At 46.1% G+C, this 57671-nt stretch carries 50 protein-coding genes and 5 tRNA genes (1 of these 55 running past the window's edge); 19 read left to right on the forward strand and 36 right to left on the reverse strand.

Features of this window, described 5'->3' with window-relative positions; translation table 11 throughout:
* Positions 1-329 precede the first annotated feature (329 nt).
* The 6 genes from fre to trxA form a co-directional block, all read right to left on the reverse strand.
* Positions 330-1043, reverse strand: coding sequence for an NAD(P)H-flavin reductase (gene fre / locus ACQEXS_RS17855; RefSeq protein ID WP_427012073.1), 714 nt, complete (start codon positions 1041-1043; stop codon positions 330-332).
* 15 nt (positions 1044-1058) lie between these two features.
* Positions 1059-1328 (reverse strand): 2Fe-2S iron-sulfur cluster-binding protein, encoded by a 270-nt coding sequence (locus ACQEXS_RS17860; RefSeq protein ID WP_367987585.1) that lies wholly within the window; start codon positions 1326-1328, stop codon positions 1059-1061.
* A complete protein-coding gene (gene ubiD, locus ACQEXS_RS17865) occupies positions 1325-3181 on the reverse strand; it encodes a 4-hydroxy-3-polyprenylbenzoate decarboxylase (protein WP_427014728.1) in 1857 nt (618 codons plus the stop codon). The genes ACQEXS_RS17860 and ubiD overlap by 4 nt, the downstream gene beginning before the upstream one ends.
* Positions 3182-3275: 94 nt before the next feature.
* Positions 3276-4271 (reverse strand): hypothetical protein, encoded by a 996-nt coding sequence (locus ACQEXS_RS17870; RefSeq protein WP_427014729.1) that lies wholly within the window; start codon positions 4269-4271, stop codon positions 3276-3278.
* Positions 4272-4377: 106 nt separating this feature from the next.
* Positions 4378-5637, reverse strand: a complete 1260-nt coding sequence (rho, locus tag ACQEXS_RS17875) for a transcription termination factor Rho (protein WP_367989220.1) — start codon at positions 5635-5637, stop codon at positions 4378-4380.
* 198 nt (positions 5638-5835) lie between these two features.
* Positions 5836-6162: a thioredoxin TrxA gene (gene trxA / locus ACQEXS_RS17880; protein ID WP_047048192.1), complete on the reverse strand. Its 327-nt coding sequence runs from the start codon at positions 6160-6162 to the stop codon at positions 5836-5838.
* A 112-nt stretch (positions 6163-6274) separates the two neighbouring features.
* Here trxA and rhlB point away from each other — a divergent pair, with 112 nt between their 5' ends.
* Entirely contained in the window at positions 6275-7576 is a 1302-nt protein-coding gene (rhlB, locus tag ACQEXS_RS17885; RefSeq protein WP_427014730.1) for an ATP-dependent RNA helicase RhlB, read from the forward strand.
* A gap of 7 nt (positions 7577-7583) precedes the next feature.
* Complete coding sequence (gene gppA / locus ACQEXS_RS17890; protein WP_427012077.1) at positions 7584-9077, forward strand: guanosine-5'-triphosphate,3'-diphosphate diphosphatase; 1494 nt, start codon at positions 7584-7586, stop codon at positions 9075-9077.
* A gap of 167 nt (positions 9078-9244) precedes the next feature.
* On the opposite strand, the gene ACQEXS_RS17895 is transcribed toward gppA, so the two are convergent.
* The 3 genes from ACQEXS_RS17895 to recQ form a co-directional block, all read right to left on the reverse strand.
* Positions 9245-9913 (reverse strand): 7-cyano-7-deazaguanine/7-aminomethyl-7-deazaguanine transporter, encoded by a 669-nt coding sequence (locus ACQEXS_RS17895; RefSeq protein ID WP_427014731.1) that lies wholly within the window; start codon positions 9911-9913, stop codon positions 9245-9247.
* Positions 9914-10111: 198 nt separating this feature from the next.
* Positions 10112-10426: a DUF3630 family protein gene (locus ACQEXS_RS17900; RefSeq protein ID WP_427014732.1), complete on the reverse strand. Its 315-nt coding sequence runs from the start codon at positions 10424-10426 to the stop codon at positions 10112-10114.
* On the reverse strand, positions 10419-12254 hold the full coding sequence (gene recQ / locus ACQEXS_RS17905; protein WP_427014733.1) for an ATP-dependent DNA helicase RecQ: 1836 nt from the start codon (positions 12252-12254) through the stop codon (positions 10419-10421). The genes ACQEXS_RS17900 and recQ overlap by 8 nt, the downstream gene beginning before the upstream one ends.
* Before the next feature lie 224 nt (positions 12255-12478).
* Here recQ and rarD point away from each other — a divergent pair, with 224 nt between their 5' ends.
* From rarD to ggt, 4 genes are all read left to right on the forward strand, one after another.
* Positions 12479-13396, forward strand: coding sequence for an EamA family transporter RarD (rarD, locus tag ACQEXS_RS17910; protein WP_427014734.1), 918 nt, complete (start codon positions 12479-12481; stop codon positions 13394-13396).
* A gap of 72 nt (positions 13397-13468) precedes the next feature.
* The gene (locus ACQEXS_RS17915) at positions 13469-14263 is read left to right on the forward strand and encodes an AraC family ligand binding domain-containing protein (protein WP_427014782.1); all 795 of its coding nucleotides are present in this window, start codon (positions 13469-13471) and stop codon (positions 14261-14263) included.
* 126 nt (positions 14264-14389) lie between these two features.
* Positions 14390-15058, forward strand: a complete 669-nt coding sequence (locus ACQEXS_RS17920; RefSeq protein WP_427012082.1) for a LysE family translocator — start codon at positions 14390-14392, stop codon at positions 15056-15058.
* 121 nt (positions 15059-15179) lie between these two features.
* On the forward strand, positions 15180-16928 hold the full coding sequence (gene ggt / locus ACQEXS_RS17925; RefSeq protein ID WP_427014735.1) for a gamma-glutamyltransferase: 1749 nt from the start codon (positions 15180-15182) through the stop codon (positions 16926-16928).
* 67 nt (positions 16929-16995) lie between these two features.
* Here the strand turns inward: ggt and ACQEXS_RS17930 are convergent, their stop codons facing one another.
* The 3 genes from ACQEXS_RS17930 to uvrD all read right to left on the reverse strand — a co-directional run bounded on the left by ACQEXS_RS17930 (position 16996) and on the right by uvrD (position 21226).
* Positions 16996-17715: a WecB/TagA/CpsF family glycosyltransferase gene (locus ACQEXS_RS17930; protein WP_427014736.1), complete on the reverse strand. Its 720-nt coding sequence runs from the start codon at positions 17713-17715 to the stop codon at positions 16996-16998.
* Positions 17716-18485: 770 nt separating this feature from the next.
* Positions 18486-18980: a prepilin-type N-terminal cleavage/methylation domain-containing protein gene (locus ACQEXS_RS17935; RefSeq protein ID WP_367987597.1), complete on the reverse strand. Its 495-nt coding sequence runs from the start codon at positions 18978-18980 to the stop codon at positions 18486-18488.
* Between the two features lie 71 nt (positions 18981-19051).
* The gene (gene uvrD, locus ACQEXS_RS17940) at positions 19052-21226 is read right to left on the reverse strand and encodes a DNA helicase II (protein WP_427014737.1); all 2175 of its coding nucleotides are present in this window, start codon (positions 21224-21226) and stop codon (positions 19052-19054) included.
* A 257-nt stretch (positions 21227-21483) separates the two neighbouring features.
* Here uvrD and ACQEXS_RS17945 point away from each other — a divergent pair, with 257 nt between their 5' ends.
* The 4 genes from ACQEXS_RS17945 to ACQEXS_RS17960 all read left to right on the forward strand — a co-directional run bounded on the left by ACQEXS_RS17945 (position 21484) and on the right by ACQEXS_RS17960 (position 23908).
* A complete protein-coding gene (locus ACQEXS_RS17945) occupies positions 21484-21744 on the forward strand; it encodes a BufA1 family periplasmic bufferin-type metallophore (protein WP_367987599.1) in 261 nt (86 codons plus the stop codon).
* A 79-nt stretch (positions 21745-21823) separates the two neighbouring features.
* Positions 21824-22681 (forward strand): DUF692 domain-containing protein, encoded by an 858-nt coding sequence (locus ACQEXS_RS17950; RefSeq protein ID WP_427014738.1) that lies wholly within the window; start codon positions 21824-21826, stop codon positions 22679-22681.
* Positions 22678-23439: a DNA-binding domain-containing protein gene (locus ACQEXS_RS17955; protein ID WP_427014739.1), complete on the forward strand. Its 762-nt coding sequence runs from the start codon at positions 22678-22680 to the stop codon at positions 23437-23439. The genes ACQEXS_RS17950 and ACQEXS_RS17955 overlap by 4 nt, the downstream gene beginning before the upstream one ends.
* 13 nt (positions 23440-23452) lie before the next feature.
* A complete protein-coding gene (locus ACQEXS_RS17960; protein ID WP_427014740.1) occupies positions 23453-23908 on the forward strand; it encodes a DoxX family protein in 456 nt (151 codons plus the stop codon).
* A 41-nt stretch (positions 23909-23949) separates the two neighbouring features.
* On the opposite strand, the gene ACQEXS_RS17965 is transcribed toward ACQEXS_RS17960, so the two are convergent.
* The gene (locus tag ACQEXS_RS17965; protein WP_427014741.1) at positions 23950-24177 is read right to left on the reverse strand and encodes a hypothetical protein; all 228 of its coding nucleotides are present in this window, start codon (positions 24175-24177) and stop codon (positions 23950-23952) included.
* Positions 24178-24281: 104 nt separating this feature from the next.
* Complete coding sequence (gene prlC, locus ACQEXS_RS17970) at positions 24282-26324, reverse strand: oligopeptidase A (protein ID WP_427014742.1); 2043 nt, start codon at positions 26322-26324, stop codon at positions 24282-24284.
* 163 nt (positions 26325-26487) lie between these two features.
* Here prlC and ACQEXS_RS17975 point away from each other — a divergent pair, with 163 nt between their 5' ends.
* Entirely contained in the window at positions 26488-27327 is an 840-nt protein-coding gene (locus tag ACQEXS_RS17975; RefSeq protein ID WP_367987606.1) for a 23S rRNA (adenine(2030)-N(6))-methyltransferase RlmJ, read from the forward strand.
* 140 nt (positions 27328-27467) lie between these two features.
* Positions 27468-28823, forward strand: a complete 1356-nt coding sequence (gorA, locus tag ACQEXS_RS17980; protein ID WP_427014743.1) for a glutathione-disulfide reductase — start codon at positions 27468-27470, stop codon at positions 28821-28823.
* Between the two features lie 51 nt (positions 28824-28874).
* On the opposite strand, the gene ACQEXS_RS17985 is transcribed toward gorA, so the two are convergent.
* The 3 genes from ACQEXS_RS17985 to ACQEXS_RS17995 form a co-directional block, all read right to left on the reverse strand.
* A complete protein-coding gene (locus ACQEXS_RS17985; RefSeq protein WP_367987609.1) occupies positions 28875-29405 on the reverse strand; it encodes a hypothetical protein in 531 nt (176 codons plus the stop codon).
* A 139-nt stretch (positions 29406-29544) separates the two neighbouring features.
* Positions 29545-30108, reverse strand: coding sequence for a sugar O-acetyltransferase (locus tag ACQEXS_RS17990; RefSeq protein WP_367987610.1), 564 nt, complete (start codon positions 30106-30108; stop codon positions 29545-29547).
* A 134-nt stretch (positions 30109-30242) separates the two neighbouring features.
* Positions 30243-31139 (reverse strand): response regulator, encoded by an 897-nt coding sequence (locus tag ACQEXS_RS17995; RefSeq protein WP_427014744.1) that lies wholly within the window; start codon positions 31137-31139, stop codon positions 30243-30245.
* Positions 31140-31244: 105 nt separating this feature from the next.
* Here ACQEXS_RS17995 and ACQEXS_RS18000 point away from each other — a divergent pair, with 105 nt between their 5' ends.
* A complete protein-coding gene (locus ACQEXS_RS18000) occupies positions 31245-32003 on the forward strand; it encodes a chromosome partitioning protein ParA (RefSeq protein WP_427014745.1) in 759 nt (252 codons plus the stop codon).
* Positions 32004-32028: 25 nt separating this feature from the next.
* Here the strand turns inward: ACQEXS_RS18000 and ACQEXS_RS18005 are convergent, their stop codons facing one another.
* From ACQEXS_RS18005 to ACQEXS_RS18060, 12 genes are all read right to left on the reverse strand, one after another.
* Positions 32029-32946, reverse strand: coding sequence for an SPOR domain-containing protein (locus ACQEXS_RS18005; RefSeq protein ID WP_427014746.1), 918 nt, complete (start codon positions 32944-32946; stop codon positions 32029-32031).
* A gap of 138 nt (positions 32947-33084) precedes the next feature.
* Positions 33085-34761 (reverse strand): phosphoethanolamine transferase, encoded by a 1677-nt coding sequence (locus tag ACQEXS_RS18010; protein WP_427014747.1) that lies wholly within the window; start codon positions 34759-34761, stop codon positions 33085-33087.
* Positions 34758-35123 (reverse strand): diacylglycerol kinase, encoded by a 366-nt coding sequence (locus ACQEXS_RS18015; RefSeq protein WP_427014748.1) that lies wholly within the window; start codon positions 35121-35123, stop codon positions 34758-34760. The genes ACQEXS_RS18010 and ACQEXS_RS18015 overlap by 4 nt, the downstream gene beginning before the upstream one ends.
* Positions 35124-35328: 205 nt before the next feature.
* On the reverse strand, positions 35329-36267 hold the full coding sequence (locus ACQEXS_RS18020) for an ABC transporter permease (RefSeq protein WP_427012097.1): 939 nt from the start codon (positions 36265-36267) through the stop codon (positions 35329-35331).
* 2 nt (positions 36268-36269) lie between these two features.
* On the reverse strand, positions 36270-37247 hold the full coding sequence (locus ACQEXS_RS18025; RefSeq protein ID WP_367987616.1) for an ABC transporter permease: 978 nt from the start codon (positions 37245-37247) through the stop codon (positions 36270-36272).
* A gap of 188 nt (positions 37248-37435) precedes the next feature.
* A complete protein-coding gene (locus ACQEXS_RS18030) occupies positions 37436-38989 on the reverse strand; it encodes an ABC transporter substrate-binding protein (RefSeq protein ID WP_427014749.1) in 1554 nt (517 codons plus the stop codon).
* Between the two features lie 93 nt (positions 38990-39082).
* Positions 39083-40798 (reverse strand): dipeptide ABC transporter ATP-binding protein, encoded by a 1716-nt coding sequence (locus ACQEXS_RS18035; protein ID WP_427014783.1) that lies wholly within the window; start codon positions 40796-40798, stop codon positions 39083-39085.
* A 983-nt stretch (positions 40799-41781) separates the two neighbouring features.
* Positions 41782-41858, reverse strand: a tRNA-Pro gene (locus ACQEXS_RS18040).
* 55 nt (positions 41859-41913) lie between these two features.
* Positions 41914-41989: transfer RNA gene (locus tag ACQEXS_RS18045), tRNA-His, on the reverse strand.
* Between the two features lie 66 nt (positions 41990-42055).
* A tRNA-Pro gene (locus ACQEXS_RS18050) sits at positions 42056-42132 on the reverse strand.
* A 55-nt stretch (positions 42133-42187) separates the two neighbouring features.
* A tRNA-His gene (locus ACQEXS_RS18055) sits at positions 42188-42263 on the reverse strand.
* A gap of 38 nt (positions 42264-42301) precedes the next feature.
* Positions 42302-42378 (reverse strand) — tRNA-Arg (locus ACQEXS_RS18060).
* 292 nt (positions 42379-42670) lie between these two features.
* On the opposite strand from ACQEXS_RS18060, the gene ACQEXS_RS18065 reads away from it, so the two are divergent.
* On the forward strand, positions 42671-43084 hold the full coding sequence (locus ACQEXS_RS18065) for a c-type cytochrome (protein WP_427011948.1): 414 nt from the start codon (positions 42671-42673) through the stop codon (positions 43082-43084).
* 50 nt (positions 43085-43134) lie between these two features.
* On the opposite strand, the gene ACQEXS_RS18070 is transcribed toward ACQEXS_RS18065, so the two are convergent.
* The 6 genes from ACQEXS_RS18070 to rep form a co-directional block, all read right to left on the reverse strand.
* Positions 43135-44796, reverse strand: coding sequence for an amino acid ABC transporter ATP-binding/permease protein (locus tag ACQEXS_RS18070; protein ID WP_427014750.1), 1662 nt, complete (start codon positions 44794-44796; stop codon positions 43135-43137).
* Entirely contained in the window at positions 44793-46385 is a 1593-nt protein-coding gene (locus ACQEXS_RS18075; RefSeq protein WP_427014751.1) for an ABC transporter ATP-binding protein/permease, read from the reverse strand. The genes ACQEXS_RS18070 and ACQEXS_RS18075 overlap by 4 nt, the downstream gene beginning before the upstream one ends.
* Entirely contained in the window at positions 46382-46771 is a 390-nt protein-coding gene (locus ACQEXS_RS18080) for a YbaN family protein (protein ID WP_427014752.1), read from the reverse strand. The genes ACQEXS_RS18075 and ACQEXS_RS18080 overlap by 4 nt, the downstream gene beginning before the upstream one ends.
* A 120-nt stretch (positions 46772-46891) precedes the next feature.
* Complete coding sequence (locus ACQEXS_RS18085) at positions 46892-47419, reverse strand: HugZ family protein (protein ID WP_427014753.1); 528 nt, start codon at positions 47417-47419, stop codon at positions 46892-46894.
* Between the two features lie 238 nt (positions 47420-47657).
* A complete protein-coding gene (locus ACQEXS_RS18090; RefSeq protein ID WP_427014754.1) occupies positions 47658-48101 on the reverse strand; it encodes a prepilin peptidase in 444 nt (147 codons plus the stop codon).
* A 268-nt stretch (positions 48102-48369) separates the two neighbouring features.
* Positions 48370-50385, reverse strand: coding sequence for a DNA helicase Rep (rep, locus tag ACQEXS_RS18095; protein WP_367987624.1), 2016 nt, complete (start codon positions 50383-50385; stop codon positions 48370-48372).
* A gap of 169 nt (positions 50386-50554) precedes the next feature.
* Here rep and ACQEXS_RS18100 point away from each other — a divergent pair, with 169 nt between their 5' ends.
* The 4 genes from ACQEXS_RS18100 (at position 50555) to ubiK (ending at position 55801) form a co-directional block, all read left to right on the forward strand.
* Positions 50555-51136: a TetR/AcrR family transcriptional regulator gene (locus ACQEXS_RS18100; RefSeq protein WP_367989224.1), complete on the forward strand. Its 582-nt coding sequence runs from the start codon at positions 50555-50557 to the stop codon at positions 51134-51136.
* Positions 51137-51156: 20 nt separating this feature from the next.
* Complete coding sequence (locus tag ACQEXS_RS18105; protein WP_427011916.1) at positions 51157-52263, forward strand: efflux RND transporter periplasmic adaptor subunit; 1107 nt, start codon at positions 51157-51159, stop codon at positions 52261-52263.
* 11 nt (positions 52264-52274) lie between these two features.
* Positions 52275-55397, forward strand: coding sequence for a multidrug efflux RND transporter permease subunit VmeD (gene vmeD / locus ACQEXS_RS18110; protein ID WP_427014755.1), 3123 nt, complete (start codon positions 52275-52277; stop codon positions 55395-55397).
* 152 nt (positions 55398-55549) lie between these two features.
* A complete protein-coding gene (gene ubiK / locus ACQEXS_RS18115; protein WP_367987627.1) occupies positions 55550-55801 on the forward strand; it encodes a ubiquinone biosynthesis accessory factor UbiK in 252 nt (83 codons plus the stop codon).
* Positions 55802-55916: 115 nt separating this feature from the next.
* Here ubiK and ilvC read toward each other — a convergent pair whose 3' ends face one another.
* Positions 55917-57401: a ketol-acid reductoisomerase gene (gene ilvC, locus ACQEXS_RS18120; protein ID WP_427014756.1), complete on the reverse strand. Its 1485-nt coding sequence runs from the start codon at positions 57399-57401 to the stop codon at positions 55917-55919.
* A 144-nt stretch (positions 57402-57545) separates the two neighbouring features.
* Here ilvC and ilvY point away from each other — a divergent pair, with 144 nt between their 5' ends.
* Positions 57546-57671, forward strand: partial view of an HTH-type transcriptional activator IlvY gene (gene ilvY, locus ACQEXS_RS18125; protein WP_367987629.1) — the beginning only. The gene runs 765 nt beyond the window's last position; only the first 126 of its 891 coding nucleotides appear in the window; it begins with the start codon at positions 57546-57548; its stop codon lies off the right edge, out of view.

Here is a 57671-nt window from a genome sequence, read left to right on the forward strand (position 1 = left end):
AGTGCCCACACAGATTGATAGGTTTATATTGTTAAAGAGCTTTGCTTTGCGAGAAGTTTTCTCTCAAAGCGGAGGTGCATTCTAACGAGATAATTTGAAGAGTCAAACACTTTTTCAAATTTCTTTTCTCAGAAGTTTTTCACCTCTATGACCTTGGCTGAAGCCTTGTGGCGTCTGCCGTGTCAGTGGGAGCGCATTATAGGGAGTTAAGCTTTTAGCGCAACCCCTTTTTCAAAAAAAATTAAAAAAAATACCATTTCGTTGAATAAAGCAGCAAAAAGGCAAAAAAGAGAGCGTTTTTGCTCTCTTTTTCTGAAGTTAACTAGCTTTTAAATGAAAGCATAAGCATCTGCAAACATGTGTTCACTCTTTGCATTCTTGTTTTGCGTAAACTGTTCACGCGCAGCCCCTGCCATTTCAAAACGACCTGCAATATAGATATCGTAATCTTCTAATGATTCGAAGTCTTCAGTAATGGCTTGCAATACATTACCCACTTTGCCTTTCCATTGAGTATTTGCTTCTTCCACTACAGGAACAAAATGAACATTACTATGATGTTCAGCGATCTCATTCAGTTCCTCTTTAGCATACAATTGGCAATCATCACGACCACCCCAGTATAAATAGATGGTGTTCTTTTTATTTTGTGCCACACAATGGTCGAGGATCGAACGAACATAGCTAAAACCTGTTCCACCGGCAATGAGTAGCAGAGGACGTTCACTTTCTTCTCTTATCCAAGCTTCACCATGGGGCGCATCAATGGTGATCTCACCGTCTTCCGCCAGCGCTTTTTGCATTGCTTCTACCACTTCAATCGCATAAGCATTATGTTCTGCAGCACCAATATGCAATTCAAGCTCACCTTGATGTCGGCAAGGACTACTTGCGATAGAGAAAGGACGTTTATCTTTCTCACCCATAACAACCATCAAGTATTGTCCCGCTTTGAAGCTTACCGGACTTTCTGGGTGAAGTAGGATTTGGTATGTATTGCAGGCTAACGGCTGAATAGACTTAACTTTACATTGAATGCTCATGGTCTTCCTCTAATCTTACTCTTCAAAAGTAAGTACTAAATTACTTTCTGCAAAGGCCTGACAAGCAAATATCCACCCTTGTTGTTGCTCTTTCTCTGTGAGCATAGGTTCAAGGTGATATGTAACTTCGCCTTCTATTTTTCTACATAGGCAGGCTGCACATGCTCCTACCTGACAACGATGCGGGAAGCAAATATTGTTGTTGAGCGCAGCTTCCAGCACCGTTTGCCCATCTTGTATTTCAAATTTTAGGTTATTTGGATGCAAGACAGCGATATGGCTCATAGGATACCTAACTTATTCCATATCGTATCGATTTTCGCCACAAGTTGAGGATCTTTCTTGATAGGCGTCCCCCATTCTCGAACAATTTCTTCACCTTCAACTTTGTTCGTTGCATCCAACACGAGACGTGAAGAGCTTTGCTCAAGGTTGGTGACTTGTTTAGTGTCGCGTTTTGGATCCATACGCGTGGTGATCGCCCAAATGATATCGTTCCAATCTTTAGCGTTTACGTCATCATCACAAACAACAATAAACTTAGGCTCCCCTCGCTCTAGAAGAAGCTGCTCAACTTTTTCTGCCAGTTGCTGCGATTGACCAGCATACTCTTTCTTCATCGTTACGACGGCAAAGCTGTTATTCATTGCAGTCGGAGGAATATAGATATCAACGACTTCTGGATTTTGCTCGATAAAAGCATCAAGTTCTGCTTGGGTTGATTGAGAGTGCTGTTGATCACTCTGCTGCGAACCAACCAATTCAGCTTGCCACTTCATAGTCGCATCTAAGCCCATTTTTGAGCCAAGCCCAGCAACTGGTGAGGCGAAATCGAGAGAATCAATTGGCGTGTTTTCAATAAACAAAGTATCTTGCACTGGGTCCATATGCTCTGTCATCGCTTTGACAACATCATTCCAATTACGCGCATCAACACTGTCATCGCAAACGACAACAAACTTGGTATACATGAACTGACGAAGGAAAGACCACACACCCATCATGACGCGCTTGGCATGACCTGGGTATTGCTTCTTCATCGTTACCACGGCCATTCGGTACGAACAACCTTCTGGTGGCAAATAGAAATCTTCAATCTCAGGAAACTGTTTTTGCAGAATCGGCACAAACACTTCATTCAGTGCTACGCCTAGTACAGCAGGCTCATCAGGTGGACGACCAGTATAGGTACTGTGGTAAATAGGCTCTTTACGCATGGTGATATGCGTAATGGTAAACACATGGTGCTTTTCTTTTTCGTTGTAGTAGCCAGTATGATCGCCATAAGGCCCTTCATCAGCGAATTCGTTAGGATCAATGTACCCTTCGAGAACAATCTCTGCACTGGCAGGGACTTCTAAGTCATTGCTTATCGATTTAACCACTTCGGTTTTACTGCCACGCAGCAGACCTGCAAACGCATATTCAGATAGCGTATCTGGTACTGGTGTTACGGCGCCTAGAATAGTGGCGGGATCCGCTCCAAAAGCGACGGAGACGGGAAAAAGTTCACCCGGATGTTTTTCCATCCAATCACGTAAGTCTAGTGCACCCCCTCGGTGAGCTAACCAACGCATAATAATTTTATTCTTGCCTAACTTCTGCTGACGATAAATCCCAAGGTTCTGGCGCTTTTTGTTTGGTCCACGTGTAACCGTTAGTCCCCATGTTAAAAGCGGAGCGACATCGTCTTGCCAGCAACTCATCACTGGGACTTTATCGAGATCGACCGCATCACCACTCCAAATCACTTCCTGACAAGGCGCTTTACGCAAGCGCTTAGCCGGCATATTTAGTACTTGTTTGAACAGCGGTAATTTGTCCAATGCATCTTTAAAACCCTTTGGCGGTTCTGGCTCTTTTAGATAGGCCAACAGCTTTCCAACTTCGCGAAGTTCTTTGACATGCTGGCGCCCCATGCCGATTGCTACACGTTCCGGCGTGCCAAATAAATTGGTTAGCACTGGCATTTGGTAACCAATGGGATTTTCAAACAGAAGAGCAGGACCACCAGCACGCAAAGTACGATCGCTGATCTCGGTCATTTCATAGTGAGGGTCTACCGGGTGAGTAATGCGTTTTAATTTGCCTTCTTGCTCCAAGTGGCTGATAAAATCGCGTAAATCCTTAAAACTCATAGGCCTTTTACTGGCTGGTTAATCTTCGGGCAGTATATCAAAAAGAGGAACCTGACGATCCCTCTTTTTAGTGTGGTTTCTATTACCAATCGTGTCAGGGATTTAGCACGCCCAAAATAGCACGATGTTTTACATTGGGATTTTGAGCAATTAACTCTTCTAACCAAGAACGATAACCCTGTTGTGCCAACGCTTCTGCAACTAAAGGCGCTTCTTCCGATAAGGTCATACGCGACACTAAAAACGCTTTCACATTTTCTGGCATCGGTTCAACACGGCTCAACGCCTGAATTGCTTGTGCTTTCAAGCTCGGATTTGACGCCGCTAGCATGACTTGTTGCAGAGAAAATGTATCAGCAACTCGAGCTAACCGTGCCAATTCATGCTCACTGTTGTAATCGGCACGCATTAACCATAGCAGCTTATACATATTTGCATCTTCACTCACTTGCGCTAAACGCACTACAACGGCAGAAGAAGGAAGCCAACTGGTTACCGCTTTTTCTGTTAATTGCTCAACTAAGAAAGAAACGGCCTCTGGTGACAAGCTGTCCATTTCTCTAATAAGCAATGCTTCTCTGGTTTGTACCAAAGACTCACTGCCACGCAACCAATCTTTTAAATTCAACTCTTTTCGCTCAGCTTCAAGTACAAATTCTAATGTGGATTGATCTTGTTTCCACCGTTTGAGCAATCGGCTCGCGATAGCAGGATAATTAAAGGCTGGCACAGTAAATTCATAGCCATCACCGCGCTCGAGGATTTTATAGGTAGGAACCATGGCTTTTTGCTGTTCAACAAATATTGCCATATGAGGGGATAATATGATCTGCTGGTTTTCTATTTTCTTAAGCAGTAGGTAACGGACAACTTCTTGCTCGGGCAAGGCTAAGCGCTCAAGCGCAAAGCTGAGAGAGTCTATCTCATCTTCAACGACATACTGCAGCATTTCAGCGACCTTTTGCTGCAATTGTTCGTCTTGCAGCCACTGTTCAACCGTAGCGGGTTGCATCTCAGTGGCAGAGATAACAGGAGAGCCTGTCATTAACGTAAGTGACAGGAGAACTGACGACAACATTCCTTGTTGCATGTTAACCTCCTTGTAACATTTCATCCATTGTGAAGACTGTTTAACAAGAATGCAAACAAAAACGCCACCTCGAATAGAGGTGGCGTTTAAAAACTCTTATGAAGAATTACTGACGACGCATCGCATCAAAGAATTCATCATTGGTCTTGGTCATTGCTAGCTTATCGATCAAGAACTCCATTGCATCGATTTCGCCCATTGGGTGAACAATCTTACGCAGAATCCACATCTTCTGTAGTTCATCGTTCTTAGTAAGCAGCTCTTCACGACGAGTACCAGAGCGGTTGAAATCAATCGCTGGGAAAACACGTTTTTCAGCAATCTTACGGTTCAGGTGAATTTCCATGTTACCTGTACCTTTAAACTCTTCGTAGATCACTTCATCCATCTTAGAGCCAGTATCAACTAGAGCCGTTGCTAGGATAGTTAAGCTACCACCCTCTTCAACGTTACGAGCTGCACCGAAGAAACGCTTAGGACGGTGCAATGCGTTTGCATCCACACCACCCGTTAGTACTTTGCCTGATGAAGGTACTACAGTGTTGTATGCACGAGCTAGACGCGTGATAGAGTCAAGCAAGATAACCACGTCTTTCTTATGTTCAACAAGACGTTTTGCTTTCTCGATAACCATTTCTGCAACTTGTACGTGGCGCGACGCTGGTTCATCGAATGTTGACGCAATCACTTCACCTTTAACTAGGCGTTGCATCTCAGTAACTTCTTCCGGACGTTCGTCGATAAGAAGTACCATTAGCTCACACTCTGGGTGGTTGTAGGCAATACTTTGAGCAATGTTTTGCAGCAGCATTGTCTTACCCGCTTTAGGCGGAGCAACGATCAGACCACGCTGACCTTTACCAATTGGAGACGCAAGGTCTAGAACTCGAGCCGTAATGTCTTCAGTAGAGCCATTACCACGCTCCATCACCATGCGCTCATTGGCATGCAGAGGAGTCAAGTTCTCAAATAAAATCTTGTTACGCGCATTATCCGGTTTGTCTGCATTAACCGTGTTAACTTTCAATAGCGCAAAGTAACGTTCACCATCTTTTGGTGGGCGAATCTTACCGGCAATCGAATCACCAGTGCGTAAGTTGAAACGACGAATCTGACTTGGAGATACGTAGATATCATCTGGACCAGCAAGGTATGAGCTGTCAGCACTGCGTAGGAAGCCAAAGCCGTCTTGAAGAATTTCCAGCACCCCGTCGCCAAATATATCTTCACCACTTTTCGCATGTGCTTTAAGGATGGCGAAGATGATGTCTTGTTTTCTCAGACGCGCCAGGTTTTCCAGGCCTAAGCTTTCGCCAAGTTTCACAAGCTCAGACACAGGTCTGTTCTTCAGTTCTGTTAGATTCATGGTGGTGGATACTTGTTTAGTCAAAATAGGATCTGTTTTCTAGTTAAGATGGATTTGGTCACAGGATCGACCAAGAAGAGAATTCTGTTTAATTAACGTGCGATAAATTAGCACTAAATACTAGCCTAGTCTATCTTTTGTTGTGGTTCAAAAATAAAACCGTGCGCAATTTTTTGGCACGGTTTTATTTTTGCGAGATTAAAGGTTTGCGTCTAAAAACTCTTTTAGTTGAGTCTTAGACAATGCGCCAACCTTTGTTGCCGCAACACTACCGTCTTTAAATAGCAGCAGCGTTGGAATACCACGAATACCAAACTTAGGTGGAGTACCTGCGTTATGGTCAATATTCAGTTTACCGATAGTGAGTTTGCCTTCGTACTCATCTGCGATTTCGTCAAGAATCGGCGCAATCATTTTACAAGGACCACACCACTCTGCCCAAAAATCGACCAGAACTGGGCCTGCAGCGTTGATTACATCGTTTTCAAAACCGTCATCAGTTAGCTGCAAAATCTTGTCACTCATCTTCCACTCCAATGTGTTTTTTCTGAACTGGTTTAATGATAGCCAGTAAATAGATGCCCTATTGGAATGTATTTACTTTCGTATTGCAAGCTTAAGCTGATATTCTATAGCAATGAAAAAGACGCATATCACAGAGCAAAAGTTCGCCGATTTGGGTTTACACCCCCAAGTTACTGAAGGATTGGAGAAAAAAGGGTTCGAGTTTTGTACCCCGATCCAAGCCTTGGCGTTGCCGGTACTGCTCACCGGCCAAGACATTGCAGGTCAGGCTCAAACAGGTACAGGTAAAACCCTGGCTTTTCTGACCGCTACTTTTAACCATTTGCTAAATACGCCAGAACATGAAGGACGTAAGCCAACGCAGCCACGTGCCATTATTATGGCTCCGACCCGTGAGTTGGCGATCCAAATTTTCAATGATGCGGCACCATTAATTGAGAGTACGGGTATCAAAGCTGCACTGGCTTACGGCGGTGAAAGCTACGATAAGCAACTCGGTAAACTAGAAAATGGCGTTGATGTACTGATTGGCACCACTGGCCGTATTATCGATTTCTACAAGCAACGCGTGTTTAACCTAAACCATATTCAAGCTGTTGTTCTTGATGAAGCGGACCGCATGTTTGATATGGGCTTTATTAAAGACATTCGTTTCTTGTTCCGTCGCATGCCTGAACCAAAAGAGCGTTTGAACATGTTGTTCTCGGCAACACTGTCTTACCGCGTACAAGAATTAGCTTTCGAGCACATGCACAACCCAGAGCATGTGGTGGTTGAGCCAGAAGTGAAAACGGGTCACCGTATTCAAGAAGAGTTGTTCTCCCCTTCTAACGAACACAAAATGGCACTACTACAAACGCTGATTGAAGAAGAATGGCCAGAGCGCGCGATAATTTTCGCCAACACCAAACACAAATGTGAATCCATTTGGGGCCACCTTGCTGCCGATGGTCACCGTGTGGGTCTACTAACAGGTGACGTGCCACAGAAAAAACGTGAGCGAATCCTAGATCAATTTACCAAAGGGGATGTTGACCTTTTGGTGGCAACCGATGTGGCAGCTCGTGGTTTACATATTCCGCAAGTGACGCACGTGTTCAACTTCGATCTTCCTGACGATTGTGAAGATTACGTTCATCGTATCGGCCGTACTGGTCGTGCTGGTGCAAGTGGTCACTCAATCAGCTTTGCATGTGAAGATTACGCGATTAACCTTCCACCGATTGAAGAATACATTGAGCACGCGATCCCGGTATCGGATTACGATCCAAGTGCCCTAATTGAAGATTTACCTGCACCGATCCGCATGCGTTCAAACCGTCCGCAGCAGCGTCGTACTAACACAGGTGGTTCGCGTTCGGGTAACCGTCGTCAAAACAATCGCTCTCGCCAACGTCAACAAAAGGATTCTTAAGTAGACTATGACTCAAGCTGTTTCCTCTCCGCTCTACGCAGCCATCGACCTCGGGTCGAACAGTTTTCATATGCTCGTGGTGCGTCACATCGATGGTAGCGTACAAACCATGGCAAAAATTAAGCGCAAGGTTCGCCTTGCTGCTGGTCTGGACGAAAATAATGCGCTCAGTCAGGAAGCCATGCAGCGTGGTTGGGATTGCTTGAGTCTGTTTGCAGAACGTCTCCAAGACATTCCACAAGAAAATATCCGTATTGTGGGAACGGCTACCTTACGTACCGCAACTAATGTTGCGGTATTTTTGGAAAAAGCCAATCAGATCCTTGGCCACAATATTGACGTCATTTCTGGTGAAGAAGAAGCCGCAACTATTTATAAAGGGGTGGCGCATACATCGGGTGGTTTAGGTCGCCGCCTTGTGGTCGATATTGGTGGCGCCAGTACTGAGCTGATCATCGGTGAAGGTTTTGATGCCAGTGCACTCACCAGCCTAAAAATGGGCTGCGTCACTTGGTTAGAACGCCATTTTAAAGATCGTCAGCTAACCGCAACCAACTTCAACAATGCCATTGCCGCAGCAAAAGAGACCTTACAGCCTATTCTTGAGCAATATACAACTCTTGGTTGGGATGTGTGCGTAGGTGCCTCAGGCACGGTACAGGCATTACAAGAAATCATGTTGGCACAAGGGATGGATGAAGTGATCACCCATGCCAAGCTCAAACGGCTACAAAAACAAGCCATGCTAGCTGATCACCTAGAAGAGCTTGAAATTGAGGGCTTAACGCTGGAGCGTGCTTTAGTGTTCCCAAGTGGCCTTTCGATCCTGATCGCGATTTTTGAACTGCTTGAAATCGACTCAATGACACTAGCTGGCGGTGCACTACGTGAAGGTCTGGTGTATGAAATGGTGCAAGAGCTACGTCAAGATGATATCCGTGCCCGCACGATCAGTAGCGTTCAACAGCGTTACCAGCTTGATGTTCAGTACGCAGAACAGGTTTCCACTTTAGCCAGCAAGCTACTGACACAATGTGGTGGCCGAAACTGGATTGAAGAAGCGCACGCGGAAATACTGTTGCAAACCGCCGCCAAGCTGCATGAAATCGGCCTAACCATCGATTTCAAAAAAGGCGGCGAACACAGTGCTTACCTGCTGCAAAATCTCGATTTACCTGGTTATACCCGTGCTCAAAAACATTATTTGGGTGAAGTGGTCCGTCGTTATCGTGAACAACTCACCTCGTTGCCAGAACAGCACGCTTTATCAGGCAACAGTGGTAAACGGGTGCTACGTTTGCTGCGCTTAGCGGTGTTACTAACTCACAGACGTAATCCTTCACTTGAGCCGCACATTACGCTACGTGCTGAAAACGACAAGTTAACGCTTTCCATTGATGAGCAGTGGCTGGCACGTAACCCACTCACCGCTGCTGAACTGGAAATCGAAGCGAACCGCCAAACCGACATTGGCTGGCCACTCGCCATTCATGCTCAGTAATAGCAAGGCTCCTTAAGGAGCCTTTTTTGTTCCTATAGCCGCCGTTGTACAGCTCTCATAGTATTTGGACACCCATGATCCAAATGCTTCATTCAAGTTTATCCTTATCAAAAAAAAGCCGCCTTATTTACAAGGCGGCTTTTACTTTCAATAAATTAGACTCAATGTTACATCGCAGTCGTCGGTTTAAACTCGGGATTGGATGCCGTGATCTTTTTAATCAGGTAGTTCAACAGCACACCATACATTGGCACAAACAGGCCAAGGCTAATCACAAGCTTAAAGCCATAATCCACCAGTGCAATTTCTTGCCAGTGTTGCGCCATAAATGGATCTGGACTTTGGTAAAACGCTATCGCAAAGAAAGCGATGGTATCGAGGGCATTACCAAACAAGGTGGAACATGTGGGTGCAACCCACCACTGTTTCATTTGACGCAGACGATTAAACACATGCACATCCATAATTTGTCCAAGCAAATACGCCATGAAGCTAGCGATTGCGATACGTGCAACAAACAAATTAAATTCGCCAAGATGAGAGAGGCCCTGAAACTGACCTTCGAAAAACAGCACCGATAAAACGTACGACACCAAGAGCGCTGGGAGCATCACTAAGAAAATGATTTTACGAGCCAGCTTAGCGCCAAAAATTCGCACCGTAAGATCCGTGGCCAGAAAAATGAATGGGAAGGTAAATGCCCCCCAAGTGGTATGAAAACCAAAGACAGTAAAGGGTAGTTGAACCAGATAATTGCTCGATGCAATGATGATCAGATGAAAAATGACCAGATAAAAAAGGGCGTTGCGCTGCTGCGCAGGGGTAAAGTTACTCATGCGATACCTTTTTAGTTTGGTTTGGGGGTGAGGGAACCCAAATCGAATCAATTTGCACCGCAAACGGACTCTTACCAACAATGTCAAAATAAACGCTGACAATCAGCGCAATAAAGTTTGCTCATAAATGAGCGGGCGCTGATTATACATTAATCAAATCAGGCTGCAATGGTGGGAAAAGACGCAAACGTTTAAGAGCTAAAATCTACGTTGAAATAAGCCAGCAAGATAATCGAGTTCTTCTTTACTGTCGCAGATGGATAAGGCTTCCAACCAAACACATTCGCTGTAATGCTCCGCTTTTAAAAAGAGCTGGCAACCTTCAAAGTCAATCAACCAAGAATGGATATCGGCATCCCATTGTTTCTCCACTGGCGTAGCAGACAGCAATGACAACAGTTTATCACCAAGTAATGGGAAGCTGTCGTAGTCAAAGCGTGGGGTAGTTATAATGATCCGGCCTTGCTCAGCATCATATTCTGCTAAACCAAATTCCTTTTGTGCATCAGCCATGATGAGTAATGTGCTCCTGAATTAAATCTAAAAATGGATCGGCGTATTTTTCCAGCTTACGCTCCCCGACTCCATTCACCGCCAGCATTTCACCGTAAGACGTCGGTAATATTTCTGCCATATCAATCAAGGTAGCGTCACTGAATACCACATACGGTGGCAATCCATCTTCGTCGGCAATCGACTTACGCAGCTTACGCAATTTGGCAAACAGCTTCTTATCGTAATGCTTGTTGGACAATTTTTCTGACTTCGCAGCACGTGCCGCTGTGTCTAAGCGTGGTACAGCCAGCTCGAGTTCCATATCTCCCCGCAACAATGGCCTCGCTTCTTCCGTCAGCTGCAAAGTCGAATTGCGGGTGATGTTTTGGAACAGCAACCCCTTGTGGATCAGTTGGCGGAAAATACTCACCCAGTAGTCGTGGCTATGATCGCGCCCGAGACCATAGGTTGAGAGCTTATCATGACCATTTTCACGTACCCGAATGTTTTGCATACCGCGCAACACTTCAACCACATATCCCATACCAAAGCTCTGATTGACTCGATAAACACAAGATAACGCTTTACGCGCTTCATCAGTGGCATCAAATCGTTTCGGGGGATCTAGGCAAATATCGCAGTTGCCACAAGGTTGCTCGCGATATTCACCAAAATAGTTCAGCAATACCTGTCGACGACAGGTTTGCGCTTCCGCAAAGGCACTCATTGCATTCAGTTTATGCGCTTCAACCTGTTTCTGTGGCCCTTCGTCTTTCTCGTCCAACATACGGCGCAGCCAACTGATATCTGCTGGGTCATACAACATCATCGCTTCGGCTGGTAGGCCATCACGACCAGCACGTCCCGTCTCCTGATAGTAAGACTCGATGTTACGCGGGATGTCAAAATGCACCACAAAGCGCACATTGGGCTTGTTGATGCCCATGCCAAATGCCACCGTCGCTACAACGATTTGAATATCATCGCGCTGAAATGCTTCCTGGACATACGCACGCTCATCGGCGTCTAGCCCTGCGTGATAACTTGCCGCTCGAATGTGGTTATTGCATAGTTTTTCTGTCAGCATCTCGACCTTCTTGCGGCTACCGCAATAGATGATGCCGCAATTGCCCCGCTGCCCATCAAGAAAACGGATGATCTGAGAAACTGGCTTGTGCTTTTCCACCAAGTTATAGCGGATGTTCGGCCGGTCAAAACTGCCAAGATAACTATGAGGGTCATTGAGGTGCAGACGATGAGTAATGTCAGTGCGAGTTGCATCATCTGCGGTGGCGGTCAGTGCCATGAATGGTACGTGTGAAAACTGCTGTTTTAGCTGACCAAGTGCCGCGTATTCCGGACGAAAATCGTGTCCCCACTGAGAAATACAATGTGCTTCATCAACCGCAATCATCGAAAGTGGCAGGTTGTGCAAACGCTCGATGAAATCTCGCATCAACACTCGCTCTGGTGATACATACACGAGTTTGATAGCACCAGAATGCATCCGGTTGTACACCGACAGCAACGCCTCTCGACTCATTGTGGAATTGATGCATTCGGCTGCAACACCATTGGCCTTTAATTGGTCGACCTGATCTTTCATCAAAGAGATCAGCGGAGAAATAACCAGTGTGATCCCTTCTCGCACCAAGGCAGGGATTTGGTAACAAAGAGATTTACCACCACCGGTAGGCATGATCACCAGACAGTCTTGCCCTTGAACTACCGCATCAATCACCTCTTGTTGACCATCACGAAATTGCTGATAGCCGAATACGGTTTCTAATACAGTTTGAGGGCTGGTTGATCGCTCAGGTTGTTCGGCTAACAGTGTCGAGGTCATTCAATTCTCTGTTGGATATCGAGTGTCGTTGCAGGTGCAAAGCAAAGCGCACATTGTATACCCAACCACTCACAATAAGCGAGCTTCTCAACGATTCCTTAGTCCATAGTTATTGCATGGTTATTCGATAAGGTCATGACGACTATCGCCGCAAATTGTTAGGAAGATTGCAAGTTACCCCCGTATACTTCGATTCTGCTCAACCGATTTAAAGGGGATAAACAATGACACCCGAAGAACAACAAAGAGCGCGTCAGGGTATTTTCCTCGCTATTGGCGCTTACACCATGTGGGGCATTGCACCAATTTACTTTAAAGCCATTAGTTCGGTCTCTCCGCTTGAAATATTGAGCCATCGCGTGGTGTGGTCATTTGTATTGCTCGCCGTATTACTGCATTTTGGCCGCCATTGGCACAGCGTCCGTGATGTTATCCAAAATAAAACTAAGCTGCTGTTTTTGATTTCAACAGCGGTGTTAGTTGGCGTCAATTGGCTAATTTTCATCTGGGCGGTCAATGCGAACCACATGCTTGATGCCAGTTTGGGCTATTACATTAACCCGTTAATCAATGTGGTGCTGGGGATGCTATTTCTCGGTGAGCGCTTACGTAAATTACAGTGGTTTGCCGTCGGTTTAGCTGCATGCGGCGTGTTGGTGCAGCTCATTGCTTTTGGTTCTGTTCCTATCGTCGCGATCGCACTGGCTTGTACTTTTGGCTGCTACGGCCTGCTTCGCAAAAAAGTCAGTGTGAGTGCACTGACAGGCTTATTTATTGAAACCTTAGTAATGCTGCCTGCTGCGGCCATTTATTTATTGTGGCTTACTGACTCTCCCACCGCAGACTTTGCCAACAACCCAACAACGCTCAACTTATTATTAGTCGCCGCGGGGGTAATCACCACCCTACCACTGCTGTGTTTCACTGGCGCGGCAACCCGATTAAAACTTTCAACCCTTGGCTTTTTCCAATACATAGGACCCAGCCTGATGTTTTTACTCGCCGTACTTGTGTATGGCGAAGCATTTACCTTAGATAAAGCCATCACCTTCGCCTTTATCTGGGGAGCCTTGGTCGTGTTCAGCTTCGATGGGTTAAAAACGAGTAAGCAGAGTAAGTTGAAAGCTATCAAACAAGAGTGATCGTTTTTTACAAGACATCTCAACGCTACAACGATAAGCTTGGTGAAAAATTCACCAAGCTTTTTTTGTGTCATGGATCAGGTCAGCTATCACAATACTCATAGCCCATCGATAAGTCTGATAGAAGCAAGCTATCAGCGCTTCGCTTTTTCACGTCACTATCATCTCGATCTTCATATTGGCCTTATCACACAAGGACAGCAAAAGTTTCACTACCAAGGTAGCTCACATCGGGTCAATCAGGGCCAGCTGGTTATTATGCAGCCCGATGAATTACATGATGGTCAATCTATCCTTGATTCTGGTTATCAAACCAAAATATTTTCGATCGACCCACTCTGGTTTAGCGATCTGGCAGATCCTAAGCAAAGCGGTCAAATTATCAGCTTTAATCAATTGATCATCTCGGATCCAGATATCTTTTCACACTTGTGCAACTTTCATCGACTATTGAATGAACAATCCATCAGTCAATTGGCGAAAGATTGCCTGCCTTTTGAAGGTCTTACCTTATTGCTCGATCGCTTTGGATCATTTGATCCTCGCCCATCACAACCTCTTGGTAAAAAGTCGATTTCTCTGCTAAAAGAATATTTGCTAGCCAACTTAGATCAGGCTATCCGGCTGGAACAACTGGCTCAATTATGTCAATTAAGCCCAACTCAATTTCAGCGTCATTTTAAAGCCCAAATGGGCATGACTCCTTACGCGTGGCTTAGCCGGCTTCGCTTAGAACAAGCAATGAAGTTACTCAAAGCGGGAATCTCTGGAACAGAGGTTGCGCACCAAGTTGGCTACTACGACCAAGCGCATTTCAGCAAAGCCTTTAAGCTCTCATTTGGGATTTCCCCTTCCCAGGTTAATTAGTGTCTATTGACCTTTCGAGCTGTTTTTTGCAGCGAAAAATCAACAGACCTTAATGTCGATTATTTACAAGTCCCCTATCGCAGCTTGCGGCATGATGCTTATCATTGATCATCAACGGAGTCTTTCATGAACGAGCTCACCATCCTTGCCACCTTAAGTACTGTCCATATTGTTGCCTTAATGAGCCCAGGGCCAGATGTCGCTTTAGTGGTTCAAAATGCCTCTCGATATGGTCGCCAGACTGGGTTATACATCGCGTTAGGGTTATCTTGTGGCATCTTGATTCATTCACTCTTGAGCCTAACAGGCGTCAGTTATTTGGTGCATCAACAACCAACGTTATTTGCCCTATTGCAAGTGATTGGTGGCAGTTACTTGCTCTATTTAGGTATCACAGCGCTACGCAGCGCACTTCACAACCGCGCGATTGGCTCAGAGAACAAAGAGCAACCTGCCCATTTGTTGTTAAGCAATAAACGACAAGCCTTCACTAAAGGGTTTGCCACCAATATTCTTAACCCCAAAGCACTCGTCTTTTTCGTCAGTTTGATGTCGAGCCTGATCCCAGCAGGCATGTCACTTGAAGGCAAAGCCAGCGCGTTAGCTTTATTGTTTAGCTTATCTTTAGGCTGGTTTTCTTTTTTAGCTTGGGTTTTATCGACCCACAAGCTACAACAAAAATTACAAGCCGTCACAACCTACACCGACACCGTATGTGGTTTTGTTTTCACCTTGATTGGTAGCGGAATATTATGGCAATCAATAATCCCACTGATTGACCAGTCTAAATTTTGATTCAATATTACAATTTCATAACAAACAGCTAGCTATTCAATTCGACCACTGCCAATCTGAGTTGAGTTCAATAGTGCTCTGTTGAACCCAATCAGATCTGCATATAACAAGGAGAAAAACCATGCAGTGGAAAAACACCCTCTTATCGACGTCTCTACTATTTGCTTCCACCACCCTCTGGGCTAACCAAGCCGCGGATTCCGTTGCTCCCGAACAAAGCAGCGGCACACAAGAAAAGCCATTAGTTACAGCAAAAAACTGGATGGTGACCGCAGCCAACCCAATTGCGACTCAAGCTGGCGCAGACATCTTAAAACAAGGTGGCAATGCCATTGATGCAATGGTGACAGTTCAGCTCATGCTTGGGTTGGTTGAACCTCAATCATCCGGGATCGGTGGTGGTGCCTTCTTAGTCTACTGGGATGCGAAAAAACAAGCTCTCACCACTTATGATGGCAGAGAAACCGCGCCGTTAAAGGCCACACCAACACTATTTCAAGATGAAAAAGGACAACCATTAGCGTTTTACGATGCTGTCGTTGGTGGGCGTTCTGTAGGTACCCCCGGCACCGTTAAGCTGATGTGGGACACCCATCAAAAATACGGCAAGCTACCGTGGAAGCAGCTCATTGAGCCTGTCATTCAACTAGCACAACACGGTTTTGAGATCAGCCCTCGTTTAGCCACATTGATCGCCAATGACGCCGAGCGCCTAAGCCGCTTCCCAACCACTAAAGCGTATTTCTTCAACCTTGATGGTTCACCAAAGACAGCGGGAACGGTACTGAAAAACCCCCACTATGCTGACACGCTGACCGCCATCGCAAAGCAAGGGGCAGCTGCGTTTTATCAAGGCCCAATTGCTGCTGATATTATCGATACGGTGAAACATGCCGCAGGGAACCCAGGAGTACTGGAGCTCAGGGATCTTTCAACGTATCAGGTAAAACAACGCGATGCCGTTTGTTCACCCTACCAAAACTACGAGATATGTGGCATGGGCCCTCCGAGCTCCGGCGCATTAACTGTCGGGCAGATCCTAACCATGACAGAGCAGTTTGATCTTAAAAAATGGGGAGCTGACAGCGCCACATCATGGCAAGTGATTGCAGATGCTTCTCGCTTAGCCTTTGCTGACCGCGGCATGTACATGGCTGATGAAGATTTTGTGCCAATGCCAACACAAGGCTTACTCGACCAAGCTTACCTCAAAGAGCGAGCCAAATTGATCACCACAGGTAAAGCGCTGGAAACCGTTTCGGCGGGAACGCCACCTTGGTCCTATGCACAAACACAGAGCCAAGATGAGTCCATCGAGCTACCTTCGACTAGCCACTTCAATGTGGTGGACAAAGAAGGCAATGTGGTCTCGATTACCACTACCATCGAGAATGCATTTGGTTCACGCTTAATGGTTCGGGGCTTTTTGCTTAATAACGAACTGACCGATTTCTCATTCCGCACCCATAAAGAAGGTCATCCAATTGCCAACCGTCTTGAACCGGGCAAACGTCCTCGCTCATCAATGGCGCCAACCATTATCATGCAAAATGAAAAACCTTATATGGCTATTGGCTCCCCTGGAGGCAGTCGCATCATAGGGTATGTTGCACAAGCTATCATTGCACACACCCAGTGGGACATGGATATCCAACAAGCGATCAATCAACCGCATTTGCTCAATCGATTCGGCGAACTGGATATCGAGCAAGGAACTTCTGCAGAGAAATTCGCACCAAAGCTAGAAAGTATGGGCTTTAAGGTCAATGTTCGCGATTTGAACTCAGGGTTGCATGTGATTCGTATGACTGAGTCAGGCTTAGAAGGTGCCGCGGATCCGCGCAGAGAAGGCATCGCCATCGGAGAGTAAAAAGAAACGCCCCTTGCTTGAAGCAAGCAAGGGGCAAAATGTAGTGCCATTTATACAAGTAAGGTGGTTACTTGCCTTGGACTAAGGAGTGATAAAAGAAGACCGGAATACCAATCACATAGCGTCTAAACAAACGTTTAGGCTCAATCGCCAAACGGTATAGCCACTCCAAACCAAACTTTTGGAAGATTTCTGGAGCACGAGAGAACCGTTTCGCCTGAAAATCAATAACGGCACCACCGCAAAAAATAAGTGCCGGCGAATCAGCCGTCATCTTTAATAGCTCCGCCACTCGTTCCTGCTTTGGCATTCCCATTGCCAATACGATCACTTTCAAAATATTGTGATCCGCATACTGGGCATAATGCTCCACATAATCGGATTCTTGCTGAAAACCATCCAAACTGAGAAACTCACGCTGTTCGAATAGCGACGTCGCGCCTTTTTCTAACCATGGTTCTTGTGTGCCATAGGCAAAAAATTGGAAAGGCCTTTCCGAACGAATCAACTTGGAAATCACAAAAGGGATAAAATCAGCACCATTCATATTTGCTTTTGGATCCACCTTACGGCAGCGACACGCAATTTCTATCCCTTTCCCATCCCTTAGCAGGTAATCCAACTGTTCAAAGTCATGTTTAATCCGAGTGTTTTTTACTATCAGGTTATATCCATGCTGATTCAAAAAACCTACTGACACCGCTTGAGTCGTATTAAGGAGCTCTTCAGTAAATGCCCCTCTTTTACTTTCATCAATCAATGTCTGTTTATCTAAAATGCTTGCCATAACAGTAAACCGAGCAGAACACATTTTGGCATTGTATGGCGGCCTTACCCTGACCTCTACAGCTTGATGTCACCTTGTAGGACATCACTGACCAAGTTTCCAGTTCAATATTGAGAATGGCATACGAAAAATAGCAGATCGACCAATCGCCTTGTGCGAGATCTCTCACAACAAGGTGAGCAAAAGTCTCTTTGTTCTATAGGCAAACAGCAACAAAAACACTTAACCTGTTAATTTTAAACAAGATTAATAAATATATAACTCTGCTAAATTAGAGAAATCGTTTGCACATCATTGCTGAAAATTCGGGAAACCGTATTATGGATGGTGTCGGAAGGATGCTGACACGGAACAGGAAATTACCACGGATTAGGTAATCTTCAGGAAGAAGATACGGTTGTTCAGGATGAATAATCGGCATGGAAAGCAAATAGGACATTGAACGGACGCAATAGTGACTAGGATGGTTGCTACTAAGGAAGACAATGGACACCTCAGGATGAGGCAAGGACTGAACATCAGGATGATGTAAGGGACACCGCTCACGGAACAAGTGATGTGCGCTAACGAGGATTGTTAGCAGACCAGGATAAGGTCATGGACACCGCTAGGAAGGCGACGCAAGGACTACGCTGAAGGATACAGCAACTATCATGGATTAGATGCATGGAGCACTTTTAGTAGCCGGATTGCTGCGAGTAAGACTATAACCCCGACGGGCGCAAGCCCTCGGGGTTTTTCTTTATCTTAAAATCACATGGCAATAAGCTTTAGCAATCCTCATCAACCACGTTCGTGGTGATCGAAGCGTTAGCATCTGAAACGCTTGGATAGAAAATCTCCACCATACAACGAATGTTATCTGCGGGTGGGCGATTCAAATATGAAATAAGGAAGTAAGCCGTACTAAATGCCTCACCCGGGGATTTGGTGATGGTTAGCGATGGATCCAGCCCTGACAATTCTTTCGCGGGTATCACATACTTGATGTGACCAAAATAACCAGCTACATCAGCGCTGCCATTGTTGTCGAGATCGATATTAAACGTGCTGGCATCGACTTCAGTTTGCCCTTGTAGGACTGCTTTGGTGTACACCAAAGAATCGACAGCGAGAAAAGCAGATTTAGCACCGAGCAGCGCTGCTACTCGGGCATCTTTCTGTAAATTGAGAAATCTGGGGGCGACTGTAATCGCAAGAATGCCGATGATCACAATCACAACCACCAGCTCAATCAATGAAAATCCTCGTTGCTCTTTCCGCATTTAGCACCCACTCAATGCCTTCCCTTATACCAGTATAGAAAAAGCATCACGGTAGCGGCTTATCACTTCCCTTAAAGTTTCTCTAGCTTAGCGTAAGCTGTTACTAACCATTTAATACCTTCACCGTTAAAAGCAACTTGCACCCGACTTTGTGGGCCACTGCCTTCAAAATTAATAATGGTCCCTTCACCAAATTTAGGGTGCATCACCCGTGACCCTAAATTAAAGCCAGTTTCATTAAAACTCTCTTTCACAACCGTTTGACTAAAACGACCTGAGCTAGCCGGGCGGCTCACTTTCGCCTTCATGCGCACTTCGTCCAAACAACTTTCTGGTAGTTCACGAATAAAGCGCGAAGGCTTGTGGTATTTGTCCTGTCCGTAGAGGCGGCGCATCTCTGCATAGGTGATGTACAGCTTTTCCATTGCACGCGTCATTCCCACATAACAAAGGCGACGCTCTTCTTCCAAACGGCCCGCCTCTTCTGCCGACATCTGGCTCGGGAACATCCCCTCTTCCACACCGACCATAAATACCAATGGGAACTCCAGACCTTTCGCACTGTGTAATGTCATCAACTGAACCGCATCTTCAAATTCATCGGCCTGACCTTCACCTGCCTCAAGTGCCGCATGAGTTAGAAACGCGGTCAGCAGCGTCATTTCTTCCGCTTCTTCCGGTTTTTCAAATTGGCGCGTTGCGGTGACAAGCTCTTCCAAGTTCTCAATACGCGCTTTGGATTTTTCACCTTTTTCTTGCTCGTACATCGCGTACAAACCCGAATATTTGATCACATGATCGGTTTGGTGGTGAAGCGGTTGTTCGATAGTGTCATCTTCGAGCGCAATAATAAGTTCAATAAATCGACTAAGTGCACCTGCCGCGCGACCAGCAAGCACTTTCTCTTCAAGCAATGCGATGGAAGCTTCCCACATGGTGCAGCCACGATCGCGCGCAGCAAAACGAATGGTTTCTAGGGTTTTATCACCCAGTCCACGAGTGGGGGTATTCACTACACGTTCAAAGGCCGCATCATCATTGCGGTTAGCGATCAAACGCAAATAGCTCAGCGCGTCTTTGATCTCCTGACGTTCGAAGAAGCGCATGCCACCATAAATCCGGTATGGCAGACCGGCTTGGATCAAAGCTTCTTCCAGAACACGTGATTGGGCGTTGTTGCGATACAACATCGCGCTATCAACGAGCGCACCGCCTTTATCTTGCCACTCTTTAATTTTATTCACCGCAAAACGGGCTTCATCCAGCTCGTTATACGCCGAATAAACCGAGATCAACTCTCCTTCTGCGCCATCCGTCCACAGTTCTTTACCCATGCGTTCAGTGTTGTTGGCGATCAGCGTATTCGACGCTTCTAGAATCGTTTTGGTTGAGCGGTAGTTTTGCTCCAAGCGAATCGTACTGACGCTTGGGAACTCAAGAGTAAATTTCTCAATGTTTTCAACTTTCGCCCCACGCCAGCCATATATTGACTGGTCATCATCCCCAACAATCATTACATGACATTCAGGACCAGCCATCATCCGCAACCAAGCGTATTGAATGTTGTTGGTGTCTTGAAATTCGTCGACCAGAATATGCTTGAAACGTGCTTGATAATGTTCACGGACAAACTTGTTATCACGCAATAGCTCATGCGCACGCAGTAAGATCTCAGCAAAGTCGACCAACCCAGCACGATCACACGCCTCTTGATAAGCGGTATAAAGTTGAAGGTAGGTTTTGGTCACAGGATCGTGATAGGCATCGATGTGCTGCGGACGCAGGCCTTCATCTTTTTTGCCGTTAATCCACCAAGCAACCTGACGTGCTGGCCACTGTTTATCATCCAGATTTTGCGCTTTGATCAATCGCTTCAATAGGCGCTGTTGATCATCACTGTCGATAATTTGAAAATCTTCCGGTAGCTTCGCATCAAGATAATGAGCCCGCAGAATTCGATGACAAATGCCATGAAAAGTACCATTCCACATCCCTGATGCACTACCCATCATCAGTTCTTCAATTCGAGCACGCATTTCTGCCGCAGCTTTATTGGTAAAGGTGACCGACATAATGGAAAACGGTGACGCTTGTTCAACCGACATCAACCAAGCAATACGATGGACCAGTACTCGCGTTTTACCACTACCAGCTCCGGCCAACACCAACATATTTTCTAACGGTGCGGCCACGGCTTCGCGCTGTTTGTCGTTAAGGCCGTCGAGTAATAAAGAGGGATCCATCATGAGCTCTGCTACTGGTTATTTATACATGAGGAACGATTATAACCTAAACACTCAACCAATTTCAGAGCAAAATCGATAAATTTTTTGTTCTTTTTTTGTCCATAAAATCAAAATGTTAAATAACTGGTCGTTATATAAAAATCAAAATCTATGATTTTTTTGAAAGTTTTTTCATCACTTTTCTATCCTTTAATTTAGGCAAGCCAACGAAATGGTTTGCGATTTCAAAGTAAAGGAAAAAGTCTGAGGATATAACTATGAAGAAATCAAATCTTGCTGTAACTGCTGCTGTAACAGGTTTACTTGCGCTAGGTGGCACCATGCTTACTGCAGCACCAGCGGTGGCTGCTGAAAAAGAAAAATGCTACGGCGTGTCTAAAGCAGGTAAAAATGACTGTGCAACCAAAACCAGCTCATGTGCTGGTACAGCAAAAGAAGACAACCAAAAAGATGCATTCGTAGTCGTTCCAAAAGGACTATGTGGCAAGCTAACAGGTGGCAGCACGCAATCGTCTTAAGCTCCACACTTAGTGAAGTGCGTGGCGCTCAACCAGCGCACTTCACTCTTTCCGTTTTTTATCGTTTCAGGGTGGCATCGTGAATACAGAAAATTATCATAACAAAATAGGTGTCGGTCTACGTTCACCACATATTGCCTTCTTTACCCAACAACAACCCAATTTAAGCTGGTTGGAAATCCACAGCGAAAACTACTTCCAACCTAAATCAGCCGCCAGACAGAGCCTGCGCAAATTGGCTGAACATTACCAAATCAGCTGTCATGGTATTGGCTTATCACTTGGCAGTGTTGAACGAGTGAACCCAAAACACTTAGCGCAGCTCAAAGCCCTAGTTGATGAAACCAATCCATTTCTCGTCTCTGACCACTTAAGTTGGAGTGAAAATGGCGGACATTATTTCAATGACTTATTACCTCTGCCCTACACAGAAGAAGCCTTAGCGGTATTTTGTCGTAATGTGATGGAAGTTCAGGAGTACTTGGGGCGACAAATGTTGATTGAGAACCCTTCCAGTTACCTTAAATTTCATCACTCAACCATCAATGAATGGGAGTTTTTGACTGAAGTTCAGAAGCGAACCGATTGTCGTCTACTGCTTGATCTGAATAACGTATACGTTTCCGCGTTCAATCATGGTTTTGACTGCCAAACTTATCTAGATGCCCTACCCGCACATGCTGTTGACGAAATTCACTTGGCGGGTTTTACCGTAAAAAAACTCGACAAAGGGGAAATCTGGATTGATACCCACAGTCGCCCAGTGTGCGATGAAGTCTGGCAACTGTTCGAGCAATGGACGGAAAAGCACGGTGTTCCTCACACCTTGATCGAATGGGATTTAGACATTCCCGAACCACAAGTGCTACTTGGCGAAGCGCGCAAAGCCAGTGACCGTATATTCAATGCAGAAACTAGGCAAAGGAGAGCATCATGAACTTCTCTTTGACCACACTGCAAAACCAGTTTGCCAAAGCGCTGCATTATCAAGCCACGGGCGAAGAGTGCAATATTGCGAGCGATAACTTCACCGCAGACGAGCGAATGCAGATCTATCGCAATAACTTTGTCATGAGTTTAACGGAAGTACTGCAAGCCACGTACCCTATGGTAGTGGCATTGGTGGGTGAAGAGTGCTTTAACGGACTCGCACGCCAACATGTGCTTACCCATCCATTAGAAAGTGGTGACGTCACCCATTATGGTGAACACTTTTCCGACACCATCACCCTGTTTCCAGTGGTTTTGGAGGCAGCGCCCTATTTACCTGAAGTGGCACGTTTCGAATGGAGCTTGGATTTATCTCAGCAGTTGCATGGCAGCGTCCATTTAACGCAAACCATTTTGCCAATCAGCAAACTGGCTGACGTTCCGGCAGAGCAGCACGATCATATTCAGCTGCATTTAACCCCCTCGGTGATGACGTTTGCCTCGCACTATCGCGTATTTTCACTACAGCGAGCCATTCATGCTCAACAGTTAGATGGGTTAGAGATCAATCAGGCAGAGGCGGGGGTGATTGCTTGCCAAATAGATGGAACCCCGTGGAGCCAACCACTGGACGAAGAAGCTTATCAGCTACTTTCCCATCTTCAAGCCGGGCAACATTTAAGTGAAATTCCCGCCTCTTTGCTGCCGCATTTAAATCAAATTATGGGGCTTGGTCTCATCGCAGGCTTTTCGCTCACTCAATAAAAAGGATAATGGAATGACGACTCCAGTGAACAACCTACTTGCCACTTATGACAGCTGGATAGAAAAAGCTCAAATGGGTTTTGTGCCACTGTTGCTGCTTTTTTGTCGCGTCTGGGTAGCCTATGTCTTTTTTAATTCTGGCCTAGTTAAGATTGCCTCTTGGGACAGTACCTTGTATCTGTTTGAACTAGAATACCAAGTTCCGTTACTGCCATGGGAATTGGCTGCCTATTTAGGTACTGCGGCTGAGTTGGTGTTACCGGTATTTTTAGCACTTGGTTTACTCACAAGGCCAATGGCAGCAGCACTGTTTGTGTTTAATATCATTGCCGTGGTTTCTTACCCAGTATTGTGGGAACAGGGCTTCTATGACCATCAGCTGTGGGGATTAATGATCTTAATCGTAGTCGTGTGGGGAGCAGGACCACTTTCTATCGATAAACTGATTCGCAATAAACTAGCAAAATAACAGCAATATACCCAAGTGACATGATGTTACTTGGGTATGCTTTAATTGCCTTCACCACCTTCACTCAAATCATCTTTGACTGAGTTAACCGCATCACGTGATGCATGACCAATTGCTTTAGTGGTATCACGAGTAGCATGACCAATTGCCGTGGTTGCGTCGCGCGTCGCGTGGCCGATACTCTTGCCCGCGTCTTTCAGCTCCGCGCAACCAGACACGCCAAGCAACATTATTGACGCAAGCGCCAACCCTTTCATTATTTTCAACATACGACCTCCTTGAATGCATTGACCGCATAATAACACTGAACACAATAAACCCACCAATGACGGTGGGTTTATTCAGCAAAAATTAACCTGAATTCACAGCAACTTTACACGGCAATCCCAGCATGGCGTAGCAGTGCATCGATTTGTGGCTCACGACCGCGGAAGCGCTTGAAGAGCTCCATTGGTTCTTCACTGCCACCCATTTCAAGAATGTTATTGAGGAAGCTTTGTCCTGTTTCGGTATTGAAAATCCCCTCTTCCTCAAAACGTGAGAATGCATCAGAAGAAAGCACTTCAGCCCATAAGTAGCTGTAATAGCCCGCGCTGTATCCACCCGCAAAAATATGGCTAAAGCTATGAGAGAAGCGATTCCACTCAAGGCTTGGCAGCACCGCGACTTTCGCTTTAACTTCAGCAAGAGTTTCCAGCACTCGTGGGCCAACTTCTGGGTCATATTCAGTGTGCAGAGTAAAATCAAACAAACCGAATTCTAGTTGGCGCAGAATAAACATCGCTGACTGGAAGTTCTTCGCCGCTAGCATTTTTTCTAGCATCGCCTTAGGCAATGGCTCACCCGTTTCGTAGTGACCAGAGATAAACGCCAGTGCATCTTCTTCCCAGCACCAGTTTTCTAGGAACTGACTTGGTAGCTCAACCGCATCCCACGGCACACCATTAATGCCCGATACTGAACCGGTTTCCACTTGCGTCAGCATGTGATGAATGCCATGGCCAAACTCATGGAATAGTGTCACCACTTCATCATGAGTAAACAGCGCCGGCTTATCCCCCACTGGGCGGTTAAAGTTACAGGTTAGGTAAGCCACTGGCGTTTGCAGTTCACCTTGGGCATTGATACGGCGTACACGACACTCGTCCATCCATGCCCCACCTCGTTTGTGTTCACGAGCGTATAAGTCGAGGTAGAAACTGCCGCGCAACGTACCTTGGCTATCGAAAATATCAAAAAAGCGCACTGACTCATGCCAGCTATCGACACTATGACGCTCTTCAACGCTCATACCAAACACGCGCTTGAGCACCTCAAACAGGCCATTAATCGCTTTTTGTTCAGGGAAATACGGGCGCAGCTCTTCATCTGAAATCTGGAACAAGTGCTGTTTTTGTTTCTCACTGTAGTAAGCGATATCCCATAGGTTTAGCGTCTCAACACCAAATTCGGCTTTGGCGTATTGGCGTAGCTCTTCCACTTCGCGCTCGCCCTGCCCTTTGGCTTTGCTTGCCAAATCATTGAGGAAGTTCAGCACTTGGCTTGGGTTTTCAGCCATTTTGGTTGCCAGAGACTTTTCGCTGAAACTGTTAAAACCAAGCATACGTGCAATTTCATGACGCAGTTTCAACTGCTCACTGATGATTTCGCTGTTGTCCCATTTGCCTGCATTTGGACCTCGATCAGATGCACGAGTCACATACGCTTCGTAAAGCTCTTTACGCAGCTCTTGATTATCACAGTAGGTCATCACTGGCAGGTAGGATGGAATATCAAGTGTGAGCAGGTAGCCATCCAGCTCTTTCGCTTGAGCCGCCGCTTTCGCTGCTGCCAATGCAGAGTCCGGCATACCTTCCAGCAGGGTTTCATCCGTCACGTGCTTGGTCCAGCCCATCGTGGCATCCAGCACATTGTTTGAGAATTTTGAACCAAGTTCAGACATCCGCTTGCTGATCTCACCATAACGGTGCTGCTCATCAGCAGGCAAGCCAATACCAGATAATTCGAAATCACGCAGTGAATCGGTGATGGTTTTCTTCTGCGCTTGCGTTAATGTTGCAAAGGCGTCACTGGCTTTGATGGCTTTATACGCTTCAAATAATCCCTTGTGTTGGCCAACCCAAGTGCCGTATTCAGACAGCAGCGGCAAACAGCTTTCGTACGCTTCACGCAGTTCATCGCTGTTTACCACCGAGTTCATATGGCTCACTGGTGACCATAAACGGCTAAGGCGGTCATCCACCTCTTCAATCGGAGCAATCACATTGTCCCAACTTGGTGTGGTATTACCATCAAGTACTTGTTCAATTTGAGTTCGGCAGTCAGCAATTGCCTGTTCAACCGCTGGCTTAACATGTTCCGGTTTGATCTGAGAAAAAGGAGGTAAGCCAGTGAAGGCTAAAAGTGGATTTGGCATAAAAGCATTCCTTTTGTAGGCAAAAGCGAACTGACGAGTTCGTCTATTGATTGTATTTCGCGTCTTAAATAGTAAATATAGGTAGGTTCAGCAATTTTCAATAGTGGCGTATACTATCAACCATTATTGATCATGCTCACGCAGCCATTTCGAGAGAATTATTTTGTTAAGTTATCGCCACAGTTTTCACGCAGGCAACCACGCAGATGTGGTCAAGCACATTGTACAAAGCCTGATCCTGAATGCGCTTAAGCAAAAAGACAAACCCTTTGTGTACCACGACACCCATTCCGGTGTTGGGCGTTATGACTTAACCCATGAATGGTCAGAAAAAACCGGTGAATACAAACAAGGTATCGCACGAGTCTGGGAGCAAGCTAACATTCCAGAAGACATTCAAAGCTACCTTGATGCCGTTAAAACACTGAACAACGGTGATAAGCTACGTTATTATCCGGGTTCTCCTCGTGTGGCACGTGCGCACATTCGTCCTCAAGACCGTATGGTACTCACTGAGCTGCACCCAGCTGATCACCCGCTACTAGAGCAAGAATTCCACCGTGATCGCCAAGTGAGCATCTACAAGGAAGATGGCTTTAAGCGCCTGAAAGGCAGCCTGCCACCGCAAGAGCGTCGCGGATTAGTATTGATTGACCCACCGTATGAACTGGCAAAAGAGTATCGTGATGTCGTGCAAGCGATTTACCAAAGCCACAAACGATGGGCTACTGGCATTTACGCAATTTGGTACCCAGTGGTGAACCGCTGTGATATTGAAGACATGATTGAAGGCTTAGCTGGCTTAGGCATTCGCAAAATTTTACAGATTGAACTTGGTGTTTCTCCCGATACCAATGAGCGCGGCATGACCGCCTCAGGCATGATCGTGATTAACCCACCGTGGAAACTGGAAAGCCAGATGCAAACCATTCTGCCATTCTTGAAAGAAGCAATTGCACCGGCAACAGGCCACTGGAAAGTTGACTGGATTGTACCGGAATAAACCTAGAATTTAATCGAGGTGGATTGAGTTCAACCAATCCAACCTCATATAGAAAGTATTAGCTTAGACTTAAACGCAGGGAGCCAGAGGCAGTACCCATTTACACATAAGCCTCACCCTAACAATAATTGGAGAAAGTAATGGCGACTCATTTTGACTATATCTGTATCGGTGGCGGCAGTGGCGGTATCGCATCGGCAAACCGCGCGGCGATGTACGGCGCAAAAGTAGCGCTGATCGAAGCACAAGACCTTGGCGGTACCTGCGTAAACGTCGGTTGCGTGCCTAAAAAAGTCATGTGGCACGGCGCTCAAATTGCAGAAGCCATGCACCTTTACGCTGAAGACTACGGCTTTGACGTTGATGTAAAAGGCTTTGATTGGAGCAAGCTGGTGGAAAGTCGCCAAGCCTACATCGGCCGTATTCACCAATCTTACGATCGCGTACTTGGCAACAACAAAGTTAACGTTATCAAAGGCTTTGCAAAGTTTGTGGACGAGAAAACGGTTGAAGTCAACGGTGAGCACTACACCGCAGACCATATCTTAATTGCCGTTGGTGGCCGTCCTACTATTCCGAACATCCCGGGTGCGGAATACGGCATCGATTCAAATGGCTTCTTCGAGCTTGCTGAGCAACCAAAACGCGTTGCTGTGATCGGTGCTGGCTACATTGCAGTTGAAATTGCTGGCGTTCTGAATGCATTAGGCACAGAAACACACCTGTTCTGCCGTAAAGAATCTCCGCTACGTAGCTTTGACCCAATGATCATCGAAACGCTGGTTGAAGTGATGGAAGCCGAAGGCCCTACGCTACACACCCACTCAGTGCCAAAAGAAGTGGTGAAGGAAGCCGACGGCAGCCTAACGCTACACCTTGAAAACGGTAACACACAAAATGTGGATCAGCTGATCTGGGCGATTGGCCGCCATCCTGCTACTGACGCAATCAACCTTGCATCTACTGGTGTAGAAACCAACGACCGTGGCTACATCAAGGTAGACGAATTCCAAGCTACGAACGTTCCTGGTATCTACTGTGTCGGTGACATTATGGAAGGCGGCATTGAACTAACACCTGTTGCGGTTAAAGCGGGTCGTCAATTATCTGAGCGTCTGTTCAACAACAAACCAAACGCGAAGATGGACTACGATTTGGTACCAACGGTCGTATTCAGCCACCCACCAATTGGCACTATCGGTCTTACAACGCAAGAAGCGGAAGAGAAGTACGGCAAAGACAACATCAAAGTCTACACCTCTGGCTTCACTGCGATGTACACAGCGGTTACTAAACACCGCCAGCCATGTAAGATGAAACTGATCTGTGCAGGTGAAGAAGAAACCGTTGTTGGCCTACACGGCATCGGCTTTACGGTTGATGAAATGATCCAAGGCTTTGGTGTTGCGATGAAGATGGGCGCAACCAAAGCAGATTTCGACTCAGTGGTCGCTATTCACCCAACAGGCTCAGAAGAGTTCGTGACAATGCGTTAATTGCTAAATGCAGAGTAACTAAAAAGGCCGCGAATGCGGCCTTTTTTGTCTTTACGACTTCATCGATTTTAATAGCGTATCAAGCTCATTTAGCAGCTTTTGCGTATCTGGGCTGGTCTTTTTCATCGCACCCAAGATCTGCTTTTGGAGATCTGCGTTTACTTTTTGAACCTGAGGTTTTGCTAAAAATTTCGCGCGCTTTTCCGCTTGGTCATTTTGCTGCTTTTTCAGCTCACCTAAAATGGACTGACGTTGCTCTTCCGTTAAGCCTTCTTTTGACAACTCACTGCGAGCCGTACGAAGCTTAGCTTCAAATCCTTTTGGATCATAACCGACATCTTTAGCTTCAATTTCTAGTGCGCTATTTGCCGCGTCAGCTGCTTTCACCAAATCAGGGTTGTCTTTAAACGCTTTTTGGCGGATTTCGGACAGCTCTTTTTGGATCTCACCAACACGTTTTGCAACCTGAGAGCTTTGCTCAATCGCACCTTTAAGTTCATTTTGAACTGGGTTTGCAGCCATTGTTGGCATTGCGGTTGCCGCAGCAACAGAAAGAGCAAGAACAGAAATAAGTTTTTTCATCGGGGGCACCTTTCACTAATGGGAACAAGTTGTGTGCAGTTTCCCGTTCAGTCTAAAACCCCGATTTGTCTCTCAGTCAGCCAATCGTCATGAATTGTTAGCGACTGGTTAAACATATCGTGCACTATTCGTTTTGCCGCTAAACCATTTCAGCTTGATTCAAAGGCCGGATCAATTTGGCAGGAGAGCCACCGTAAAGCGAATCCGGGGGGACATCTCGCGTGACCACCGAGTTCGCCGCAATCACAGAGCGGGCGCCAATCGTCACCCCTTGGTTGATGATCACACACCCACCAATCCAAACATCATCTTCCACCACAATCGGCTTACAAAGTGTTTCCCACTTTCGACGGCTCTGGTAATCCAACGAGTGGCCTGCGCTATAAAACTGAGCATTGGGTCCAATCATCACATGGTTACCGATGGAAATTGGAGCCCCATCTAACATGGTGGCGTTCATATTAATGAAAGTATGTGCACCAACGGATATCGTCTGGCCAAATTCACAATAAAAAGGAGGACGGATCACGCTACCCTGACCAAACTTTCCAAGCAGCTTCTCAAGCCATTGAACTCGTAACGTATCATCCGACAAGGTATTTAACTCCGCCACTAACATGGTGGCTTTATCGCGAATCCGGCTAACTGAATCATCACTGCCATCAAACCGCTGTCCTGTCGTCATTTTTTCAAATTCTGTCATCTCTCCCTTCCTACTGTTACCAGTTTCACTACGCTGGATGCAGTAGAGTTTACGCCTTTTATTTGGAAGAAACAGAGAACAACCTGCCAAGTTTTCGCTCTACAATTAGAACTTATACCTAGTAAAAGAGAGGTTCAAAACCCAATTAAAGTCACTTTACCTTGTGCCATCTCTTCAAGCTGGCAGGAGAAATCGACTCGTTTACTGGCCTCTTTATCATAGAGGGTTTTCAATTTATCAAACGCGGAAGGGATAAAGCTGACACTTTTCAGGCGTAAGCTTTTACGTGAATTGGAATCTAAAAACGCGAGAGAGGATTTGTCCAACACCTTCTGACAGGTATCGAGAATGTCTTTGCTGACCATTTTAGTCTGGATCACTTGCTGTAACTGTTGTGGCGAAATAGCGGTATTGCTGCGAGCAAACACGCACACCGCATAGATATCAAGCATCGCTACGGCTCTTGGCCGTTGAGTTTCACCATCTTCATACACTGCCATTAAGCATGGAATTTTACTTTCATCAAATGCTTGTACACCAATAATGTTGAGTTGAATACTCTCGCCCACTTCCCGTTTAAGCAACTTCTCCAATTGGGAGAGTTTGGGAAGTGCCAGCTCTTTTTGCACTTCCGTAAGCCCATTCAAGGTCTGCTGACTCTCTTCTGCACCTTGAACTAAGGGAAGTAGATGACGATGCAGCTCTTCATCATCAAACGGTTTAGATAATACAAAACTCGCCCCTGCCGCCTTCGCTTGCTTGATCTGAATTTGATCATCCACTGTGGTGATCATGCCAACTTTGATACCCAGCCCTAACTTCATCAGCTCTTCTGTCAGTGTTAGGCCGGTCATATCCGGCATATACCAATCCGTCAGCACGATCTCCGGCTGCCATTCATTGACTAACGCTAGGGCTTCCACCGCATTATTGGCCTTTTTTATCGATAGACGACGATAACCAAAGCACTCCAATGCGCGCCTGACAATTTCTAGTGTGGCCTTACTATCATCAACGATCAGTATTTTCACAAACAGCATTCAACCTTGAGCGACAAACTGTCTAAATTATAGGCACATTTTTTCATCACAACTAAACTTAACCACTACAGCGCGTCAACGTTAGGAATGCATCTCATGGACTTACCGCCTTTACTGACTGGCGACAACTTCAACGCCCTCGCGATCAACTTAGGTTTGCTCATCCTTCTGTTTTGGTTTGTCATCTTGCTGCTTATTCTGCGGGAGTTTCGTCAATTCGCTCATCAGGTGGTGAATGGACAAAACCTTGACCGCACTGCCTATGATTTATGCCAACAGTCCGTCGACAATGCTCTGAATTACACTGCAGAAAACACCGATACTCTCAATGATCTGATCATTATTCAGCAAGCCTTAGAAGCTCAGGTGTCACAAATTCGCGCAGCTAACCATACGCTGAATGCAGAAGACCAAGCCACCATCGATGCACTCAACCAAAAACTCAGCAAATCCCATCATTTGATTAAAAAGCTCAAAGGGGATTTAGATAAAAGCGTGAAAGGACTGCGTAAAGCCAAAAGTAAATTACTCAAGCAGCATGATACGGTCGAAAGCCTACAACAGGAAAAAGAACAGCTGGAACAGCAATTTGAGCAGTTAGAAAAAGAATACATCCAGATCAGTGAAGCAGGTGGCTTTAGCGATGTAGAAGAAAACTATCGACAAGAAAAACAGCAGCTGATGTCCGTCATTGAAAGTTACAAACAGAAGCTGTCTGAGCAAGAGGATAGCAGTGAGCTAAAAACTCAGTTAGAAACGGCGCAACAACAACTACACCACGTGGCAAAAGAGAAAGAATTCGTTGAGAAAAAGTATCTGGAGTTACTAAAAGAAGCGGAGAAAAACAACCAGTAGCTCTGGGCTACTGGTTGTTATTTGATTATTTCACACACATCACGTTGAGTAATGACGTGCCTTTTAAGCGTGTGACTTTACCACTGGTAAAGAGTCCGCGGCGATCGGCTCCCCAATAAGGTAAGTGGATTGGCCATTTTTCTTTCATTACATTTGCCGCTAAGAGGCGGTTCCATTCAGATTCCGAAGGCAATCGCATGTTCAAGTGTGAGCAAACCTGCATCGCACCATCATAATCCAAGCGATTCCAAGGCAACCCATGTTCCATATAGAACTGATCATCGCTGAACATCATGTACGGCACTTTGTAACTTACTCCAGCAACTTCAGTGCTTAGGCGAATGGCAATTTCCACTTGTTTGGCTTTAGGTGGCGACTCGACCACTGGTTGTTTCACTACAGGTTCCGGTTTTGGCTTCGCCGGCGGAAGAACTGTAGTTTTTTGTGCTGGTTTAGCGGCGGTCGATGCCTCTTTTACCGGCTGGCGAACGGGCCTTTTTTTGCCGCTCACCACTTCACGAACAAAAGACTCTTTGTAACCCGGCTGTTTTTTGACACCCACCAAATCTTTTCGAGCTTGGCGAATATCTTCATAAGGACCGATTAGACACCGGTAACCCTTACCCTCAGGCTTTGCCCATACATCGGTAGAAATATGCTGATAAAGATCTTTAGCTTCAGCAAGCGACAAAGGTTTGGCGAATACCCCACATTGAATCCAGAAAATGGATTTTTGACCTTTAGGTTGCTGCTTACCCCAAAGCCCCTGACCAATCGGACATGCCTTATCTAAAATGGGTAGCTCATGATTAGATGCCTGAGTTGCATCACACAGAAACCCTTCAGCCTGAACGGGCGCTGATACAACAGGCACAGCCAAAACAACCAGACTCAATAGCTTCGCAAAAGACCATTTTGGCATTGCGGTCATGTTGATATCCATACTCTTCAATCTAACCTTATCTCTAATAGTGACATTATTGACGGCTCACTGCTGAGATAACAGGATGCAAAAAAAGAGCCGCAAAATGTAGCGGCTGTTAGTTTAGGAAAATTATTGTTATTAAATCTTAGGGTTAGATCACCCTTTCGCCAATTCTTCGTGCTGTGGTTCGACACGGCAGGCCGCAAAGATATCCAATGATGACTGATAGGCTTTCGTCTTCACATCCATGATACCCAGCAGTGAATGGAATAAATTATCATGAGAATATTGCCCACGAATGGCTGCACGTTGCTTGAGGCAAGCATAATCGACGCTTTTGGCCTGCTGGAAACCCTGCGACATCCAAACAATCATAGGCACAGTGGTTTGATAGTCTGGGGCTAACGCATACGGCGCGCCATGCAAATACATGCCCCCTTCCCCTAATGACTCCCCATGATCTGAAAGGTAAATCAGCGCCGTATTGTATTGCTGCTGTAATTCACTCAGACGGTTTATCACCTTGCTCAGCACATAGTCGGTGTAGCGAATGCTGTTATCGTAACTATTCACAATTTGCTCATTGCTACAATTTTCAATGTCTGCACGAGGGCAATCGGGCTGGAATACCGCCATGCTTTGCGGGTAGCGCTTGTAATAGGTGGGTCCATGGCTGCCAATTAAATGCAGGGCTACCATTCGGTTACCAGAGAGCTTGTTAATATTGCGGTCTAGATTCTCCAATAGCACCATGTCATAGCAGGTATTACCATCACATTCACTGTCTTTACGTGAGCGATCCATCATTTGCTTTTCGATATGACGCGCGACATTTTTATCCCCACCATCATCGTCTTCCCAAATCATCGACACCCCTGCCCGATTTAGGATATCGAGTACATTGTCTTGGTTGTTCGCTTGGTCGTGATCATAATTATCATGGGTCAGCCGAGAGAACATGCAAGGCAATGAAACCGCCGTTGCGGTGCCGCAAGAGCGTACCTCTTGGAAAGAAACGACATCCAAATCAGCGGTATAAGGGTTGGTTTCTCGTGAATAGCCGTTCAATTGGTAGTTTTGCGAACGTGCAGTTTCTCCCACCACCAGCACAACTAGGCTCGGTTTTTCTTTAGCTTGCGCCAGAGCTTTGCTGGACTGATGCGCATCTAATCCTAACTCAATATAAGGCTGCGGCGTCGTAAAGTAAGTTTGTTTGACATAACGACTGATCGCATACACTGGCTGTGTCGGCACAATCATTTTCTTTAAGTAGCTGTGGTTGCGACCAAATGAGGCATAGTCTTGATAGTAACTGCCCGCAATGGCAACCAAAATCAGCACAGAGGCCAATATGGAGAGGAGCTTTTTACCAATAAACTTAAACCAAGGTTCTCGTTTAAGCGGCAGTGAAATAAGCAGTGCGGCAGGAACGAAACCCAATAGAACAACCCACAACACCGAGTAACAGCTCAAGTAAGCACTCGCTTCGCTGCTGTCGGTTTGCATGATATTCGCGATCATGTCGACATTAAAAATGGTGTCGTAGTTATAACCGGCATAACTCACCAAAGCCGATAAAATCATCAGTGCCACAAACAAGGGTTTGGTCAGAAAAGGCCAACTCAGCAGGTTGAATATTAAATTGAGAGCAGCAAAGAAAAACAGCGGGATCGAAAGGATAAAACCAAGCTTTACCGAGTCCATTTCAGCAAAAAGACGATGCAATTCTTTATAAATGGGAGCATTCAGCACTAATGAAAAATAAAGCGCCAATACCGCAGTTAGCTTCACATAAGTCACCCCATTTGAGCGCCAGTTGAGCCAGTTTTTCATAATAGTGCTCCCACAATAGCGCCCCAAGTCAGCAAGGCAAAACCCAAGGCAATGAACACCGCTGCTGAGCCCATGTCTTTGGCGCGCCCGCTAAGTTCATGCCATTCACTTCCAACCCTATCGACAACAGCTTCAACCGCCGAATTCAGCAACTCAACAATCAGCACAAGCAAGACACTCCCTATCAGCAGTAACTTCTCGACTGGGGTCACGGGTAACCAGATAGCTACCAGAAACAAAGCCGCGCTTAGCACGGTTTCTTGACGAAATGCAGCCTCATGCTGCCAAGCGGACACAAGCCCTTTCATGGAATACTGGGTTGCATGTATAACGCGCGTTATTCCGGTTTTTCCTGGTTTCACTCACTCACCTTCCTTCATCATCATTGTTATTATTTCAGCCAAGCGGGCCATCAATGATACAGCGGCTCGATGTTTGGCCTGATCATCAGACAAGTAACCCTGCTAAACCGTCCAACCCGATCGAGCAAACATTGATTACCGTTTTGGAATAATGAGAGAAACAAAAAAGCCGCGAATAATCGCGGCTCTTGCTTAAAATGGGAAATTACCCTTTATAAATCTTAGGGTTGAATACATCTCGTAACCAGTCACCCAGCAGATTAATCACCAAGACTAAGGTCACTAGCACTAACCCTGGGAAAGCCGTGATCCACCACGCCCCAGAGAAAATGTAGTTAAAGCCAATGCTGATCAGTGCCCCTAAAGAGGGTTGGTCTACTGGTAGGCCTAAACCTAAAAACGACAACGCCGCTTCAGACATAATGGCGTTGGCCACCTGTACGGTCGAAATAACCAAAATAGGAGACAAACAGTTTGGCAAAATATGGCGGAACATAATACGAGGCGACTTAAAGCCCATCACCCGTGCTGCTTCCACATACTCTTTCTTCTTCTCAGCCAATACCGATGCACGAATGGTACGTGCATACTGCGGCCATTCGGCCACGCCAATGATCACCACCAGCATGACGACCGCATATTGACTGTAAAACTCACTGCCAAAACTGGCTTTGAAAATGGCCGAGACAATGATCGCGACCATCATGGTTGAAAACGAGAGCTGCACGTCGGCAAAACGCATTAAAAAGCTATCAATACGGCCGCCAAAGTAACCCGCCGACAAACCAATCACGATACCAAGTACCAATTGTAGGCCAACCGCTAAGAAACCAATGGTCAGTGACAAACGAGACCCATAAAGAATGGTCGAAAGGATGTCTCGTCCTTGCTCATCAGTGCCCAACAGGAATCGCTCATCACCGTCTTCCATCCATGCTGGTGGTAGCTCTGAGTCCATAATATCGATCGAGGATAAATCGTATGGGTCTGTTGGCGAAATGATCGGCGCTGCCAATGCCATCACTAAGAACAGCATAAAGACGGTAAAACTGGTCATCGCGACTTTATCGCGCTTAAAGTAGTACAAGAAATCAGATTGTTTAAATCGCTCCCAACGCGAAGGAGCTAGTGCTGTTTGACTCATGATTATGCTCCTTTACCTGTTAAATTCACCGTTGGGTTGATGATGCCGTATAGCAAGTCAACAATGGTGTTAGTGACCACGAATATTAGACCAACGAAAATAACGTAAGCAGTGATCAGTGGTGTATCCACTCGGTTGATTGCCTCAAGGAAAAGGAAGCCAGTTCCTGGCCATTGGAAAACCGTTTCAGTCAGTATGGTATAAGCCACCATGGTACCAATCTGCACCCCACCGACCGTTAGTACCGGTAACATGGTATTTTTCAGCGCATGCTGGTAATAAATCTTGTTCAGTGCCAAGCCTTTCGCTTTACCGAACTTGATGTACTCAGAACTCAAGACTTCCAACATTTCAGAACGGACCAAACGGATAAACAGTGGCAGCATGATGGACGCCAGTGCAATACAAGGCAGCACCAAGTGAGCCAAGCCATCTAAGGTGAAATAACCGGACTCCCAGCCCAACACATTCGCCGTTTCTCCTCGCCCATAAGACGGTAACCAACCCAGTTCAATCGAGAAGACGTACATCAACATGATGGCGGTAAGGAATACGGGGATCGAAATCCCGATACTACTGCCTGCCATTACAATTTTGGTAAACAGACTTTTAGGGTGGATCGCTGAGTAAACCCCCAGAGGAATAGAACAGAATATAATGATTAATGTGGCACCGAACACTAACTCTAGTGTTGCCACCAATTTATCCAGAATCACTTCAACCGCCGGGCGCTTGAAGAAATAAGACGTACCTAAATCACCTTGTAGCGCATTGCCAACAAAGCGTGTGTATTTAGTAATGAAGGGATCATTCAGACCTAGGTCGTCACGCAAAGCTTGGCGCTCTGCTTCAGAAACCGACTGACCTACTAGCTCACGCAATGGATCGCCGAGGTTATCCTGAATGGCAAACGCCACTAAACTGATCACAAACATCACTATCAGTGCCTGAAACAGGCGCTTGACCAGAAACGAAAACATTCCCTGCCCCTTTAACTTTCCGTAGATTTCAGTCTTGAACTACCGTGTTCACACTCATCATTACTCCATAGATTTAGCAATGATGAGTATGCTTTCAGCCTTAAAAATGGCACCTAACCCGACTGAAACAGAGCTAAGCACCAAAAAGTTATGGCACCCGAGTCACCTCGGGTGCTATGCGTGATGACTTACTTAACGACAAGATCACCGAAGTATGGGAAGTTCATACCGTTGATGATTGGACCAATCTCAACGTTACCTTTCGCTGCCCATGAAGGGTCTTGCCAATGCAGAGGAACAAACGCTGCTTCGTTGTATAAGATTTCTTCAACTTTCTTCAGCGCCGCACTACGCTTGCCAAGATCCGTCATCTTATTGGTTTCTTCGATCAGCTTATCGACTTCAGCATTTGAGTAGTGGCCACAGTTGTACTGACCTTTACCCGTATCAGCATTACGCGTCATCGCAAGGAACTCAGTGAAGTTACCTGAATCTTCCGTATCTGGGTGCCAGCCGATCATAAGCATGTCTGCCGCACACTTATCAAATTCAGGCCAGTACTGCGCTTTTGGCATAGTCTTCAGATCAACCTTAATACCAATCTTAGACAGCATTGCCGCCGATGCTTGAGCGATCTTATCGTCGTTCACGTAACGGTTGTTTGGCGCCATCATAGTTAGCGTGAAGCCTTTCTCGTAACCCGCTTCTTTCATCAGCTGCTTCGCTTTCTTCAGATCGTAGCGAGGTTTCAGATCAGCATTATGACCAACGAAGCCAACCGGGCTCTGCTGACCTGCTGCTGTCGCTGCGCCTTTCATGACTTTTTTGGTGATGCCTTCGTTGTTGATGGCATACACAATAGCCTGACGCACGCGCGCATCTTTCAGTGCTGGATTGCTGTTTTGGTTCATTTGGAAGGTGATCACACGTGTACCCGGCATGGTGTACAGATCAACATCTTTAGCTTTCTTAATACGCTGGTAATCATTTGGCGCTACAGGTGCAATCATATCTACATCACCAGAAAGAAGCGCTGCAACACGGGTTGCATCTTCTTTGATTGGCACGAGCGTTAGCTTATCAACGTTACCTTCAGAGCTGCTGTCCCAGTAGCCATCAAAACGTTCAAACGTTACTTTTACGCCCTGTTCACGCTGCGTGATGATAAATGGCCCAGTACCCGATACATTGGTCGATGCGTAAGAGTTGCCGTGCTTCACTAGCTCAGCTTTGTCTTTACCATCTTCTGTTTTACCTGAGTAAAACTTGCTATCCATCGGGAACAAGTAGGTCATCACGTTTTCAACTAGCGGGTAAACGCCATCTGTTTTCACTTCAACTTTGTAATCACCTGCTTTTGTGATTGACGTGATTGGGCCGAAGATACCTTTAAAGTCAGGTGAGTTTTTCAGACGGTCAAATGTCCAAACAACATCATCAGCCGTCAACATGTTGCCTGAGTGGAACTTAACACCTTGGCGGATATTAAAGTGCATTGTTTCACCGTCAATACGCTCCCAAGATTCAGCTAAGCGAGGTTCAAATTCCATCTTCTGGTTAAAGCGGATAAGCGGATCAAAGACCATGTGAGACATTTGCAGTGTACCGCCAGACAGTTGCTCATGCGGGTCAAGTGACACCGGATCAGCATCATATGCGACAGTAATGTCTGCTGCTGCTGCACCAAAACTGAGGCCTGCAGCCATCAAAGCCACTGCTAGTTTGCTTTTCATGGTTTTCATTGCATAACTCCTTATGCGGGAATCCAAATCCCTAGTTGTTGTATTTGCTTCTGTTTATTCGTCTGGGCAAAACGCCCGACAATTACCTACGACTTACGCCGTTTTTATGTCTTCTCTGAGCCCAGTAAATTCGGGCATCAGTGAAATCAGTTGTTTACTGTATTCGTGTTGAGGGGATCTAAAGAGCTGCTCGGTTGGGGCGACTTCCAATAACATCCCCATTTGCATCACACCCACTCGATCGCACATCTGGCGGATCACAGGTAAATCGTGACTGATAAACAGCATGGTTAGATTGAGCTCATCTTGTAAATCTTTTAGCAGGTTGAGAATTTGCGCCTGTACCGAAACATCCAATGCAGATGTTGGTTCATCACAAATCAAAAGACGTGGACGGGTTGCCAGCGCACGTGCAATCGAGATGCGCTGACGCTGACCGCCAGAAAATTCATGTGGGTATTTAACTCCTGCCATTTTGCCCAAACCTACATGATCCAACAGATCGTTAACGATCTGTCTGGTCTCCGCTTCACTGTTCGTCAGTTTATGGAAACGGATAGGTTCCGCGATGATGTCAAAGATTTTCATGCGCGGGTTCATTGAGGTGTATGGGTTTTGGAATACCATCTGCATCTGGCGACGCAGCGGACGTCGTTCACTTTCCGATTTCAATGACGTCAGATCGATGCCTTCAAAGGTCACTTTACCGGAGTTTGGTTGATACAAGCCTGCAATCACTCGGGCAATGGTCGATTTACCCGATCCCGATTCACCCACCAACCCAAATGTCTCGCCTTCAAACACTTCAAAGCTGACATTATTGGACGCCTGAACATACTCACGGCGGCTTTCAAATAGCGAATCTTTGGTAACAAAACGCAGGTTAACGTTTTCAACGTTCAATAGTGGCCCTGAGTAATCACGGTGATCTTGGCTTTGACCTAACCAGTGATTTTTCACATCCAGCGGCTCCATCTCGTGCGCTTCTTCGATATAACTAACTAATGGGAAGCGATCGAGTTTAATATCAGAACGAGGCACCGCGGAAATCAAACTACGTGTGTACGAATGATCTGGGTCTCCCAGCACTTTTGCTGTTGGGCCAAATTCAACCAAATCTCCTCGATACATCACTGCGACACGGTCAGTCACATTGGATACAACACCCATATCGTGAGTCACTAACATACAACCGACGTTGTTTTTAATGCACAGTTCACGGATCAGGTTGAGGATTTGGTCTTGGATAGACACATCCAGTGCGGTGGTAGGTTCATCCGCAATGATCAGATCAGGCTCACCAGCTAAGGCAATCGCAATCACTACACGTTGGCGCATACCACCAGAAAATTGGTGCGGATACTGTTTTAGTCGGTTTTCTGGTTGGGGAATCCCAACTTGCTGCATTAGAGACAATGCACGTTGATACGCTTCTTCGTCGGAAACCTTCATATTGGCATGAATGGTTTCTTTTAATTGCTGTTCAACGGTGAAAAGCGGGTTAAGCGACGTCATCGGATCTTGGAAAATAAAACCGATTTTTGAGCCGCGAACACTGCGCATCTGCTCTGGAGAAAGACCTGAAATCAGCTCTCCATCGAGATACACATCACCCGTAGCGATACGTCCCGGAGGGCTAAGCAGATCAATGACGGCATTGCCGACCGTTGACTTACCTGCACCAGACTCACCAACCACACCGACAATCTCTCCTCGTTCAATATTAAAAGAGAGTGATTTAACCGCAGCATGTACCCCGTGGCGCGACGGATATTCAATACGAAGATTTTTTACTTCTAAGAGTGACATTAACCAGACCTCTACTGCTTCGGCAGCTTTCTGCCCTGTCTGAACATTTGAATCCATTCCACCAGAATATTGTTCTGGTAATTTATAAGCTTATCAATCTGGCAAATATTTCACAGAAAAGCAACATGTATAGTATAAAAAGTCGAAATTGAACACTTTTAGAGCAAAAAACTAAAATATTTATGCACTTAAACTGCATTAACTGTTGAGTTATAACTTTAAGAAATTCCACTAACCAGCTAAGTAAAAGTCATTTAAATAGCTATTTTGGCTCATTTTTCTAATAAAACAGGTTTTTTAGTCTAAAACGAAAAAGATAAAGTATTCATACCATCCATTTTTAACAAAACAGAAACAAAACCCAAAAAAATACAAATAAACAGAAGTACAAACTAGCATTCAAGTAAATACATAGAATATAAAACCATAACCATACTCTGAAATTATAGGTGGATTTAACCTATATCTCTGTTTAGGAAAAATAGGAGGAACGAGGAAAAGTGCCAGATTCGATTGCACAAATCGTGATCTAAACGAGTCTGAAATATTTGTCAGAATGAATGGTAGTGAAGGGCTGGTTCGAATCAAAAATCAAACGTTAGAAAGTAAAAAAGCCCTAGTCTCTCGACTAAAGCCTCAGTAGTTGTCGGTGAAGAGCCATATTCTGAACGTCAGGCGAACCCCATCTTGGTTCGAATCAAAAATCAAACGCTAGAAAGTAAAAAGCCCTAGTCTTTCGACTAAAGCCTCAGTAGTTGTCGGTGAAGAGCCATATTCTGAACATCAGGGCGAACCCCATCTTGGGTTCGAATCAAAGATCAAACACTAGAAAATAAAAAAGCCCTAGTCTCTCGACTAAAGCCTCAGTAGTTGTCGGTGAAGAGCCATATTCTGAACATCAGGCGAACCCCATCTTGGTTCGAATCAAAAATCAAACGCTAGAAAGTAAAAAAGCCCTAGTCTTACGACTAGGGCTTCAATAGTGGTCGGTGAAGAGGGATTCGAACCCCCGACCCTCTGGTCCCAAACCAGATGCGCTACCAAGCTGCGCTATTCACCGACTTATGTTTTATCTCGATTTTCATCAAGAAAGGAAGCAAAGCTACCTGAATAAATGGGGTGGCTAACGAGACTTGAACTCGCGACAACCGGAATCACAATCCGGGGCTCTACCAACTGAGCTATAGCCACCATCAAATTTTGTATCAACCGGCTATTGCCGTTTTGCTCTCGCTAATCGCCAGAACAAATAAAAAGTGGTCGGTGAAGAGGGATTCGAACCCCCGACCCTCTGGTCCCAAACCAGATGCGCTACCAAGCTGCGCTATTCACCGACTTATGTTTTATCTCGATTTTCATCAAGAAAGGAAGCAAAGCTACCTGAATAAATGGGGTGGCTAACGAGACTTGAACTCGCGACAACCGGAATCACAATCCGGGGCTCTACCAACTGAGCTATAGCCACCACTGTAGTTTTACCGATATTATCCTCCGAGGCGAAAATGGCGCGCCCGAAAGGATTCGAACCTTCGACCTTTGGCTCCGGAGGCCAACGCTCTATCCAGCTGAGCTACGGGCGCATGCCCTATCGGCGGAGTGGAATAATACGTATATCACACTATGGCGTCTAGTACTTTTTCAACTTTTTTTATCGTTTGACGCCTTTTTGGGCAATTAAAGTGTGACAAAGACCTATTTCATGAGTGATAACCCCCTCGATGGTCTTAACTTGTTGTTTATTGCAACAAGTTATCAGGATATAATCACCCAATATTTACATTGATTTAACAGCTTTTTGCGCTATAAATCGATTTAACACCTCTAATAATTAGGTAAGCATCGACTTACCGTCAGGAATGTAAAGTGAGTTTAATGGATATGTCTCGAAAAATCGTAACCGCTTTTGTCGCTGCACTAACCTTTTCTAGCGCCTCTTTTGCAGCGAGTGTGAGCCAAGAAGAATATGATGCTATTGCTGAACGCATAAAGCCTGTCGGTGATGTTTACCTAGCCGGTTCAGAGCCTGTTGTCGCTGAGCCTACTGGTCCTCGTGATGGTGCATCAGTTTATGGCACTTTCTGTGTCGCTTGTCATGCTTCTGGCGTCAGTGGCGCACCGAAAACGGGTGATGCAACAGATTGGGCACCACGTATCGCAAAAGGTAAAGATGTACTCGCCGATCACGCGATCAATGGTTTCAATGCCATGCCAGCCAAAGGCTCATGTATGGATTGTTCAGACGATGAAATCATCGCCGCTATCGAGCACATGATTAAAGATCTGTAATTATCTCTGCTTATATAAAGAGGGCTTGGTCAACACCAAGCCCTCTTTAGTTATAGAGACGATTGCTTCATTAAATGCCCATCTTGCATCTTCCAAAGTTCACAATACTCACTTAATCCTTTCGGCTGATGCGCCACTTCAACCACCAACTTATCTTTCCAACGATGAGTCAAATGCTGACGAATGGTGGCCTCTGTCGTTTTATCTAGTGCACTGAATGCTTCATCCAACAAATAAATGGGGGTATCACGCAAGATCGCTCTTGCCAAGGCAATTCGCTGTGCTTCTCCACCACTTACTCTCGCTCCATTGAGCCCTAGTTCGGTATCCAATCCGTTTGCCAGTAAATGAAACATCGGCTCAAGGCAGACAAGCTGTAACACTTCCAACAACATGGCATCGCTGTAGCGTTGCCCCAATGACAAGTTATGTCGCAGACTAGCTGGGAAAATGATCGTCTGTTGAGGGACATAACTGATTTGCTGCCAAAGCTCTACTCGGCTTAGTTCAGTCATAGGATGACCTTTTAGCGTTACCGGTGAGTCTTGGCAGACGTATACCCCAGCTAAATAACGCAGCAATGAGGTTTTTCCACTGCCACTTTCTCCCTGGATCACCATATGGCGGGATGATGACAACGTCAGTGACAGATCCTTAAATAACCAATGACTGCTATTCGGATAGCGATGAGAAAGAGATGACACTGCAATTAATGGGCTGTTATCAGCTGGTATAGAGTCATTTTTTAACGGATTTACATCACCATAGGCCGTTGGTTGCAACATCGCTAACACACGACGGCACGCCGGAAATGTTTGTGGTAAGTCTTCAAAGGTACGAGTTAATGCCAATACTGGGCCAAACGCCCCGGCATACAAACAGAGAACCGGTAAAGCAGTGAGCGTTGTTGAACCTTCTTGCCACCAAGCAACCACCAATAAACCAACAAAACCTAAACCGATAATACCGTCCGTCATCGCATCTTTGATGCCATTGCGACGTGCTAGCGCACTGTGCGACTGTTGTAACGCAACACCTTGTTTGACGACCTGCTGTTTAAAGAATGGCATTGCTTGCCAGTTCTGTATTTCATTAATGCCAGTCACGACGTCCGTTAACGTGACATTTAACTGACCGAATTGCTGACGGATATTTTGCCCCAGCTCTCCATGGCGGTGCAGGTGGTATATCGGGATCGCCGCTCCAACTAAAGCAAGCAGACTCAATAGGCTTACAGCAGCCATCGTACCCCCAAGCTGATAACCATAGAGTGTGACCATCGATGACACCAACACTGCAGACAAAACAGGCACGATGGTGTGCGCATAAAATACTTCGATTCGCTCGATATCTGACACCACGCGCGCAGTGAGCTCTCCTGTCGACAACGCATGAATGTTGTCGGGAGCTTGTTGCTCAAGTTGCCAATAAATACGGTTACGCAAATCCTCCTGAATTCGAAATGCCGCATTATGTCCAGACAACTGTTCTGCGTAGCGGCAAAATGCTTTGCTAATACCAATCCATAAAAGTGGCCAAAGCAGCTGTTCCCATATAGCGCTCGCCTCCCCTGTAAACAACGCCTGAGCATAGTGGCCTGCTACCACGAGAATAGCGATAGTCCCAAGCTGGTTCATGACGCGGCATAGTAATGAGATCATCAATGGCCAGAGGTGTGGCCGGGCAAGGTTGAGTAGCGTGCGGATCATCATACTCGGACCTCCGTTGGTTTTGTTTGGCTTTGCCAGTCGCGCACATCAATAACGCGATCGGCGCGCTCGATCACCGCAGGCGAATGACTGATCACCAGCAAGCCAGTAGTTTGCTTAAGTTGGTGTAATGTATCCAAGACTTGCTGTTCGGTGTGTTCATCCAATTGGCGGGTTGGCTCATCGAGTAACATCAGCGCATGCCTTGATAGCCAAGCACGACATAACCCCAGCCGCGCAGCTTGCCCACCCGAAATATGTTGCCCGCCCTCACCCGGCTGACTTTGCAATGCATTCGGCTGTGATAACCAGTCCTCCAATCCACATTTCCTCAATGCGGTTTGGATATCTTGCTGCGAAGCATCAGTCGCCGCTAACTGACAGTTATCCGCCAAGCTACCATTAAAGACGTACGGCATTTGTTGCAGGTAACCCATTGATTGATGGGTAATGACGCCACTGTCCGGTTGCAGTTGGCCGCGGATCAACTTGAACAGTGTCGACTTGCCGCACCCACTTGGCCCCCTTAATACCACCAGCTCACCCTGATAAACGGTCAATTCAAGCTTATGAAATAATTTAGGTTGCTTGGAGTAGCCAAAGCTGAGCCCATGAATGTCCAACACAACATTAGGACTATGAGGCAACAAACGGCAATCTTCATTATTTGCCATAGAGAGTACTGCTTGAACATCAGTCTGAACTTCTCGACCTAGCGCGCCGGCAAAGAAAAACGCCCCCATTAAGGACAGCGGACGAATCAATTCAACACTGGCTAAAATAATAAATGCAGCAGAAGGAGCATCAATGACACCCGATTGATACTGGCTGATCGCCAACAAGGAAGCGGCAATGATTGTGCCCAGCGAGAACAACAAATCCACCAGTAAAATCACCAGTTGGTTGGTTTTGAGAAGCGACATGGTCGAACGGCGTAATTGCTCCCCATGTGACTCAATTTCTCTGCCCCAGCGTTTGGAATATTGATATAGCTTAAGCACAGGTAAGCCATGCAAGCTTTGAGTAAAGAGTTCCGTCAATAAAGCCAAGTTGTGCTTATAGGTGGCGCTAACGGCAGCGAAGCGCTTAAATACCAGCATCAGTATCGCCGGAATAAGTGGGATCATCAGCAATAACACTAACCCAGAAAATGGGTCGATAAATGCAATAAACACACACACCAGTAACGGCCCAAGTAGGCCGATAAAAAACTGTGGTACAAACAAACCCCAATATAAATCGAGTACTTCGACACCTTCACCCAACAGATAGCTGAGTTTGCCTCGCAGCTCTGGGGTCATTTGGTTCGGTTTAAGCTGAGCCAATTTATCCAAAAGCTCGGCTCGGAGGCTTCGTTTCACCTCAGATGCCGTATGCGAACCGAGATAGCGATGGCCAATGATGATCAAAAAACGGCCTGCCAGTAACACAACTGCCGCCAGAATCACCCACCCCGCCATGCTTTGAAAGTCATCAGCAAATACACGACTTACCAACCAGTATTGACCCACTAGACCCAAAATAACCAAGATACCACTGGCAACCGTACCCAATAACCAGCGCTTGGCGGTTTGGGGAATTGGCCCAATCATGATGCGCCCTCACTCTGGGCAGGGCGCGTTTTGTAACGCCATATCACATACGTTTCGATCACCGCAATGACAATCAAGGTCACTTGGGCGGAAGGGCGTTCATCCAATAACCAGATCACCGTCGCCAATATCGAGCCCCACACAATCAAGAGCACTCGGATTTTTTCTGAAATAGTCAGGCCACGGTTGTCTTTAATATTCTGCAATGTTGGCCCCAATAAGCGACTCCTCAGTAACCACGCCTGAAAACGTGGTGAACTGACACTAAAGCAATACAGGGCCAGCAATGCAAAAGGGACGGTCGGTAGTAACGGGACGAATACTCCGATCATACCTAATCCGGTCGCGCTGACTCCGATAGTTAAAAAGGCATATCTTTTAATCATGTTCCAATTCATTCTGTTCATTATGTATCGTCATGAAGGCTGGCTCAGACTGCGCCTTAGTGGTGATCACTTAGCGCTATTGTTATAAAAAAGGTGTGAAGTTTCCTTCACACCTATCGGTTAAGCAGGTTCGGCCTGTTCTTCTTCGGTATGGCCTTCAGTTTGATGAACCGCATGCTGTAACTGTTCATCAAGCTGGAAGGCTTGGCCAAAGCCTTTAACGTAATTGCCTGACTTCGGCACAAAACGATAAAAGGTAAAATCTTTCATACCACACAGCTGATCCACGATGTCACCAAAGGTGTCACGCATTTCCTGTTTCAACGGCATGGCACTTTGAGAGTGTTTATCAACCACAATGACATCGCAATCGATGATCAGGCGTTCTCGCGCAAACAGATGACGGGCTTGTTCTTCAGGTTCAACCAACATCAATGAAGCCTTGGGTATTTGCTGAAGGTTACGTGCATGCTTTGAGACCGTACTCAGTAGCATTACAAAGTCATTTCCGTGTCGAATAAATGGGCCATAGCTAGCGAGGGGGGTTCCAGATGCATCTACCGTTCCTAGTTGAGCGGTAGAAAATTGAGTAACGAACGCCTGAATACGAGCAGGTAAACGCTCTAGCTGCTCTTTGCGATAAGGCATAACCATTTCCTTGTATGGTGATATTCCACCAACCTTTTGTGAGTTGGTGATAACTTGTCGTGAGACCATTGAAGCGCTGTACTGCTCTCTTAAGCACAATACAGCGAGAATCCTCTATTGAGCGCGTCTTGCACCGACGCATACGTTTGCGACTCACCATCAATCCTGAACATAGCAGGTACACAAAGCCCGCTCACATGAGTGAGTTCTTGAGGTGGATGTTTTAAGTGAGTCAGTACTATAAATAGTGAAGAGTTGTTAATGACGCCCCAGAAATAGCAATCGCATAAGGCACCGTCTTAACCGATTTCTGTGCGATCCAGCCTCGGTGAGCAAAGTGGTTGTGCACCAAGCACAGCACGCTTAGCACACCGCCGAATAATGCGGTTTGGAGCAAGAGTTCGCCCCATTGCTCCGCAGCACCATAAGCGCAAAGCGCTAATAGTTTGCTGTCTGCTGCGCCTAACCAACGGTAATGCAATGCCACCACACCAAAACCAAGTATCACAGCACTAATGAGTGCGCCGACGACATTAAATGGGGTGGTCATAACGATTGGGATCAGCAGAGCAAACAGCAGCCGATGGGAAACGTGGCGGTGACGAAGATCGCTTAGTGCAATAGCAGCCAAAATAGCCATTGTCATCAGTTGTAATGCCAACAGTAACCATCCAGTCAACATGAGCTCTGCTCCGGATGTTTTGCGGCGATGATGACCCAAACTACGTCATTCATGCGATGACAACCATTAATAAATACTCATAACTATATAGTAATGAGAATTATTATTAATATTATTTATAAAATCAATACTAGCCGGTACTTTTGTTACTGATATTTATAGAACAGCAGCTACTAACCAATCGTGTTAGCGACCCTCTTTCACTAAGGCAATCACCTCATTTACATAACTATCTGCCAATAAAAAACCGGCTAACGCCGGTTTCTTTTTACTTCTTAAACATCGATCGTAAGTTGGCAATATGTGCCTGCCCTTTTGCCATGCGCTCTTCTTGAGTCACAGGCTTTTTCACCTGCTCCCACTCGACATCATCGTATGGCAGCTCATCGAGGAAACGGCTTTGGGTGGGCTTAATCAATTCACCAAATTGACGGCGCTCTTTACACATCACAAAGGTCAGCTCACGCTGTGCTCGGGTGATCCCTACGTACATTAAGCGGCGCTCTTCCTCAACATTATCTTCATCAATGCTGGTTTGATGCGGCAAAATCCCCTCTTCAGTGCCAATCAGATAAACGTAAGGAAATTCGAGACCTTTTGATGCGTGTAACGTCATTAGCTGCACCGCATCGCTATCGTCATCTTCTTCACCACGTTCCATCATGTCACGTAAGGTTAACCGTTGAACCACTTCCTTCAGCGTTTTTTCTTCCTGATCGTAGTTGTCGCCTTCTAAATCCGACACGATCCAAGAATAGAGATCCGATACGTTTTTCATTCGCATCTCAGCCGCTTTCGGACTGGCAGAGGTTTCATAAAGCCAATCTTCATAATGGATGTCACGAACCAGTGAACGTACGGCTTCGACCGTATCTCCTCGTTCAGCCTGATCTGCAATCTTAACTAACCAAGCCGTAAAGCGACGCAAGGTTTCCAAGCCGCGTCCGGTAAGATGCTGCTCTAAACCCATTTCAAAACTGGCTTCAAACAGGCTTTTACCACGCATATTGGCATAGCTGCCCAGCTTTTCTAATGTCACGGGACCAATTTCACGACGTGGCGTGTTCACGATTCGCAAAAATGCATTGTCATCATCTGGGTTCACTAAAACGCGCAGGTACGCCATGATGTCTTTGATTTCTGCACGGGCGAAAAATGAAGTGCCCCCCGATAATTTATACGGCACCCGGTTTTGCATCAGTGACTTTTCAATCAAGCGCGATTGATGGTTACCACGATACAAAATCGCATAATCTTTATAGTCGGTACGGTTAAGGAATTTATGCGCGATCAATTCACCAGTCACACGTTCAGCTTCATGATCTTCATTCTTCGCCATCAAGACCTTGAGTTTTTCACCATCTGGGATCTCAGAGAACAGGGATTTCTCATACACGTGTGGGTTATTGGCGATCAAGATATTAGCAGCACGCAGAATTCGACTCGTCGAACGGTAGTTTTGCTCCAGCTTAATCAGGCGTAGATTCGGGTAATCTTCCCCCAACAGCACCAAGTTTTGTGGTTTTGCCCCACGCCATGAATAAATAGACTGATCATCATCCCCAACCACCGTCAGGCGACCACGCTCACCCACAATCAATTTCACCAGTTCATACTGGCTGGTGTTGGTGTCTTGGTACTCATCGACCAACAAGTAACGAATGCGGTTTTGCCAACGTTGACGCACCTCTTCATTGCTGCGCAATAGCAACACAGGTAATGCGATCAAATCATCAAAATCGAGCGCGTTATACGCTTTCATCTGCTTTTGATACATCTCAAAACAGAAAGCAAACAACTGCTGCTGTTCCCCCTGGGCATGGGCTTTTGCCTGCTCTGGCGTCAGCATGTCATTTTTCCAGTTTGAAATGGTACTCAGCAACTGGCGTAATAAGTCTTTGTCACCATCAAGCTGTTTTTCAGTCAGCTCTTTCAGTAACGCTAACTGATCTTGATCGTCAAACAGCGAAAAACCCGCCTTTAAACCCAGCGCTTTATACTCACGCTTAATCATGTTGAGGCCCAAGGTATGAAAGGTAGAAACCATCAAGCCCTTGGATTCATTTTTACCTAGCGTCTGACCAACACGCTCTTTCATTTCTCGAGCCGCTTTATTGGTAAAGGTCACCGCCGCGATGTTACGTGCCTTGTAATTACACTGCTGAACCAGATAAGCGATTTTATTGGTAATAACACGGGTTTTACCTGACCCGGCCCCAGCCAATACTAGGCATGGACCAGATACATATTTCACCGCATCATCTTGTCTTGGGTTCAGCTTCATTGCGCTCTCGGAACTGGAAAATAAGATGGCGCCTATCATAATCCTGCAACAGCCTGAATGCTACGTTCACATTGACAAGAATTTACACAAATTTGCGTATAAGACAGTTGCATATATGGGTAGAGTTTGAGCTATAATGAATGAACGTTCATTCATTGGCGGCGCGATTATGTCCAATAACAGCCAGATGGATAAGCACGAGCAAATCCTCTCAGCAGCGGAAAAACTGATTGCAGAACAAGGCTTTCAAGGCCTTTCTATGCAAAAGTTAGCCGCTGAAGCGGGGGTCGCTGCCGGCACTATCTATCGTTATTTTTCCGATAAAGAGCATCTCCTTGATGAAGTACGTCTGCATGTTGCACGTCGTGTTGCGACAGCAGTGCAAAGCGGTGTGACCGAAGATATGCCCCTCAAAGAGCGTTATCGCACGATGTGGCTTAATATTTGGAATCTCGCTAGCTCAAATCTCGCAACCATCAGCAATCGTGTTCAATATGAGTCTTTGCCTTATACCGACTGTTGTAAAGCAAAGGAACTTGAACGCGATATGTTTGCCCAAGTAGATCTGCTCTTTAACCAAGGCAAAGAGCAAGGCTTGTTCAAACCACTTGCGAATGAGGTCCTATCTGGATTGAGTTTTGAAGCAAGTGTCGCTTTAGCACGTAAACATGCATTGGGATTTTATCAGCTGGATGATGCTGCGCTGGACGCTGCAATTGAAGCCAGTTGGGATGCAATTATTCAACATTAATACTTGGAGTTCTGATCAGAATGAAAAAGTGGACTTTCTTTATGTTACTTATCGCCGTGCTGCTGTTTGGCAGTGTGATAGGTTTCAATCTCTTCAAACAGCAAAAAATTGCTGAGTATATGGCTAATCGTCCAGAGCCAGAGTTCCCTGTTACGGTCACAGAAGTTAAGCCCGTAGACTGGGTGCCTGTTATCGAAGCGATCGGTTTTATCGAACCTAACCAAGGCGTCACAATTGCCAATGAAACCAGTGGTGTCATTGACGAGATTGCTTTTGAGTCAGGTACACAAGTGAAAGAAGGCCAACCTCTAGTGATGCTCGACTCTCAAGTAGAGAAAGCAAACCTAAAGAGTGCAAAAGCGAAGTTGCCAGCAGCCGAAGCCAAATACAAACGCTACAAAGGCCTGTTCAAAAAAGGGTCGATTTCAAAAGAAGCGTATGATGAAGCAGAAGCGAACTACTTCTCCCTCAAAGCCGACATTGAAAGTTTGAACGCATCTATTGACCGCCGTGAAATCAAAGCACCTTTCTCTGGTGTCATTGGTATTCGTAATGTTTACCTAGGTCAGTACCTACAAGCAGGTAGCGATATCGTTCGCCTAGAAGACACCAGTGTTATGCGCCTACGCTTCACCGTGCCTCAAAACGACATCTCACGCATCAGCCTTGGCCAATCCGTTGATATCTTTGTTGATGCCTACCCACAAAGCCCGTTCAAAGGCTCAATTGCCGCGATTGAACCTGCGGTTAACGTACAAAGTGGTTTGATTCAAGTTCAAGCAGACATCCCAAATAGTGACGGCAAGCTGCGCAGTGGTATGTTCGCGCGTGCAAACATCATTCTGCCTAAGCTGGAAAATCAAGTCACTCTGCCACAAACGGCAATCACCTTTACGCTATACGGCGACAATGTATACATCATCTCTGAAGAAGATGGCGTGCAGCGCGTTAAGCAGCAAGTGGTGAAAGTTGGCGAGCGTGCCAAAGACATTGCACACATCCTTGATGGTGTGAAAGTCGGCGATCAAGTGGTCACCACTGGTCAGGTTCGCTTGAGTAACCACGCTAAGGTTCGCATTGTCGAAAGTGATGCGACTACCCCACCAGCTGAAACACCAATGCTGTAATTGGAGGCATCATGCGCTTTACTGATGTTTTTATAAAACGTCCAGTTTTAGCGGTATCGATCAGCTTTTTGATCGCCTTGCTTGGTTTACAAGCGGTGTTCAAAATGCAGGTTCGTGAATACCCTGAAATGACAAATACCGTCGTGACGGTGACAACCAGTTACTACGGTGCCAGTGCCGACCTTATCCAAGGCTTTATTACTCAGCCATTGGAGCAGGCCGTTGCGCAGGCAGACAATATTGACTACATGACTTCCCAATCGGTGTTGGGTAAATCCACCATCACGGTGAACATGAAGCTCAATACCGATCCGAATGCGGCACTGTCTGACATTCTGGCAAAAACCAACTCGGTACGCTCTCAACTTCCTAAAGAAGCAGAGGACCCTACCGTAACCATGTCGACCGGTGCCACCACCGCAGTACTGTACATTGGCTTTACCAGTGACGAGTTGTCTTCAAGTCAGATCACTGATTACCTTGAACGTGTAATTAACCCACAGCTATTCACCATTAATGGTGTTTCTAAAGTGGACTTATACGGTGGTATGAAATACGCACTTCGCGTTTGGCTAGACCCAGCGAAAATGGCGGCACTCAAACTGACGGCAACAGATGTCATGGGTGTGTTGAATGCCAACAACTACCAGTCAGCAACAGGTCAGGTTACTGGTGAATTCGTGCTCTACAACGGCAGCGCGGATACTCAAGTATCCAACGTGGATGAGCTGAAAAATCTGGTTGTGAAATCAGGTGAAGGCGAAGTGATCCGCTTGGGTGATATCGCTAAAGTGACGTTAGAGAAGAGCCACGACGTTTACCGTGCCAGTGCAAATGGACAAGAAGCGGTTGTTGCTGCCATTAACGCGGCACCAAGTGCCAACCCAATTAACATCGCTGCGGATGTGCTGGATCTGCTCCCTCAACTAGAGCGAAACCTTCCAAGCAACATCAAGATGAACGTGATGTACGACTCAACCATTGCAATCAACGAGTCGATTCACGAAGTTATCAAAACCATCATTGAAGCGGCAGTGATCGTATTGGTGGTGATCACGCTATTCCTTGGTTCATTCCGAGCAGTCGTGATCCCAATTGTTACCATTCCACTCTCACTGATTGGTGTGGCGATGGTGATGCAAGGGATGGGATTCTCTTGGAACCTGATGACACTCCTTGCGATGGTTCTGGCTATCGGCTTGGTGGTGGATGATGCCATCGTGGTACTGGAAAACGTGGACCGTCATTTGAAAGAAGGCGAATCACCATTCCGTGCTGCGATCATTGGTACACGTGAAATTGCCGTTCCTGTTATCGCAATGACATTAACGCTGGGTGCGGTATATGCACCAATCGCATTGATGGGTGGTATCACAGGCTCACTGTTCAAAGAGTTTGCCCTAACCCTTGCCGGTGCGGTATTCGTCTCTGGTATCGTGGCATTAACGCTTTCACCAATGATGTGTTCGAAAATGTTGAAGGCGAATGAAAAGCCAAGCAAATTCGAGCAAAAAGTGCATCATGTACTTGAAGGCATGACCAACCGCTACGAAGGTATGCTACGAGCTGTCATGGCTCATCGCCCTGTCGTCATTGCTTTTGCACTGATCGTATTCGCCTCTCTACCTGTACTGTTTAAGTTCATCCCAAGTGAACTGGCACCTTCAGAAGATAAAGGCGTGGTGGTCTTGATGGGTACCGGTCCATCAAATGCGAACCTTGATTACCTACAAAACACCATGAATGATGTGAACAAGATTCTGTCTGATCAGCCAGAAGTTGAGTTTGCGCAGGTGTTTACTGGTGTGCCTAATTCAAACCAAGCGTTTGGTCTAGCAACCCTCAAGCCGTGGAGTCAACGTGAAGCAAGCCAAGCTGACGTCACTAAACGTGTCGGTGGCTTAGTTTCTGATGTACCAGGCATGGCGGTAACGGCATTCCAGATGCCAGAATTACCAGGTGCGGGTTCTGGTCTACCGATCCAGTTCGTTGTTACCACACCAAACAGCTTTGAAAGCTTGTACACCATCGCAAGCGATATCTTGACCGAAGTGACATCCAGCCCGATGTTCGTCTACTCGGATCTCGACTTGAAATACGACTCTGCGACGATGAAAATCAAGATCGATAAAGACAAAGCGGGTGCTTATGGCGTCACCATGCAAGACATCGGTGTGACATTGGGTACCATGATGGCTGATGGCTACGTTAACCGTATCGACCTTAACGGCCGTTCATACGAAGTGATCCCACAAGTTGAACGTAAGTGGCGTCTAAACCCTGAGTCGATGAAGAACTACTATGTTCGCGCAGCTGATGGTAAAGCCGTTCCTCTGGGCAGCTTGATCACCATTGATGTTGTGGCTGAGCCTCGCTCACTGCCTCACTTCAACCAGCTCAACTCTGCGACTGTCGGTGCCGTTCCTGCACCGGGCACAGCGATGGGTGATGCGATTAACTGGTTTGAGAACATTGCTGAAACCAAACTGCCTACGGGTTACAACCATGACTACATGGGTGAGGCTCGTCAGTTTGTGACTGAAGGTAGTGCGCTATACGCCACATTCGGCCTTGCACTTGCCATCATCTTCTTGGTATTGGCGATTCAGTTTGAATCCATCCGCGATCCAATTGTTATCATGGTTTCAGTACCACTTGCAGTATGTGGTGCCTTGATTGCATTGGCTTGGGGTATGGCAACGATGAACATCTACTCGCAAGTTGGTTTGATCACCCTTGTGGGCCTGATCACCAAGCACGGTATCTTGATCTGTGAAGTCGCTAAAGAAGAGCAGCTCCACAACAAACTATCGCGTATTGATGCGGTAATGGAAGCTGCTAAAGTTCGTCTACGTCCAATCCTAATGACCACAGCGGCGATGATTGCTGGTCTGATCCCACTGATGTACGCAACTGGTGCAGGTGCTGCTCAGCGCTTTAGTATCGGTATTGTTATCGTGGCAGGTCTAGCGATTGGTACCCTATTCACTCTGTTCGTATTGCCAGTGATCTACAGCTACCTTGCTGAGAAACACAAGCCACTACCTGTTTTTGTTGAAGACAAAGATCTGGAAAAGCTAGCACGTGTTGATGAAGCAAAAGCGGCACAGCGCCAAATTGCCGAACAGCAATAATGCGTTAGGACAGCCATAGAACAAAAGGCCACTTCGGTGGCCTTTTTTAATACCGTTAAGATGGCAATGCGTCTCTTTTTTGCTCTTCAAGTAGCGACTTTCCCGTATCAATTACATAGAATGTAGACAAATCGAAAGGAGTTTTAGTCATCATGTTTGACCCAAAGAAACTAGAGCAAATCGCTAAACAAATTCATGACTCAATGCCAGCCCCTGTTAAAGAGCTTGGCGCTGATGTAGACCAAAAAGTTCGTCAGGTAATTCAAGGTCAATTAAACAAATTAGACGTTGTTAGCCGCGAAGAGTTTGATGTGCAAACACAAGTCCTGTTGCGCACTCGCCAAAAGCTGAATGAAATGGAAGCTAAACTGGCAGAGCTGGAAACCAAGCTGGCTGACAAATAACAGAGACTTTAATTAGTACCAAAGAAAAAGGCTTACCCCATTGGAGTAAGCCTTTTATTTAGATGTTGTGTTTTCTTTTGTATTTATTGACCCCAGTCTGTCTGGGGTTCTTTAATTAACCGCCAACGGCAATTCTTTTCATGTCGCTCATGTATGAGCGTAGCTCTTCACCGATGTACTCAACTGGGTGGTTACGAATCGCATCGTTCACAGCAATCAGCGTTGCGTTGTCCACTTGGTTAGAAGCTTCACCTAGGCCTTTACCAATCACATCTGTTGCAATAGATGGCATGAACTTCTCACGCAGTAGCGGTGTTGCAACGTTCGCAAATAGGTAGTTACCGTATTCGGCCGTGTCAGAGATCACCACGTTCATCTCGTATAGACGCTTACGTGCAATGGTGTTTGCAATCAATGGTAGCTCGTGTAGAGACTCGTAGTAAGCCGACTCATCAATGATGCCCGATGCTGTCATCGCTTCAAATGCCAGTTCAACACCAGCACGAACCATCGCAACCATTAGAATGCCGTTATCAAAGTACTCTTGCTCAGCGATCTCTGCATTCGTTTCTGGGTAGTTTTCAAATGCCGTCTCACCCGTTTCTGCACGCCAGCCAAGCAGGTTTGCGTCATCGTTCGCCCAGTCAGCCATCATAGTGCTAGAGAAGTGACCAGTGATGATGTCATCCATGTGCTTGTTGTAAAGTGGACGCATCAGCTCTTTTAGCTCTTCAGAAAGCTCAAACGCTTTAATTTTTGCTGGGTTAGATAGGCGATCCATCATATGAGTGATGCCACCAAACTTCAGTGCTTCAGTGATGGTTTCCCAACCGTATTGCAGCAGTTTACCTGCGTAGCCTGGGTCAATACCGTCTGCAACCATCTTCTCGTAACATACGATAGAACCCGCTTGCAGCATACCACAAAGGATAGTTTGCTCACCCATAAGGTCAGACTTCACCTCAGCAACAAAAGAAGACTCTAGACAGCCAGCACGGTGACCACCTGTACCTGCCGCCCATGCTTTAGCGATATCCCAACCTTCACCTTTTGGATCATTTTCTGGGTGAACAGCAATCAGAGTCGGAACACCAAAGCCACGTTTGTATTCTTCACGAACTTCCGTACCCGGACACTTAGGTGCAACCATCACAACCGTTAGGTCTTTACGGATTTGCATGCCTTCTTCAACCACGTTAAAACCGTGTGAGTAACCCAATGCTGCGCCTTCTTTCATTAGCGGCATTACGGTTTCAACCACGTTAGTGTGCTGTTTGTCTGGCGTAAGGTTGATTACTAGGTCAGCTTGAGGAATTAGCGTTTCATAGCTGCCCACTTCAAAGCCGTTCTCTTTTGCGTTTTTGTAAGATTGACGCTGCTCATCGATCGCAGCTTGACGAAGTGCATACGCAACATCCAAACCTGAATCACGCATGTTCAGACCTTGGTTAAGGCCCTGAGCACCACAACCCACGATAACCACTTTCTTACCTTTCAGGTAATCCGCTTCTGTTGCGAATTCACTGCGGTCCATAAAACGACAACGACCAAGTTGGTCTAGTTGCTGACGAAGGTTTAATGTATTGAAATAGTTAGCCATTGTGGGGCTCTCCTTTAAGAATTTTTCCGTTAGGTCGATATGTCACTATCGAATGACTTGATACTAAAACAGACATTCGGTTGCTTAAAGTGATATATTCACAATTACTTATTGCAATTTTTGCAACACGGATATGACCTATTGATGAACATTAAGAGCCTGCAGTTATTCATTCATTTGTGTGAAAGTAAAAGCTTTGCCCGCACCGCATCAACCATGCACATCAGCCCTTCTGCGCTAAGCCGTCAAATCCAAAAACTGGAGGCTGAA

Source organism: Vibrio sp. TRT 17S01 (assembly GCF_050113695.1).
Lineage (GTDB): Bacteria > Pseudomonadota > Gammaproteobacteria > Enterobacterales > Vibrionaceae > Vibrio.

Coding starts and splice junctions, on each gene's coding strand:
- fre (WP_427012073.1), bottom strand. CDS start 1,043: ATGAGCATTCAATGTAAAGTTAAGTCTATTCAGCCGTTAGCCTGCAAT.
- ACQEXS_RS17860 (WP_367987585.1), bottom strand. CDS start 1,328: ATGAGCCATATCGCTGTCTTGCATCCAAATAACCTAAAATTTGAAATA.
- ubiD (WP_427014728.1), bottom strand. CDS start 3,181: ATGAGTTTTAAGGATTTACGCGATTTTATCAGCCACTTGGAGCAAGAA.
- ACQEXS_RS17870 (WP_427014729.1), bottom strand. CDS start 4,271: ATGCAACAAGGAATGTTGTCGTCAGTTCTCCTGTCACTTACGTTAATG.
- rho (WP_367989220.1), bottom strand. CDS start 5,637: ATGAATCTAACAGAACTGAAGAACAGACCTGTGTCTGAGCTTGTGAAA.
- trxA (WP_047048192.1), bottom strand. CDS start 6,162: ATGAGTGACAAGATTTTGCAGCTAACTGATGACGGTTTTGAAAACGAT.
- rhlB (WP_427014730.1), top strand. CDS start 6,275: ATGAAAAAGACGCATATCACAGAGCAAAAGTTCGCCGATTTGGGTTTA.
- gppA (WP_427012077.1), top strand. CDS start 7,584: ATGACTCAAGCTGTTTCCTCTCCGCTCTACGCAGCCATCGACCTCGGG.
- ACQEXS_RS17895 (WP_427014731.1), bottom strand. CDS start 9,913: ATGAGTAACTTTACCCCTGCGCAGCAGCGCAACGCCCTTTTTTATCTG.
- ACQEXS_RS17900 (WP_427014732.1), bottom strand. CDS start 10,426: ATGGCTGATGCACAAAAGGAATTTGGTTTAGCAGAATATGATGCTGAG.
- recQ (WP_427014733.1), bottom strand. CDS start 12,254: ATGACCTCGACACTGTTAGCCGAACAACCTGAGCGATCAACCAGCCCT.
- rarD (WP_427014734.1), top strand. CDS start 12,479: ATGACACCCGAAGAACAACAAAGAGCGCGTCAGGGTATTTTCCTCGCT.
- ACQEXS_RS17915 (WP_427014782.1), top strand. CDS start 13,469: ATGGATCAGGTCAGCTATCACAATACTCATAGCCCATCGATAAGTCTG.
- ACQEXS_RS17920 (WP_427012082.1), top strand. CDS start 14,390: ATGAACGAGCTCACCATCCTTGCCACCTTAAGTACTGTCCATATTGTT.
- ggt (WP_427014735.1), top strand. CDS start 15,180: ATGCAGTGGAAAAACACCCTCTTATCGACGTCTCTACTATTTGCTTCC.
- ACQEXS_RS17930 (WP_427014736.1), bottom strand. CDS start 17,715: ATGGCAAGCATTTTAGATAAACAGACATTGATTGATGAAAGTAAAAGA.
- ACQEXS_RS17935 (WP_367987597.1), bottom strand. CDS start 18,980: ATGCGGAAAGAGCAACGAGGATTTTCATTGATTGAGCTGGTGGTTGTG.
- uvrD (WP_427014737.1), bottom strand. CDS start 21,226: ATGATGGATCCCTCTTTATTACTCGACGGCCTTAACGACAAACAGCGC.
- ACQEXS_RS17945 (WP_367987599.1), top strand. CDS start 21,484: ATGAAGAAATCAAATCTTGCTGTAACTGCTGCTGTAACAGGTTTACTT.
- ACQEXS_RS17955 (WP_427014739.1), top strand. CDS start 22,678: ATGAACTTCTCTTTGACCACACTGCAAAACCAGTTTGCCAAAGCGCTG.
- ACQEXS_RS17960 (WP_427014740.1), top strand. CDS start 23,453: ATGACGACTCCAGTGAACAACCTACTTGCCACTTATGACAGCTGGATA.
- ACQEXS_RS17965 (WP_427014741.1), bottom strand. CDS start 24,177: ATGTTGAAAATAATGAAAGGGTTGGCGCTTGCGTCAATAATGTTGCTT.
- prlC (WP_427014742.1), bottom strand. CDS start 26,324: ATGCCAAATCCACTTTTAGCCTTCACTGGCTTACCTCCTTTTTCTCAG.
- gorA (WP_427014743.1), top strand. CDS start 27,468: ATGGCGACTCATTTTGACTATATCTGTATCGGTGGCGGCAGTGGCGGT.
- ACQEXS_RS17985 (WP_367987609.1), bottom strand. CDS start 29,405: ATGAAAAAACTTATTTCTGTTCTTGCTCTTTCTGTTGCTGCGGCAACC.
- ACQEXS_RS17990 (WP_367987610.1), bottom strand. CDS start 30,108: ATGACAGAATTTGAAAAAATGACGACAGGACAGCGGTTTGATGGCAGT.
- ACQEXS_RS18000 (WP_427014745.1), top strand. CDS start 31,245: ATGGACTTACCGCCTTTACTGACTGGCGACAACTTCAACGCCCTCGCG.
- ACQEXS_RS18005 (WP_427014746.1), bottom strand. CDS start 32,946: ATGGATATCAACATGACCGCAATGCCAAAATGGTCTTTTGCGAAGCTA.
- ACQEXS_RS18010 (WP_427014747.1), bottom strand. CDS start 34,761: ATGAAAAACTGGCTCAACTGGCGCTCAAATGGGGTGACTTATGTGAAG.
- ACQEXS_RS18020 (WP_427012097.1), bottom strand. CDS start 36,267: ATGAGTCAAACAGCACTAGCTCCTTCGCGTTGGGAGCGATTTAAACAA.
- ACQEXS_RS18025 (WP_367987616.1), bottom strand. CDS start 37,247: ATGTTTTCGTTTCTGGTCAAGCGCCTGTTTCAGGCACTGATAGTGATG.
- ACQEXS_RS18030 (WP_427014749.1), bottom strand. CDS start 38,989: ATGAAAACCATGAAAAGCAAACTAGCAGTGGCTTTGATGGCTGCAGGC.
- ACQEXS_RS18035 (WP_427014783.1), bottom strand. CDS start 40,798: ATGTCACTCTTAGAAGTAAAAAATCTTCGTATTGAATATCCGTCGCGC.
- ACQEXS_RS18065 (WP_427011948.1), top strand. CDS start 42,671: ATGGATATGTCTCGAAAAATCGTAACCGCTTTTGTCGCTGCACTAACC.
- ACQEXS_RS18070 (WP_427014750.1), bottom strand. CDS start 44,796: ATGATGATCCGCACGCTACTCAACCTTGCCCGGCCACACCTCTGGCCA.
- ACQEXS_RS18075 (WP_427014751.1), bottom strand. CDS start 46,385: ATGATTGGGCCAATTCCCCAAACCGCCAAGCGCTGGTTATTGGGTACG.
- ACQEXS_RS18080 (WP_427014752.1), bottom strand. CDS start 46,771: ATGATTAAAAGATATGCCTTTTTAACTATCGGAGTCAGCGCGACCGGA.
- ACQEXS_RS18085 (WP_427014753.1), bottom strand. CDS start 47,419: ATGCCTTATCGCAAAGAGCAGCTAGAGCGTTTACCTGCTCGTATTCAG.
- ACQEXS_RS18090 (WP_427014754.1), bottom strand. CDS start 48,101: ATGTTGACTGGATGGTTACTGTTGGCATTACAACTGATGACAATGGCT.
- rep (WP_367987624.1), bottom strand. CDS start 50,385: ATGAAGCTGAACCCAAGACAAGATGATGCGGTGAAATATGTATCTGGT.
- ACQEXS_RS18100 (WP_367989224.1), top strand. CDS start 50,555: ATGTCCAATAACAGCCAGATGGATAAGCACGAGCAAATCCTCTCAGCA.
- ACQEXS_RS18105 (WP_427011916.1), top strand. CDS start 51,157: ATGAAAAAGTGGACTTTCTTTATGTTACTTATCGCCGTGCTGCTGTTT.
- vmeD (WP_427014755.1), top strand. CDS start 52,275: ATGCGCTTTACTGATGTTTTTATAAAACGTCCAGTTTTAGCGGTATCG.
- ubiK (WP_367987627.1), top strand. CDS start 55,550: ATGTTTGACCCAAAGAAACTAGAGCAAATCGCTAAACAAATTCATGAC.
- ilvC (WP_427014756.1), bottom strand. CDS start 57,401: ATGGCTAACTATTTCAATACATTAAACCTTCGTCAGCAACTAGACCAA.